We start from the raw sequence: 56,449 nt of genomic DNA, 5'->3' as shown, positions 1-56,449 counted from the left end.
GCCCTGGTGCGGTTTCGCGACCCGACCGGGCCGGGCCGGGTGTACGCCTCGGTGCTGCACGCGTGGCTCCTCGCCGGCCGCGCGGTGGACGCGCTGCCGCCGCGCGTGGTCGTCCGGCTCGGGCAGCGGGAGTTCACCTCGGGTGTCGAGGTGCTCTGACGGTCAGCCTCTGTTCGGCGAGCCCAGTTCGGCGAGCCGCCGCCGGACGCTCTCGGCCTGCCTGGTGAACTGGCGCCCCTCGTAGATGGACAGCGCCGCGGCGTAGCGTTCGCGGGCGTCGGCCAGCTCGTCCCTGGCGACGGCGAGTTCCGCGAACCCCTCCAGCACCTGCGCCTGGTCGAAGGGCGTGTGATCATCGATCATCGTCCGCATCGCGTCCGCGAGCACCCGCTCCGCGTCGTCGGGCTCGGCGATCTCGATCAGCTTCCTGCCCAACCAGGTGCGGGCCTTGGCGAGGTTGTAGACCTCGCCAAGTTCCTCGAAGGTCCTGGCCGTCTGGGTCAACAGCCGCACGGCTTCCTCGGCGTCCACCGCCTTGGCGAGATGGAACCGGGCGAGCGCGATGCGTCGCGCCTTGCCGATCTCCTCGGCAAGGCGCAGGTTCTCGCGCAGCAGCCGCACCGCTTCTTCAGTCCTGCCCTGTCCCAGCCGGGCCAGCCCCAGGCCCTCGATCGCGGTGGCTTCGAGTTCCAGGTGCCCGGCTCGCCGCGCGGCCTCCCTGGCGCGCTCGAACGCCTCGACGGCCTCGGTCTCCTCGCCCTGGTGATGGGGTGGGAAGCCCAGTTGGCTCCACAACAGACTTTCGACGGCCACATCGGACTTCCGCCGTGCGGCGGCGACACCCAGGCTGTTGGTCGCGACCAGGTCGTCGAAGTACTTGCCTCGCTCGTGCAGCGACCACAGCACCACGCAGAACTGGTAGGTGACCTCGTCCTCCTGCCGCTCGGCGGCGCACACCACCGCCGCGCGAAGGTTGGCGCGCTCCTGCTCCAACCACCCGAACGCCTCCCCGCCGGTGGCGAAGGCGTCGCGGACCTCCAGCGCCGGAAGCAGTTGCTCCCGCCAGCCACGCAGCGGCATGACCGCGTCGTCCGCCGCCACGGCGCGAGCCAGGTACCACGCGAGCGTTCGACGGATCAGGGTGTCGGACTCGGCCCGCGCATCCGGCTGCCACGCGACCTCGTGCGCGTGCGCGCGCACCAGGTTGTGCATCACGTACCTGTGCGGCCGCGCCTCGTCGATGATGTGCAGCGCACGCAGCTGGTTGATCGCCGCGCCCGCCTCGCGGTCAGACACATCCAACGCCGCCGCAAGGACTTCCCGGCCGAACTCGCCACGGCCGGGATGCAGGCCGATCGCGTGGTAGCACCGCTTGGCGACAGCTCCGAGCCTGCGGTACACGGCGTCGAACACCGCCGACAGTTCCGCCGACAACGCCGAGCCGTCGGCGAGTTCCTCGGCCAGTTCGGCGATGGACTGCCACGGCCTGTCCGCGAGAATCGCCCCGACGACCTCGATCGCCTTCGGCCGGTGATCGCACATGTCGAGGATCGAGTTCACGGCGGCCACATCGGCCAGCACCTCGTCCCCGGCGAACCGGCCGAGCAGTTCCCTCGCCGCATCGGGCTCGAACGGATCGAGTTCGACGAACGCCGCGCTCTCCCACTTCAGGCCGCCGAGCAGGCCGTGCCCGGTAACGACCAGGACCGACCGGCCTCGGCCGGGACGTAGGGCTCGGGCCTGTGCCGGTGAGAACGCGTTGCGCACCAACACCTGGAGCGCCTTGCCGTCCGTCACCGAGCGGTACAGCTTCTGCCGTCCGGCGAGGTCGGTCGGGATCAGGGCCGGGTTGGTCCCGAGCGCCATGAGGAATTCCCGCAGCGCCTCGCTGGTGGCGGTCAGCTCGTCGACCGCCGTGCTCAGGTCGACGTAGAGCTGCCCGTCCGGGTAGTCGTCGCGACACGCGTGCAGGCAGTGCTGCGCGATCCAGCACTTGCCGGTGCCGGAGGAGCCATGCAGGACGATGATCCGTGCTTCCGCGTCCTCGACCGGTGCTGTCAGAGCGGCACGGACGCGGCGGGACGGAACGATCTGGTTGACCACCATCGCCGGATCGTCCGGGAACTGGTGTGGCACGGGCGTCTCTGGCGCCGAGACGTTCAGCTGCAACCCGCCGTGCACCGAACCGACCTGCACGGCGACGCCCACCGAGCCACTGAGCTCGTTGTGCGAGTTCGGTGTTTGCTCGCCCATCAGCCCTCCCCACAGCCCACAAGATCGCGCCGCCAGCGTACCCAGGTTGTCACGCGCGGGACATCCGTCGTCACCGACCGTGGCAGCGGCGCGTCGGCCGAAACAAAAAGTTGGGCGCGGGGAACCCGGAAAGGCACACTGCCGTCCGAAACTCGGCGCCGGCAGGGCGCCGCGAGGAAAGGACTCGGCCTTGTTGTTGATCTGGGGATGGCGCACCTACATGGCCCAGCTGGCCATGCTCAACCTGGTGTGCAGCGGGTGTCACAACCCGTCCGCGCACTCGCTGCGGCGCAGGACCACGAAGTTCACGCTGTTCTTCATCCCGCTGTTCCCGATCAGCAGGAAGCACTCCCTCCAGTGCACCTTCTGCGGGCTGTCCTACGAGATCTCGCGCGAGCAGGCCGACCAGCTCGTCGCCCAGGCTCAGTCGCCCGCCATGCAGGAGCCGCAGCCCCAGCAGCCGTGGGCCGGCCAGCAGCAGCCTCAGCAGCAGTGGGGCCAGCAGCAACCCCAGCAGCCGTGGGCGGGCCAGCAGCAACAGCAGCAGCAGCCGTGGGGCCAGCAGCAGCGCTGACACCAACGACGACGATGGCCTCCCCGCGCGCGGGGAGGCCATCGTCGTGATCGGGGTTCGGTCAGCCGAGCTTCACGCCGTCGTACAGCGTGTAGGTCGGGTCGCCTGCGTAGTTGTCATCGTGGTTGGCCAGCGTCAGCGTGTAGCTGTGGCCGGCCACGACGGACGCGCTGGCGGTCTTCCAGCCCGCACCGAGCGTGCAGGTCTTGGCGAGCACGGTCTTGGTGGTGCCGGCCGTGTTGTCCTTCAGCGTCGCGGTCGCCCAGTCGTAGGTGACCGAGTCGTTGCAGACGACGTTGTAGGCGAAGGACAGCGAGCTGGTGCCGGTCGGCGCGGTGAAGGTCTGCGCGATCGACGAGTCACCGGCGGGGTCGACCGAGCCGACCTGGGCCGAGTAGGACCCGGCGTAGGTGCCGGAGTTCACGACCGAGGTCGGGCCAGCGGCGGTCCAGCCGGTCAGGCTGCCCGTCTCGAAGTCACCGTTGGCGATCCCGCCGGACGGCGGCGGCGTGGTGCTGCCGCCACCGAGCAGCGCGGTGCTCAGCGCGTCGGCGACGGGAGTGCCCCAACCCGAGGCGAGGTCGAAGTTCGCCCCGGCCGAGTAGTAGCGGTTGGTGCCGCTGGTGACGTCGTGGAAGGTGCTGCCGTAGCTGCTGGAGTTGGCGACGCTGTAGATCGCCGCGTTCGCCGCGCCGATCTTGGCCTTGCCGGCCGCGACGGCCTTCTGGTTGTGCAGCGTCAGGTATCCGGCCCACAGCGGGGTCGCGGCGCTGGTGCCGCCGACGGTGGTCCAGGAACCCTGGGTGTAGATCGAGTACTCGCCGCCTGCCGCCGCGGCGGAGACGTCGGGCACCTGGCGCTTGTTGCTGCTCGTCACGCCGGAACCGGTCTGCCAGCTGGGCTTGGCGAAGACGCTGGACACGCCGCCACCGCCGGACCAGCCGCCCGACTCGTTCCAGGTGGTCTCCGAGCCGTAGCTGGTGCCGTTCATGCTCAGCGTGGTGCCGCCGACGCTGGTCACGTACGGGTCGGAGCCGGGGAAGTCCACGGCGAGCTTGGTGGAGTTGGCGTCCTGGTTGCGCTCGCAGTCGTACGCGCCGGAGTCACCGGCGGCGGACAGGAAGGTCTGTCCCTGCGCGGCGGCCTGCTTGGCCACGTTGTCGACGGCGGTCATGCTCGACGAGCTCTTGTCGAGCTCGCACTGGCCCCAGCTGGAGGAGATCACCGGGACGTTGTCGGACACGAGGGCGTTCCACATGTCGACCTCGCCGGCGTCGGTGTTCGGCGCCTCGTAGACCGCGACGTTCGCCTTGGGGGCGATGGCGTGCGCGACCTCGATGTCCAGCTCGACCTCGACCTGCGCGTTGCCGAGCGTGGTGTTGCCGCCGTCGACGTTGCGCCGGGTCGGGGTCGGCGAGCCGGTGCCGTACTGCTGGTCGTAGGCGGTGATGTTGGCCTGCTGGTAGTCGGCGAACTCGAACATCGCGACCTGCTGGCCGGAGCCGTCGGTGCCGGCGTTGACGAACTTGTCGATGTTGTAGGCGCCGCGCAGCTCGTCCGGGGTGTAGCCGCCGGACGGCCCGCTGCCCACGTGCGGCGCGCTGGTCTGCGCGTGCGCGTGGTGGCGGGTGTAGTGGTCGTTGAGACCGGCCACGTCGGACACGAGCGAGGCCACGGCCTTCGGCAGCCTCGGCGCGCTGTCGTTGGCGGTGAAGTCCCGGTTCTGGGTGGCGTCGTGCCAGCGGGACAGGGAGGTGCCGAACGCCGACTGGATCTGCGTCGCGGTGCCGGTGGCGTCGACGGCGAGCCGGTTGGCGGTCGAGCCGGTCACCTTGAGGCCGGCGGCACGCAGGTGGTTGGCCACCGCGTCGACCTGTGCCTGGGTGGGCGCGAAGCGGTCCCTGAACTGGTCCGGCGTCAGGTAGTGCCCGTACTCGGCGGAGTGCGGGTTGGTGACCTTGGCCAGCAGCGAGTCGAGCTCGGCCTGGTTGCGCAGGTTGAGGCTGACCGCGACGGGGAGCTGCTTGTTGGCGTCCTCAGGGCCGGTCTTGGTGGCGTGCTCAAGGCCGGGGGCCGCATTGGCCGTGAGCGGCACCAGGTTCGCCTGTGGATCGGCCTGGGCGGTCAGCCCGGTGGCCAGTACCAACAGCGGCACCGACGTGATCAGGGCCGCGACGGCACGTTTCGACAACTTCACGGTTCTCTCCCTCAGGGAAAACGTGAACTACAGGGGAATTCGCGCGACAGGGGTTGAACGCGCGAGGCCGCCGCCAACTGGGCAGGGGGTGAACAGCTGGCGGCGTCTCTTTCTCGATCGCGCCGAACGCAGGCTCTTCGCACCGCATTCGGTGGAGCTGACCGTAGCAAGCGGAGCAGCACTTCGGAACAACGAGTTTTTCAGGACAGAACGCGTCGATCCGAGGTTTTAGACAACGCAGGCGGAAGTTCAAGCCGGAAGGGCCTCCGGGCGTTGATGCATCACAGTTTTAATGAAGGCAACCCATGTTTTCACAGCTCAGGACGCTGGAGTCATCACAGACGACACTGGCCGCTCCACCTTTACCAGAACGTGCGATATTTACCCTTGTCCAGCCGAGAGGGCCGTCAGAGACTGGAGGGTTAACCAGTGATAATTCTTCGTGGTGAGCCTGCCGGGCCCGGCGAATGACCACGGTGCCGGCAAGCGGATAACGCTCCGTGGTGATTTTCGCTTTCCATCATCACCATCGGCGAACTACACGCGTACGTGACAAAAAGTGTTGCAGATCACACCAACACGAATGGTCCAACCAATCGCGCCGAGCCTTCTTGTCGACCAGGAAATCGCAAGACCCTACTTTCGTATGGAAAGGGACTCACGAGTCCATATCGGACAGTCGACCCGACGGCGGCCGGCACCGGCGGGGCGATCACCAAACTCTGGGAACTCCCAGGTCAGGATCGGACTTCCGACGCCCTTTCGAGCCGTCGACGCGCGGCCCACCCGCCGGAGCACCAAGTCAACACGGTCTCGCCGCCAGGAAGACGATCATTCGCTGACCATTGCCCAGGGGTTTACCTCGACTTATTCTCTGCGCTTATTACCTGCGAAAACCCCCGCGTTGTCGCCGGAGGCACACCGGAGCAGCGTGCCCGGCCGCACCTGGTGCGACCGGGGGCACGGGTGGTCGCGAGAAGGAGGGCAGCAACGTGACGAGCACGTACCCCGCCACCGCGATGTTGCAGGTGCTGCCTGCGCCGGGCCCACGGCCGGTGCCAGCGGGCAACCGCGAGCTGGTCGAGGCGTTGCGGCGCGGCCCCTTCCACACAGCGCTGCACGCGGCGATCAGGGCGAGCGGGCTGAGCCTCGAGGCAATCCAGCGCCGCCTGCGCAACGACGGTCACCAGATCAGCCTCGCCAGCCTGAGCTACTGGCAGCGCGGCCGCAGCCGGCCGGAGCGCCCGAGCTCGCTCGCCGCGGTCGGCTCCCTCGAACGCATCCTCCGGCTGCCGGCCGGCACGCTGATCACCCTGCTCGGCCCGGTGCGCCCGAGGGGGCGGTGGGCCAACCACGTTCCCGGCTCGGTGTCGCTGGAAGCGTTGGGGCACAGCGACCGGTCGCTGCGCGTGGTCTCCACCAAGATCGACCCCGACGCCAACCAGCGGCTGGAATCCCTGAGCCACCACCAGGACCTGCGGCTGGACGCGACCGGCACCGGCTACCGCCTGACCACGCGGCGAGTGGTCCGCGCCAGGGCGGACGGGGCCGACCGGATGACCGTGATGATGGTGGCCGACTGCGCGGACGCGCCGCCGTTCACCATCACCGCCGGCCTGAACTGCCGACTCGGCCGCGTGGTGCACGACGAGGAGGAGGACGTGACCGCGGCGGAGCTGATCTTCCACCGCCCGCTGCGCGCCGGGGAGAGTTTCCTCGCCGAGTACGAGGTCGAGGTGTCCGACCTGCCCGAGCAGGTCACCAGGTTCGACGTCGGCTTCCGCCAGCCAACCAAGGACTGCGTGCTCCAGACGGTGTTCCACGCCAGCGCGATCCCGATCCGCTGCTATCCCCTGTGGCAGCCGCAGAACAGCCAGCCGAACCCGCTGGACCACGAGCTGCGCATCGAGACCAGCGGCAGCGCGCACGTCGCGTTCGTCGACCTGCCGGCCGGGCGCTACGGCCTGTGCTGGGAGTGGAACTGACCGCGTCTCAGGCGATGCCGGCCTGCGCGCAGAACGGCGCCACGTCGCCGGCGCACAGGTCGGCGGCCTTGACCACGTTGTCCGAGACCAGCTGCTGCACCGAGTCCCTCGCCACCGCCTGCACGCCGAGCAGCACCGACTTCACGTCCCGCTGACCGGTCACGTCCTTGGTGTTGCCGGTGATCAGGTCGTCTGCCCCGCTGCGGTCGCCCTTGGCCAACGCGGCGGCGAGCCGGGCGGCGGCCTCGGCCTCGTCGACGACCGGCTTGTACACCGTCATGCACTGCTCCCCGCGCAGCACGGCCCGCAGCCCGTCGAGGGTGGCGTCCTGCCCGGTCACCGCGACCCTGCCGGCGAGACCGTGCCGGCGCAGCACGTCGATGACCGCGCCGGCGAGGCCGTCGTTGGCCGCGAGGACACCGTCGACGTGCCCGCCGTTGCCAACCAGGTTCTGCTCGAACACCCGCGCGGCCACCTGCGGGTCCCACCGGTCGATCCGCTGGCTCGCCACGAGCCGGTAGCCGCCGCCGTTGTACCTCGGGCCGAGCACCGACTGCTGTCCCTGCGCGAACAGCGTGGCGTTGTTGTCCGTCGGCGCGCCCTCGAGCTCGATGATGTCGGCGGTCGGCCTGCCGGCGAGACAGCGCACCAGCCCGTCACCCTGCATCGTGCCGACGTTCACGGAGTCGAACGAGACGTAGTAGTCCGCCGAACCGCCGAGGCTGAGCCGGTCGTAGTCGATGACCGGAATGCCGGCCAGTTTCGCCTTTCGTTCCACCGCGATACCGCCGTCGCCGGAAAGTGGGGTGATCAACAACGCGCGGACCTTGTTCCTGATCATGTTGTCGGCGATGTCCGCGAAGCTCTGTTCGTCGCCCTGCGCGTTTTCCACGTCGGGTTCGATCCCGGCGAAACGCAGCGACTGGGACAGCTGCGGCAGATCCTGCGTCGTCCATCTCGCGGACGAGGCGGTGTCCGGCAGAATGACGCCGACCTTCGGCTTCGGCACGGGCCCGCCGCCCCCGGCCGGGCCGGTCGCGGGCGAGGCCGCGCACCCGGACAGCGTCAACACCAGGCCGCAGGCCAGCAACGACACCACAGCTCGCATCCGCGTGAACCCCCAGCGTGATCGGGACAGCCAGGCTTTCGGAAAAGGAATACGGAAGTGCGCTATCGCCGACAATGATGGCACTCGTCGGGATGCAGCAGGGCGCGGAGCCTGAACGGATCGCGCCGATCGGATGTTATTTATTTTCCCGACATTGACCCACGTTGTTCACCGGTGCCGGCAGCGCCCGTTTGGTCCCGCGTTGGTACGACTGGACGGGCGGATCCACCGCTTTGTCCGTGCGACGGGTCCGGGACTGTCCGAAAGCGCAGCGCAAACGGTTCTGCCGCAGGCGCTCGCTTTCTGTCAGGGTGTCGGCCCCGGGTGGCGAATGGGGGCCGCCCCTACTCGTGGAGACATCCGTGAACAGACGCAGAGCCATGTCCCTTGCGGTGGCAGCGGCGACCGCCGTGTCGCTGCTGACGCTGGGGACCCAGGGGGCGGGCGCGGCCCCGTCCGGCGAGAGCACCGAGTACACCGTCGTCCTCCAGGACGGCGCGAACCACGACGCGGCGGGCGCGGCGATCCGCGCAGCGGGCGGCCGGATCACCAAGGAGAACACCGCCGTCGGCGTGCTGACCGTGACGGCACCCGCCACCGGCTTCATCGAGGCGGTGTCCGCGTCGCCGGCCGTGGTCGGCGCGGCACACCTCCGGCCGATCGGGCACACCCCGGCCGACGCGGCGGGCCGGCCGGCCAAGGACGCGGTCGAGCGGGAGAACACCACCGCGCCGAACCCCGCACCGGCCCGCGCCGCCGAGGCGAGCAAGGCCGGGGCCGATCCGCTGGACGGCCAGCTGTGGGGCCAGAAGATGATCAGGGCTGACCTCGCGCACACCAAGCAGGCCGGCGACAAGCGGGTCCTGGTCGGCATCCTGGACACCGGCGTGGACGGCACGCACCCGGACATCGCGCCGAACTTCAGCAACGAGCTGTCCCGCAACTTCACCATCGACATCCCCAACGACCCGACCGGTGCGGTGTTCGACGGGCCCTGCCCGTTCCGCGGCTGCGTCGACCCGCCCAACTACGACGGCAACGGGCACGGCACGCACGTGGCCGGCACGATCGGCGCGGCCGCCAACGGCCACGGCGTCACGGGTGTCGCGCCCAACGTGACGCTGGTGAACATCCGGGGCGGCCAGACCAGCGGCACGTTCTTCCTCCAGCCGGTGATCGACGCGCTGACCTACGGCGCGGACATCGGCCTCAACGTCATCAACATGTCGTTCTTCGCCGACCCGTACTACATGAACTGCACCAACAACCCGGCCGACACCCCGGAGCAGCGCATCGAGCAGCGCACGATCATCGCCGGCATCGAGCGGGCGCTGACCTACGCGCACAACAAGGGCGTCACGTTGATCGGCGCCCTCGGCAACAACCACGAGGACCTCAACAACCCGCGCGTCGACATCCAGAGCCCGGACTACCCGGCGGGCGCGGCGCACCCGCGCCCTGTCGACAAGGCGACCTGCATCGACCTGCCCAACGAGGACCCGCTGGTGATCGCGGTGTCGGCGCTCGGCCCGAGCGCCACCAAGTCGGACTACTCCAGCTACGGCACCGACCACATCGCGGTGTCCGCGCCGGGCGGCTGGTTCCGGGACGGCTTCGGCACGCCCTGGTACCGCACCAACGAGAACCTGATCCTGTCCTCGTACCCGGCCAACGTCGCGCTGAAGAACGGCGACATCGACGCGACGGGCGCGATCACGCCGGCCGGCTCGGCGAACGGCGTGCAGAAGGACTGCGTCGGCGCGGTCTGCGGCTACTACCAGTTCCTCCAGGGCACCTCGATGGCGTCCCCGCACGCCGTCGGCGTCGCCGCGCTGATCGTCAGCCAGTACGGCAGGCCGAGCCGGGTGCACTCGCACCAGCTCGCGTTGGCGCCGGACGCAGTGCGCAGGGTGCTCCAGGGCACGGCGTTCACCAGGGCCTGCCCGGTGCCGCCGACGGTGTCCTACGTGAACGTCGGCCGGCCGGCGGAGTTCGACGCGACCTGCACCGGAACGCAGAGCTTCAACGGCTTCTACGGGCACGGCGTGGTGGACGCGTGGGCCGCCGTCACCCGAGGCCGCGAGTTCCTGCGCGACTAGGCCGTGTCGCCCCGGAGTCCACTGTGGACTCCGGGGCGACGCGTCGTGAGCGCGTCGTGCAGGGTCGCGGCAAACGCGGCCGGATGGTCAAGATAGGCGTTGTGGTGGCCGGGAAACTCGACGTAGGGCGCGCCGAGCCGCTCGGCGAGCGCGACGCCAGCGCGGCAGTAGTAGTACTCGCGGCTGGACCGGCCGCCGGCGAGCACCACGGGCACCGGGCTCGCGGACAGGGCGGCGAGGTCGGGCAGGTACCGGATGAACGGGCCGATCTCGTGTCGCAGCAGGAACTTCAGGTTGCCGCCGACGCGCGCGATCAACGACAGGTCCCAGTCCCTCGCCGCCTTGGGCTCCTGGCCGATGCTGCCGAAGAAGATCCTGGCCGCCTCGGCGAGGCCCTCGCTCCGGTAGGCGTCCTGGAGCCGGTCGAAGAACACGCGGTGCTCGGCCGCCTCCGGCAGCAGCGCCAGGATCGGCGGCTCGTGCGCGACGAGCGTCCGCACCCGAAGCGGGTGCCGCGCAACGAGGTCAAGGCCGATGATCGCGCCGCCGCTGCTGCCGAACACCTCGGCCTGCTCGACGCCGAGCGCGTCGAACAGCCGGCTCGCGTCGTCGGCCTGCTCGGCGACGGACAGATCCCCTGCCGGCCCGGTGAGCCTGCTGCGGGAGTTGCCGCGCCGGTCGTAGGTGAGCACCGTGTGCCGGTCGGCGAGCAGCCCGGCGATCGAGGCGAAGTAGCCGGCGTCGCCGCCAGCCCCGGCGATCATCAGCAGCACGGGCCCCGCGCCGCGCAGCTCGTAGTACAGCCGCGCGCCGGGCACCGGCACGGTGCCCGTGGTCAGCTCCCCCACCGCCGCTCCCCCCGCTTCCGACCACCGTGCCGCCGGGGTCTCGTCCCGGCGGCACGGCGGCGCAACACGATCACGCCAGCGCGGTGCCCAGCGCCTGCCAGTCCAGCACGTCGGCGGCCAGGTCGCGGACGGTGGCCAGCAGGCCGAGCCTGGCCCGGCGCAGCTTCTCGTCCTCGGCCATCACCAGCACGCCGTCGAAGAACGCGTTCACCGGCCCGGTCAGCGCGCTCGCCTGCGCGACGAACTCGGCCAGGCCGAGGCGCCGGCCGCCAAGGCCGTCGCGCACCGACCGGACGGCCTCGTGCAGCGCCAGTTCGGCGGGCTCGACCAGCGCGGCCGGGTCGTAGCCCGGCAGCGTGCCGGCCGGCACGATGCGGCGGACCCGTTGCAGCGCGGCAACCAGCGCGCCGAAGCCCGCGTCCCCGGCCAGCCCGGTGAGCTGCGCCAGTGCCGCGTCGGCCTCGGCGGGCGCGTCGGCCAGCGGCAGCACGGCGTTGACGAAGCGGTGGTCGTGGCCCGCGTCGAGCAGCTGCTGCTCGTACCGCCGCACGGCGAACTCGCGGACGGCCTCGACCGTCCCGTCGGCCAGCTCGAAACCCTTGTCCGCCAACAGGTTCGCGGCGGCGGTCAGCCCGGAGGCCAGGGTGATGCCGCGCAGGTCGGCGGCGGAGCGCAGGATGCTGACCGCGCCGAGCGCGGCCCTGCGCAGCCCGAACGGGTCCGAGCTGCCGGTCGGGTTCGCGCCGATGCCGAACAGCCCGACCAGCAGGTCGAACCGGTCGGCCAGCGCGAGCAACGCACCGGGCGCGGACTTCGGCAGCGCGTCGCCTGCCTGGCGGGGCAACTCCATCTCGAACAGCGCGTCGGCGACGGCCTGCGGCTCGCCCGCCCGCGCCGCGTACTCGCGGGCCATCACGCCGGCCAGGCTGGACAGCTCGATCACCATCTGCGAGCCGAGGTCGAACTTGGCCAGCTCGCCGGCCCGCGCGAGGGTCGCGCGGTCGGTGTCGGCCAGCTCGACCTGGTCGGCGAGCCGCCCGGCGAGCCCGGCGATGCGGTCGGCGCGGTCGGCCATCGAGCCGAGCTTGTCGGCGAAGGTCAGCTTCTCCAGGCCCGTCTTCAGCTGCGCGAGCGGGGTCTCCAGGTCGGCGCGCCAGAAGAACGCGGCGTCCTCGTAGCGGGCCCGCAGCACGGCCTCGTAGCCCGCGCGCACCAGGTCGGGGTCGCAGGACCCGTTGGCGACGGCCACGAAGTGCGGCAGCAGCGCGCCGGAGTCGTCGCGCACCGGCAGGTACCGCTGGTGCTTGCGCATCACGGTGGTGAGGATCTCGGCCGGCAGGTCGAGGTAGCGCTGCGCGAAGCCGCCGAGGATCGGGGTCGGCCGCTCGACGAGGTTGGTCACCTCGTCGACGAGCGCGGCCTCGGCGAGCGCGTCGACCGAGCCGCCGACGGATGCGGCCAGGCCGGTCGCGCCCGCGACGATGCGCTCGCGCCGGACGGTCCCGTCGACGTCGATGCCGTGCCGCGCGAGGAACTCGACGTAGCCGTCGGCGCCGGGCACGTCGACGACCGGGGTCGCGTCGGTGCGGTGCACGCGGGTCGTCCCGCCGCTGTTCAGCGAGGACACCGCGACGGGCACGACGGTGTCGCCGAGCAGCGCGAGCAGCCAGCGGATCGGCCGCGAGAACGACAGCCCAGCGTCCTTCCAGCGGATGTTGCGCTCGGCGCGCAGCTCGCCGACCACCTGGGCGAGCAGGCCGCTGAGCACCTCGACCGCGCCGCGGCCCGCCTCGGTGCGTGCCAGGCCGACGTACTCGACGCCGTCCGCCTCGACCCGGCCGAGCTCGGCCACGTCGACGCCCTGGCCGCGCGCGAAGCCGAGCGCCGCCCTGGTCGGCTGCCCGTCCGCGTCGAACGCGGCGGACACGCGCGGCCCGCGCGCGGTGCGCTCGGCGTCGGGTTCCCTCGGCTGCACCTGGTCGACGAGCACGACGATCCGGCGGGGCGTGCCGTGCACGGACACCTCGCCGTGGCCGAGCCTGGTGCCGGCGAGCTTGTCGGCGACGGCGGCGCGCACGGCCTCGACGGTGCGGGTGACCTCGGCGGCGGGCAGTTCCTCTGTGCCGATCTCGAACAGCAGCGTGGCGGGCGCGGTCACCTCGGGGAGCGTGGCCGGCAGCGTGGCGGCGGGCGGCGGCGTGACGACGCCGAGCGGGTGGCCGAGTTCCTCGCGGCGCTGCGTCCACAGCTTGGCCACGTCGCGGGCCAGCGCCCGCATCCGGCCGAACGCGCGGGCCCGCTCGGTGGTGCTGATCGCGCCGCGCGAGTCGAGCACGTTGAAGGCGTGCGAGCACTTGAGCACGTAGCTGTGCGCCGGCACCGGCAGGCCGGCGTCCACCATGCGCCGCGCCTCGGTCGCGTACTCCTCGAACAGCCGCTGGTTGGTGGCCACGTCGGCGTCGTCGAGGTAGTAGCGGCTCATCTCGTACTCGGCCTGGCCGAACGCCTCGCCGTAGGAGATGCCTGGGGCGTAGGCGATCTCCTTGAAGTGGTCGACGCCCTGCAACGCCATCACGATGCGCTCGATGCCGTAGGTGATCTCCACCGACACCGGGTCGAGGCTCTGGCCGCCCGCCTGCTGGAAGTAGGTGAACTGGGTGATCTCCAGGCCGTCGAGCCAGACCTCCCAGCCAAGCCCCCACGCGCCGAGCGCTGGCGAGGCCCAGTTGTCCTCGACGAAGCGGATGTCGTGCGCCCGCACGTCGATGCCGAGCGCCTCAAGGCTGCCGAGGTAGAGCTCCTGCGGGTTGCCGGGGTCGGGCTTGAGGATGACCTGGAACTGGGTGTGCGTCTGGAGCCGGTTGGGGTTCTCGCCGTAGCGGGAGTCGTCCGGCCGGACGCTGGGCTCCACGTAGGCCACGCGCCACGGCTCGGGACCGAGCACCCTGAGCACGGTCGCCGGGTTGTAGGTGCCCGCGCCGACCTCGGTGTTGACGGGCTGCACGATGAGGCAGCCCCGGTCGGTCCAGTAGTTGGTCAGCGCGAGCAGCGCGTCCTGCATGGTCAGCACAGTGATTAACCCCAGTCGGGTGAGTCCGGACAGCCCCGCCGAGTCTACGGGCGCGACCGAAACGCGCCGAAGCTGTGACCCTCCGTACTGACGTGAGACAAGTTCACCTGTCTGCGCTGGTCAGCGGCCTCGCCTGGCGGTACGGCCCAGACCACGGGGCGAGTTGTGTCACGCTACGAGCAACCCGAGGGGCTCTCGCCACGTCCAACCTAGCGGCGAACCGGCCAACGGGCCGATCGAAATCGGACAGGGAAGGAGTGTGGCGTGGATAACCGGCCTCCCAGGCCAGGCGGACCCTCCGGGTTCCCCGGTCGACCGGTCCCGCCGCGCGGCTCCGCCGGACGTCCCGGTCCGGACCAGCCGCGGCGCCCGCTGTCCCAGGGGGACGGCATGCAGGGACGCGCGGACCGCCAAGGCGCCGAGGACTGGGGCAGGCGGCAGCCGCCCCCGGCGCGCGGCGACCGTCAGCCCGTCGACCCGCCCCGCCGCCCGACCCCGCCCCGCCAGGACCCGCCCCGCCAGGACCCGCCGAACCGCAGGCCGGCCGACCGCGCCGAGCCACGCCCGGCCCAGCGGCCCCGCACTCCCGAGGCGACCGCGCTGAGCCGGGGTGCGTCCGGCGGCCGAGGCCCGTCGAGCAGCCGCGCCGAGGGCGTCGACGCGCCGGCCGCGCGGCGCAGGACGCCACCGCCGAGGCGGTCGACCGGCACCAGGAGCGCGCTGAACGGCGCCAAGGTGCTGCTGGTCGTGGTCTCGCTGCTGGTGCTCGGCGTGACCGGGTACGCGTGGGCGAACTTCCAGAACCTCTCCAAGGGCATGCAGACCACGGACGTCATCAGCAAGGACGCGGGCGGCGACAAGCCGGCCGACGGCGCGATGGACATCCTGTTGGTCGGCATGGACAGCCGCAAGGACGCCCAGGGGCATCCACTGTCGCAGGATGTCCTCGACGAGTTGCAGGCCGGCGGCAGCGACGACGGCGGACTGAACACCGACACGCTGATCCTGTTGCACATCCCCAACAACAACGCCAAGGCCATGGCGATCTCGTTCCCCCGCGACTCCTTTGTGGACATCGCGGGCGGCTACGGCAAACACAAGATCAACTCGGCGTACTCCTACGGCAAGAACGCGGCGATCAAGCAGTTGCAGGCCCAGGGCGTGAAGGACTCCGCCCAGCTCGAGGTGCAGTCCAACCAGGCGGGCGCCAAGAACCTCATCGCCACGATCCAGAACCTGACCGGCGCGACCATCGACCACTACAGCGAGGTCAACCTGGTCGGGTTCTACGACATCACCAAGGCGATCGGCGGAGTCGACGTCTGCCTCAAGGCCGCGACCAAGGACTCGAAGTCCGGCGCGAACTTCGCCAAAGGCCCGCAGACGGTCCAAGGCAAGGAGGCCCTGTCCTTCGTGCGGCAGCGTTACGGCCTGCCGCGCAGCGACCTCGACCGCATCGTCCGCCAGCAGGTCTTCATGGCCGGCATGGCCAAGAAGATGCTGTCGGCCGGCGTGCTGACCAACCCGAGCAAGCTCGGCGACCTGATCACCGCGCTCAAGAAGTCGATCGTGATCGACCAGGGCTGGGACATCCTGAGCTTCGCGCAGCGCATGCAGGGCCTCACCGGCGGCGCCATCCAGTTCCAGACGATCCCGACCGGACGCCCCGACCTGAAGACCGCAGAGGACGGCGAGGCCGTCGAGGTCGACCCGGCGCAGGTGCGCAACTTCGTGCAGGGGCTGACCGACAGCGCCGACCCGAGCAAGCCGGCGACCCCGTCCGGCAGTGCCACGCAGGACTCCGGCACGGACAACGCCTCGGTCACCGCCGAGGTGCGCAACGCCTCCGGCGTGCCCGGCCTCGCCGCACAGGTGCTGAACGCGTTGGTGGCCAAGGGTTTCGGCAAGGGCAACACGGACAACGCGAACCCGCTCAAGTCCTCGGTCGTGCTGTACGGCAAGGGCGGCGACGCCGGCGCGAAGAGCGCCGCGCAGGCCCTCGGCGGCCTCGCGGTGCAGCAGGACAACAACATCCCGACCGGCCACGTGCGGGTGTTCCTCGGCTCGGACTACAAGGGCCCCGGCTCCTCGCAGGGCGTCACCGCCCCCGGCGGCCTCGCGCTGGACGGCAACACCGGCGTCGCGCGCCAGCAGGCGGGCACCGACGACGCGCCCATCACGGCCAACGGCGTCACCTGCGTCAACTGACCACCGCGAGAAGTACTGGCGCGCAAAGGAAAGGGTCGAACGTGCGCAAGTCACTGCGGGTGGCGGTGCTGGCCGTCGGCGCGCTGACCGCGTTGTCGCTCGGGTCGGTCACCTGGGCCTACGCGTCGACGTCGGACTACCGGTTCGACGCGGCGTCGGTGCCGCAGGCGCCGGTCGCCCTGGTGTTCGGGGCCGGGCTGACCCGCGACAACCGGCCGACGGGGCTGCTGGCCGGGCGGCTGGACATCGCCGAGGAGCTGTACCGGACGGGCCGGGTGCGAGTGCTGCTGCTCAGCGGCGAGGGCGCCGGGGACTACGACGAGCCCGCCGCGATGCGCCGGTACCTGCTGGACCATGGCGTGCCGGCGCGCGCGATCGTCGAGGACCGCGCCGGCCTGGACACCTGGGACTCCTGCACGCGGGCGCACCGGGTCTACGGCGTGGACCGCGCGGTGGTGGTGACCCAGAGCTTCCACCTGCCAAGGGCCGTCGCCCTGTGCCGCGCGGCGGGGATCGAGGCGTTCGGCGTCGGCCACGACTCGTGGTCGACCTCGGCGGGGGTCACCGCCTACGGCTACGTCAGGGAGGCGTTCGCGGACGGCAAGGCCATCTGGGAGGGCCTGGTGACCAAGCGCGATCCGAGGGTGCTCGGGCAGGCCGAGTCGGGCGTGACCGACGCGTTGCGTGGCTGACCGCGCCGGCCGGGGCAGTGGCTGACCGCGCCGGCCGGGGGCAGCGGCTGACCGCGCCGGCCTGAGGCAACTGCTGACCGGGGCACACTGCTACCCGGAGTGCGTCCCGCTCTACTCGGAGTGGGCCCACGCGGCCGGCTGCCGCGCTGCAATACGGCAGGCAGAAGCCCCAGCGCTAGCCCATTAGAGTGAAAGACCGGGCAGACTACGTAAGCGTCCCGCACCCCGTCGCTCCCCTCCACGTGACCGCCGAACGCCGGCGGACCCGAGGTCACCGGGGTGGTGAACGCGACGTGGAGATCGACACAGCTGCGTACCAGCGCGTGCTGGGAGACGAGCTCCGCACGCTGCGCAAGCAGCGCGGCTGGACCCGCAAGGAGCTCAACCGCAGACTCCAGAGCGGCATCTCGCTCCAGACGCTGGCCACCTACGAACTCGGCACCAGACAGTGCTCGGTGATCCGCCTCGTGGAGATCTGCCACGCCCTGGACGTGCCCGCCTACGAGGTCCTGCAACGCGTGCACGAGAAGGTCTTCACCGACCCGCCGCCCGGACACATCCGGCTCGACCTGACCGCGATCGCCGCCGACGACCACGGCGAACTGCTGCCGCTGCGCCGCTGGGCCCGCGACCGACTCGACCAACTACCCCTCGGCGCCGCCCCCGAGGTGCACCTCGACCTGTCCGCGCTGGAGTACATGGCGCAGCTGTGCCAGCTCACCCCTGTCGAGCTGATCCGCAGGCTGCGCGAACTCGACCGGACCGCGCGGACCACCTGACGCCCTCGGCCTCGGCCAGCCCCACCCCTGTCGGGCTGGTCCTCGGCCGCGCGGGCCCGACCGGCCACGGGGCCAACCGCCGCACGTTGACGGGTCCGAAACCTGCCCTTGCTAGCATCGCGAAGTGACCACGCCAGGCCGACTTCCGCTGCGAACGGCTGCCGCCGTGCGGCTCGGAAACATGAGTTCCAAGCTGTCCCAGGCAATGGGACTCGGCGCGGGCGGGATGATCGGCGGCCGAGTCGCCCTCAAGCTCGACCCGCAGGCGCTGCGCCGGTTGTGCGCCGGACGCCGGGTGGCGCTCGTCACCGGCACCAACGGCAAGACCACCACGACGCTGATGCTCGCCAGGGCGGTCGACGAGCTCGGGCTGGTCGCCTCCAACCACGGCGGCGCGAACATGCCGGACGGGCTGGTGACGGCGCTGAGCCAGGACCCCGACGCGGACTTCGCCGTGCTGGAGGTCGACGAGGGCTACTTCCCCGCCGTGGCACAGGTTGTCGAGCCCGAGGTGGTGCTGCTGCTCAACCTCAGCCGCGACCAGCTCGACCGCGTCGGCGAGGTGCACACCATCGAGCGCTCGCTGCGCAAGGTGCTCACCGACCTGCCCAACTGCACCGTCGTGGCCAACTGCGACGACGTCCTGGTCACCTCGGCGGCCTGGGACGCCAAGCGGGTCGCCTGGGTGGCCACCGGCACCGGCTGGCACCACGACTCCGCGTCCTGCCCGCGCTGCGGCAGCCCGATCCGGCACGACCAGGGCAGCTGGCACTGCACCAGCTGCGACCTCGGCAGGCCGAAGCCGCACTGGGGCGTCGACCGGGGCGACCTGGTGTCCTCGCAGGGCGAGCGGATCGAGCTCGGGCTGCGCCTGCCTGGCAAGTTCAACCAGGCCAACGCGGTGATGGCCACGGCAGGCGCTGCGGCGTTCGGCGCGCCGGTCGCCGAGTCGGTGCGCAGGGTCAGGTCGGTGACCGACGTCGCTGGCCGGTACCGGACCGTCAGCCGCACCGGGCACACCGCGCGGCTGCTGCTGTCCAAGAACCCCGCCGGCTGGACCGAGACGCTGACGATGCTCCAGGGCGGCGACCACGCGGTGGTCGTCGCGGTCAACGCCAAGGAGGCCGACGGCAGGGATCTGTCCTGGCTGTGGGACGTGCCGTTCGAGCAGCTGCGCGGCCGGACCGTCATCGCGGCGGGCGAGCGCGCGACCGACCTGTCGGTGCGGCTCACCTACGCCGAGGTCAGGCACACCGTCGTGCCGGACACGCTCAAGGCGATCGACGCGGCCCCGCAGGGGGCCGTCGAGGTGATCGCCAACTACACCGCCTTCCGAGACCTGAACGCTAAGGCAGCCAATGCGCAGTGACTCGACCGTCCAGATCGCGCTCGTCCTGCCCGACCTGCTGGGCACCTACGGCGACTTCGGCAACGCCGTCGTGCTCCAGAAGAGGTTGGCCTGGCGCGGGATCCCGGCGGAGATCGTGCCGATCAACTTCGGCCAGGCCGTGCCGGAGAGCTGCGACATCTACGTGGTCGGCGGCGGCGAGGACACCGCGCAGACCCTGGCCGTCAAGCACCTCCAGGACAACCCCGGGTTGCAGCACGCGGTGCGGCGCGGCGCGACCGTGCTCGGGGTGTGCGCCGGCATCCAGCTGTTCGGCGACCACTTCACCCGCGCCGACGGCGTCACCAGGCCCGGTCTCGGCCTGATCGACTCCACCAGCCACGCCGGCCCGAACCGGGCCATCGGCGAGGTGCTGGCCAAGCCGCTCGGCGGGCTGTTCGACGGCGTGCTCACGGGCTTCGAGAACCACCAGGGTCGCACCACGCTCGGCCCGGCCGCGCGGCCGCTGGCGCAGGTCACCGTGGGCACCGGCAACGACGGCAAGGTCGAGGGCGCGGTGCAGGGCAAGATCGTCTGCACCTACCTGCACGGCCCGGTGCTGCCGCGCAACCCGCAGCTCGCGGACCTGCTGATCGAGTGGGCCACCGGCACCAAGCCAGCCCCCCTAGACCTGCCCATCCTCGACCAGCTCCGCGCCGAGCGCGTCAAGGCCGCCCAACGCACTACCGACGCGTCATCTCGGGGTTAGCTGGGGTGCGCGGCTGGGCGCCACGAGTTCGTAGTCGGCGGCGCGCAGCTTCCTGGTGCGCATCCAGTAGCGCCAAGTGAAGCCGGGCCAGACCGTGCGGTTGACGCCGGCCGCGTCGAGGTACCAGCTGGTGCAGCCGCCCTGCGACCACACGCCCTTGCGGAGCTGGTGCTGGATCTCGCGGTTGAACCGCCGCTGCACGTCGGGCCGCACGTCCAGCGCGGCCGCGCCGTCGCGGTCGAGCAGGCGCAGACACTGGTCCACGTAACGGATCTGCGACTCGATCATGAACACCACCGAGTTGTGGCCGAGTCCGGTGTTCGGGCCGAGCAGGAAGTACAGGTTCGGGAAGCCGGAGACGGTGATCCCGTAGTAGGTGGAGATGCCCTGCTCGCGCCATTCCTTCGCCAGGTTGCGGCCGTCCCTGCCGACGATGTCGAGGTAGTCGAACGAGTCCGTGACGTGGAAGCCGGTGCCGTAGATGATCGCGTCGACCTCGTGCTCGACGCCTGCCGTGTCCACGATGCTGTGCTCGCGCACCTCGGCGACCCCGTCGGTCACCACCGAGACGTTGGGCCGGGTCAGCGCGGGGAAGTAGTTGTTGGAGATGATCACCCGCTTGCAGCCCATGGTGTAGTCGGGCGTGAGCTTGGCGCGGAGTTCGGGGTCGGCCACCTGCTTTGCCATGTGCCGCTTGGCAATCCCCTGCGCCGCGGTCATCAGCTTCGGGTTGGCGAAGCCGACGGCCCTGGACTCCAGCATCCAGTAGAGCGCGTTGCGGAACAGCCGCTGGGTCGCCGGCAGCAGGTCGAACATCCGCCGCTCCCACTCGGGCACCGGGCGGTCCGGCTTGGGCATGATCCACGGCGGGGTGCGCTGGAACAGGTGCAGCGAGGCGACCTGCTTGGCGATCTCGGGGACGAACTGGATGGCGCTCGCGCCGGTGCCGATCACCGCGACCCGCTTGCCGGTGAGGTCGTAGTCGTTGTCCCAGTTCGAGGAGTGAAAAGCCTTGCCCTGGAAGCGTTCCGCGCCGGGCAGCGCCGGGACGTTGGGGATGTGTAGCGCGCCGACACCAGCCACGACGGACTGCGCGGTGTAGGTGTCGCCCTGCTCGGTGGTGACGTGCCAGACGCGCGCGGCCTCGTCCCAACGCGCGCCGCTGACCTTGGCGCCGAACTCGATGTGCCGCCGCAGCCCGTACTTCTCGGTCAGCGAGCGCAGGTACGCCCAGATCTCCGGCTGGGTGGCGAACATCCTGGTCCACCGTGGGTTGAGCTCGAAGGAGAAGGAGTACATGTGCGACTGGATGTCGCAGGCGCAGCCGGGGTACTGGTTGTCCCGCCAGGTGCCGCCGACGTCCTCGGCCTTCTCCAGCAGCACGAAGTCGTCCACGCCGGACTTCTTCAGCTGGATCGCCATGCCCAGCCCGGAGAACCCGGTGCCGATGATGAGGACCTTGGTCGCCCGGTTCCTACGCATCTCCACACGCCCTCCGCCGCTGTGTAGTGGCTCACACGCTACTCAGCAGTAGGTTACTCCAAGTAGATTACCTGCGGTAGGGTGAATTTCGTGACCAGCGCACCCGCGACCCAGCCACCCCGCAGGCGCCGGATGCCGCGCGCCGAGCGGGAGAGCCAGATGCTGCGGGTCGCCGAGGAGGTCTTCGCCGAACGCGGCTACCTGGCCGCCTCCATGGACGAGATCGCCGAGCGGGTCGGCGTGTCCAAGCCGATGCTCTACGAGTACTTCGGTTCCAAGGAGGGCCTGCTGATCGGCTGCATCAACCGGGCGAGGACCGAGCTGCGGACGGCGACGGAGCTGGCCATCCAGGGCGCGGTCGACCCCGAGGACCTGCTGCGCCGAGGGCTCGTCGCGTTCTTCCTGTTCATCTCCGAGCACCGGCGCTCGTGGGCGCTGCTGCGGCAGGAGGCCGCCGTGACGGTGCCCTCCGCCGTCGAGGAGATCGAGGCGATCCGGCGGCAGCAGACCGACCTGATCGGCGCGGTGATGGCCGCCTACCTGCCCGAGCCGTCGCCGCCGGCCGTCGAGGCCGCCTCGGAGATCATCGTCGGCGCGTGCGAGCGGCTGGCGCTGTGGTGCGAGCGGCGCGGCGACATCACCCCGGAGCAGGCCACCGACCACGTCATGACCATCGTGTGGTCCGGCCTGGGCAGCCAGCTCACGGCCGTCCACGGGGACCGCGTCTAGGGGCGCACGATCACCTTGAGCGCGGTGCGCTCGTCCATCGCGACATACCCGTCCGCGACCTGGTCGAGGCCGACCGTCCGGTCGAACACCGGCGACGGGTCGATGGTCCCGGCCAGCACGTCCGCCAACAGCTCTGGCAGGTACGCGCGGACCGGCGCGACCCCGCCGGCCACGCTGATGTTGCGGCCGAACAGGTCCCCGAGCGGCAGGCCGGGCATCTCGTGCGGCACGCCGACATAGCCGATCCGGCCGCCGTCCCGCGCGATGCCCATGGCGGTCTGCCAGGACTGCTCGGTGCCAACGCACTCCAGCACCGCGGGCGCGCCGAGCCCGCCGGTCAGCTCGCGCACCCGCGCAACGGCGGCCTCGCCGCGCTCCGCCACCTGGTCGGTCGCGCCGAACTTCTTCGCGATGGCGGCGCGGTCCTCGTGCCGCCCCAACGAGATGATCCGCTCGGCGCCGAGCCGCTTCGCCGCGAGCACCCCGCACAGGCCAACCGCGCCGTCGCCGACGACGGCCACCACCGAGCCGGGGCCGACGCCGGCCGCCCTGGCGGCGTGGTGGCCGGTGCCGAGGACGTCGGAGAGGGTCAGCAGGCCGGGCAGCGCCGCCTCGTCGACATCGGCGGCGAAGGGCACGAGCGTGCCGTCCGCGTGCGGCACCCGCACGGCCTCGCCCTGGCCGCCGTCGGAGCCGTTGCTGCCCCAGAAACCGCCATCGACACAGGAGGTCTGGAGGCCGGCAGCGCAGTAGGCGCAGGTGCCGTCGCTCCAGACGAACGGCGCGATCACCCGGTCGCCGACGCGGACCGAGGTCACCTCGGCGCCGATCTCCACGACCTCGCCGAGGAACTCGTGCCCGATGCGCTGCCCGACCGCGCGCTTCGCGACACCCCGATACGCCCACAGGTCGCTGCCGCAGATGCAGGCCAGCTCGACCCGCACCACGGCGTCGGTCGGCAGCCGCACCGCGGCGTCCGGGACCTGCTCGACCCGGATGTCCCCCGGCCCGTGGATCGTGGTCGCGCGCACAAGGTTCTCCTCGCTGAGGGTGAACGTTCTCCGCCATCCTCCCCGCCCACCCACGCGCCGTCCACCGGGCCGGGAGATGTCACAAAGGACGCCTTCCTGACAATCCGGTACTGGAAGGCGTCCTTCGTGACAGACCGCGCTCAGCCCTCGGTGACCGCCGAGGGCGCCGGGACGGCGTGCACGCGGTAGATCACGGTGCCGTGCGCAGGCACCTTCGCGCTGATCGTGCCCGTGGTGCTGCGCGTCGCCTTGCTCCACAGGTCCGTGAGCTGCCACGAGGACGCCGACCGCGCGCCGACCGCGCTCGCGCTGGTGCTGATCGTGGCGCTCGACCCCGTCTCGTTGAACAGCGCGACGGCGCGGTCACCGCCGGCCAACGGCTTGGTGATCACGTGCAGCCCGTTGGCGGAGGAGATCTCCTTGCCCTGCACGCCAAGGGTGTCCTGGTCGACCGCGATGACGTCGGTGTTCTCCAGGATGGTCATGGTCGCCGAGGACGCCTTGCGGATGTCGGAGCCGATCAGCAGCGGCGCGGACATGATCGACCAGAGGCTGAAGTGGCTGCGGTACTCGGTGTCGGACATCTTGCCGTTGCCGACCTCCAGCATGTCCGGGTCGTTCCAGTGGCCGGGCCCGGCGAAGGCGTCCAGCTTCACGTTCGCCTTGAAGATGGACAGCATCTTCGCGTAGCTGTCGTTGATGTCCCCGGTGGTGCGCCACAGGTTGCCGACGTTGCTGGCCCACGTCCACGGCTTGTTCTGCCCCCACTCGCACAGCGAGTAGGTGATCGGCCGGCCGGTGGCCGCGAGCGCGTCCCGCATGGCGGTGTAGCGCTGCTTCGCGTCGACCCCCTGGTTGTTGCAGTTGTCGTACTTGAGGTAGTCCACGCCCCAGGACGCCCAGAGCGCGGCGTCCTGCCGCTCGTGGCCGAGGCCGCCGGGGAAGCCGCCGGTCCCGTTGCAGGTCTTGATGCCGGCACTGCTGTACAGGCCGAACTTCAGCCCCTTGCCGTGCACGTAGTCCGCGACGGCCTTGATGCCGTTGGGAAAGCGCGTCCTGTTCGGCACGAGGTTGCCGCTGGAGTCCCTGGTCGGCTCGGCCCAGCAGTCGTCGATGTTGACGTACTGGTACCCGGCCGCCTTGAGCCCGGACGAGACGAACAGGTCGGCGATGCCCTTGACCATGCCCTCGTTGAACGTGCCGCTGCAATGCGTCGAGTTCCAGTTGTTGAACCCCATGGGCGGGGTCTTGGCCAGGCCGTTGTCCAGCGCCAGCGCCGGCGGTGCCGCCGACACCGTGACGCCGAGGGCGACAACCGCCGCACCGACCACTGTGGACAGTGCGGTGCACACCGCGAGAATTCTTCTGCGCATGGACACAGGTCCTTTCCTCACCACGCACGCCAGGACGGCGGGTCGGAGCGCGGCGGGGCACAGACCCAGTCAACTCCTGCAAGGTAGGAGCTTCGCCGCGCGAATTCAAGAGCCAATGCGACCAAATCCGCCGTGAATCCACGCAGATCGAACATCACCACTCAGACGGCAACATCGCCGTGTCGGACAAAACCAGCCGAAGGTGTAGCTGCCATCGCGCGCGCTGATCAATACGGTGACCCTGGGGCGGCCGAAAACACCTGATCAGCGGGGAGACAGCGATGACGGAGACCGCGGCGGCCGACCAGCGGGAGGCCCCGGCCGGGGTCAGCAAGGCGCGCGCGAACGCGGTGTTCGTCGCGGTCATGCTCGGCATGCTGCTGGCCGCCCTCGACCAGACGATCGTGTCCACCGCGCTGCCGACCATCGTCGGCGACCTCGGCGGCGCGGGGCACCTGTCCTGGGTCGTCACCGCCTACCTGCTCGCGGAGACCATCTCCACCGCCCTGGTCGGCAAGTTCGGCGACCTGTTCGGCCGCAAGCAGATGTTCCTGACCAGCGTGCTGATCTTCACGATCGGCTCGTTCTTCTGCGGGTTCGCCAACAGCATGACCTGGCTGATCCTGTGGCGGGGCGTGCAGGGCCTCGGCGGCGGCGGTCTGATGGTGACCGCGAGCGCGCTGATCGCCGACGTGATCCCGCTGCGCGACCGGGGCAAGTACCAGGGCGCGCTCGGCTCGGTGTTCGGCGTGGTCACCGTCATCGGCCCGCTGCTCGGCGGCCTGTTCGTGGACCACCTGTCCTGGCGCTGGGCGTTCTACGTCAACATCCCTGTCGCGGTCATCGTCCTGGCCGTCGCCGTGCCGGCCATCCCCGCCGTGCGCAGCGCGGTCAGGCCGGTCATCGACTACCTGGGCATCCTGCTGATCGCGCTCGGCGCCAGCGGCCTCACCCTCGTCACGAGCTGGGGCGGCACCACCTACCCGTGGGGCTCGCCGACGATCATCTGGCTCGCGGTCGGCTCGGTCGTCGCGCTGACGCTGTTCGTGTTCGTCGAGCTGCGCGCGGTCGAACCTGTGCTGCCCATGCTGTTGTTCCGCAACCCCGTGTTCACGGTCGCCGGCCTGATGAGCTTCATCGTCGGCTTCGCGATGCTCGGCGGCATCACCTACCTGCCCACCTACATGCAGTACGTGCAGGGCACCTCCGCGACCGTCTCGGGGCTGCGGATGCTGCCGATGGTCTTCGGCATCCTGCTGGCGTCGATCTTCAGCGGCACCGCGGTGAGCAGGACCGGCCGCTACCGGATCTACCCGATGCTCGGCGCCGCCGCCATGACCGTCGGCTTCTACCTGCTGTCCATGCTGGACGAGACCACCGGCCTGCTGCTGTCCTCGCTGTACATGTTTGTGCTCGGCGTCGGCGTCGGGCTCGGCATGCAGGTGCTGGTCATCGCCGTGCAGAACACCTGCGACTACGCCGATCTCGGCGTCGCCACCTCCGGCGTGACGTTCCTGCGGACGCTGGGCAGCTCGTTCGGCGTCGCCGTGTTCGGCACGGTCTACGCCAACAAGCTGACCACCAACCTCGCCGAGGCGCTCGCCGCGAACCCGCTGCCGCCGGGTGTCGATCCCCGGGTCGCGCAGAGCCCGCAGGCGCTGCACACACTGCCCGGCGCGCTGTCCGCTCCCCTGGTGCACGCCTACGCGGAGACGCTGCACGTGGTGTTCCTCGCGGTCATCCCCGTCGCGTTGATCGCCCTGGTGCTGTCGTTCTTCCTCAAGGAGGTGCCGCTGCGGGACACCGCGCGCGCGGCGGCGAGCGACATGGGCGACGGGTTCGCCATGCCGGCGTCCCCCGACTCGGACCAGGAGCTCGAACAGGCCATCGGGGCGCTGATGCGACGCGAGCGCGCCACCGTGACGACCGAGGTGCTGACCAGGTCGAGCTCCGAACTCGACGAGGCCGCCGCCTGGTGCGTGGTGCGGGTGCACCTGAGCCGGGACCGGCGCGGCGGGGCCGAGCTGACCGACATCGCCGAGCAGGTGCAGGTGCCGGCCGCGGTGCTGGCCCCGGCGTTCACCCAGGCCGTCGACGCCGGCTACCTGACCGGCGGCGACGGCAGGGTCGAACTCACCCCGACGGGGGAACGGGAGTTCCACAAGCTCGCCGAGGCGTGGCAGGGGTGGCTGACCGAGAAGCTGTCCGACTGGCGCCCCGGCGAACAGGCCGAGCTGACCGAGGCGCTGCGGCGGGTCGCCGGCCGGCTCGTCGGCGACCAGGCCGGCGACCGGGTGCCCGCGCACAGCCGGTAGGCGCAGGCGGCAGCCGCCCGCAGAAAATCGGGTCGAATTTCACCCATCTGGGTAAAGCGCGTCATGCGACCGACGGAACCTGGTCCGACCATATGGAGTGCCCAGCACAGGGAGGTCGGATCAATGGCGGCGGAACCCATCACGGTCAACTACGTCCCGGAAGGCGATGACTGGGCCGTCAGGGCCAGCACCGGCGGCCGGAGCCTCGACGCGCACGCGCCGGGGCTGATCGCCGCGCGGGACCGCGCGGACCAGCTCGTGGAGCAGCTGACCAAGGACACCAAGCAGGACGTCACCGTCGTGCACCTGCTCGAGGGCGACGCGCTCGCGTTCACCACGGCGTACCTGCACGCCAGGCACGGCCTCAGCGCCACAGGCCCAGGCCAGCCACCGGTCGAACCGGCGGCCCAGCCACCGGCCGAGACCCGCGACGCGCCAACAGCCGCCCCGCCCGAGGCCGCCACCGAGCCAACCAACCCTCCGCCGGCGGCCGAGCCCGTCACGGTGACCAAGACCGTCAGCCCTACCCAGATCGCCGATCCCACCGGGACCGCCGATCCCACCGGACCCGAAGGCGAGGACGCGACCGCCGACAAACCCGACGGATGACCGAGCGGGTAACAACCAGACGCGACCGGTCAATGGTCCGACCTAATCGAACAAGAAGCCGGCCGCAACACCTAGGATGACCCGTCAGGGGTGGGCAAGGACAGGCCAACAGGACCGAACGCGTGCGCCCTCCCCGATCGAGGAGGTGGCAGGGCCTTGGCGGCAGCGCCGTACGACGCCGGGTCTCGGACCGTGCAACGTGGTCGGCCCAGGGATGCCAGCAGGGATGACGCCCTCCGCAAGGCCGCGCTCGAGGTGATGGCCGAGGTGGGGTACCGGGCACTGACCATGGACGCGGTCGCGGCGAAGGCGCGGGCGGGCAAGGCGACGATCTACCGCAGGTGGGAGTCGAAGCTCGACCTGGTGATCGACACGTGCGCGCAGCTGGCCAACCAGAACCTGCCGTCGCCGGACACCGGTTCGCTGGCCGGTGATCTGCGGGAGTTCCTGCGCACGTTCGCGGCGTTCCTGTCCGGGCCGATCGGCAAGGCGGCGCAGGCGCTGGTCGGGGAGCTGCCGCACGAGCCGGAGCTGGCGGCCGCGTTCCGCGAGACGTTCCTGATCTCCCAGCGCGATGTGCTGCGGGGCATCCTGGACCGGGCCACCACGCGCGGCGAGGTGCGGGCGGACGCGCCGAGGGGCATGGTCGTCGAGCTTGCCGGCGCCGCGCTCACCTATCGGTTGATGCTGACCGGCGACCCGCTGGACGTGCCGTTCGTGGACCGCGTCGTCGACCAGGTGCTGCTGCCGCTGGTCGGTCAGCCGAGCTGACCCCGCCCGCGCCGGAGGCCCGGCGGGGACGGGGACGCGTCGGCTACCGGAACAGCTTGCGCAGCAGCGCGAACGCGAGCAGGGCGGCGACCGCGATCAGCGGGTAGCGGACCTTGGGCTCGTCCAGCTTCGCGCGCACGCTCGCCTTGCCGGACTCCACGAAGCGCTTCGGGTTCGCCCTGGTGCCCAGCTCGTCCAGGGTTGTCGCCAGCGCGTCGCGGGCCTGTTCGATCTCGCGCTGAATGGTGTCGGGGTCGCGGGCCACATGTCCTCCTAGCAGCGGTGCCTTCCGGCTGGGACCACGGTAGTTGACCGCCCCGAGCCCCGTGCCGTGACCCGCACGCCCCGCGCCGCTCGGATCGTCCCCCGGCACGACCCGCTCGTCGGCCGAGATAGGCTTCGTCCGCTCGGCCGCGCGCGGCCGGGCCTGGGGCCATAGCCCAATTGGCAGAGGCACACGGTTTAGGTCCGTGCCAGTGAGGGTTCGAGTCCCTCTGGCCCCACTCAAAGCCCCAGGTCAGCGCCTTGTCGGCCGGCGCGGCTCACAATCAGGTCGCCGGGTCTCCTCTGGATGTCGAGATCGGCGTGGCTGCTCCGTCCCAGAGGCAGATGCGGCCGGCGTGGCCGCAGCAGCGCACAGGGGAAGGGACAGTCATGCGAAAGCTCATCGTCCAGCAGTGGGTCACCGTCGATAACATCGCCGCGGAGGAGGACGGCGGCCTCAGCTTCGTGTCCGGGGAACCGTTCGACGACGAGGTCACCGACAACCCCTTCCAGAACAGCATGATGGCCTTCATCGACTCGGTCGACACGATGATCCTCGGCGCGAATACCTACAACGAATCCAAGGGCTACTGGCCCTTCGCCGAAGACCAGGGCGAGTGGGGCAGGAAGCTCAACAACCTCACCAAGTTCGTCGCCTCATCCACACTGGAGGACGCCCCCTGGGGCGACTTCCCCGCCGCGACCGTGACGCGCGACCCGGCCGCCACCGTCTTGGAGCTCAAGGAGCAGAGCGGCAATGACCTCTGGCTGTGGGGAAGCTTGACACTCATGCGCTCCCTGCTGGACGCCGGCGTCGTCGACGAGGTCCGGCTGCTGGTCTGCCCGGCGGCACGCGGCAAGGGAACCCGCGTCTTCGAGGATCGCCAGGACCTGAAGCTGGTCGAGGCGACCGGGTCCGACAACGGTGTGGTCCTCCTGCGGTATGAGATCAAGAAATGACGGTGTCACTCTCCGGGAAATCTCGGGCCACCAGCGCCCGCATCACCGCGCGGGAGTCAAGTTCGGTCAGCGGTGGAGATAGGCGAGCACGGCCAGGACGCGGCGGTTGTCGTCCTCGGACTCCGGCAGATGAAGCTTGCCGAAGATGCCCGCGATGTGTTTGGTGACCGCGCTGGCGGAGATCGTCAGCTGATGGGCTATGGCCGCGTTGGAGCGCCCCGCAGCGATCAGGCTCAGCACCTCGCGTTCGCGGGGGCTCAGTTCGGCCGTGCGGCCGCGCGCGTCCCCTCGGGTCAGCAGTTTGGCGACGACCTGCGGGTCCATCGCGATGCCGCCGCCTGCCACCGATTCGACCGCGTCGATGAACTGTCCGGTGTTGGACACTCTGTCCTTCAGCAGGTAACCGACCGCCCCTGCGCCGTCGGCGAGCAGTTCACGGGCGTAGAGCTGCTCCACGTACTGGGACAGCACCAACACCGGGAATCCTGGCCGCTGACGGCGCGCGTGGATCGCGGCCTGGAGGCCCTCGTCGGTGAACGTCGGCGGCAGCCGCACGTCGACGACCGCCACGTCGGGCCGGTCCTCGGCCAGCGCCCTGCGCAGCGCCGGGCCGTTGTCGACCGCGGCCACGACCGTGAAGCCGTGCTCGGTGAGCATGCGGACCAGCCCGTCCCTGATGAGGAACAGATCCTCGGCGACGACTACGCGGACCTGATCGCGCACGGCACCTCCAGCCGGATGCGGGTGGGGCCGCCGAGCGGGCTGTGGATGGCGATCGTCCCGTCAAAGACGGCCAGCCTGCTGTGGATGCCACGCAACCCGGTGCCACGGGCCGGATCGGCACCGCCGCCGCCGTCATCGACGACATCGCAGGTCAACACGCCGTTGCGGTAGTCAAGCGCGACGCGGACGGCCACCGCGCCGGCGTGTTTGCTCGTGTTGGCGAGCAGTTCGTTGACGGCGAAGTAGACGGCGGACTCGACCGGTGGTGTGGGCCGTCCCGGCAGCTCGGCGGACACGTCGACATCGAGCAGGGAATCCAGTGCCAGTGCGCGGATCGCGTCGGCGAGGCCCCGGTCGGCCAGTACCGGTGGGTGCACACCCCGCACCAGATCCCGCAACTCGTCCAACGCCTTGGCGGACGCCTCCCTCGCCACGGCCAGCAGCTCGCGGGCCGCCGCCGGATCTTCGTCGAACAGCCGCTCGGCATTGCCAAGCCCCATGCCCACCGCGACCAGCCGTGCCTGCGCGCCGTCGTGCAGATCGCGCTCGATCCTGCGCAGTTCCGCGGCCTGCGCGTCGACGCTGTCCGAGCGCGTCTCCACCAGCGTCTCGACCCGGTGTTCCAGCGCGGTCGTCCGCGACGGCCCGAGCAGCGCACCCGTCCAGCGGGCGCGCAGCCGCAGCAGTTTCGGACCGATGTAGAGGCCGAGCGCGATCAACGCGAGCCCGACCGGGATGGCCGCCAGCGCAGTGGCCGTCGAGGTCACGTGGATGACGCCGTAGGCGTTGGCACCGCCAGCCCGCGCATTGGCCTGCCACACGAACGGCTGCACCGCCACGCCGTACACCCCGTACAGCGGCATACCCAGCGCCAACGCCGCCGCCCAGGTGCCGATGATCGGTTCGAGGACCGCCCAGAGCACGTCTCGCCACGTCGTCCGCGCCTTCAGCAACGCGACCGCGCCCGTCTCGGGACCGTAGGGGCGCTCGATCTCCACGCCGACCCGCCCCGCCAGCCACCTGGCCGCGTCCGTGACCCGCCGCAGCAGCGACACTGCCGACGGGAACACGTACCTGCCGACGCCGACCAACATCAGCGCTGCGCTGGCGACGACCAGAACGGCGACGCCGATACCGACGACAGACAGGCAGAGCATGGCCAGCGCGCGAACCGGTGCCGCAAATCTCGTCCTCATCGCTGTCCCCCGTCCCGCTCCTGGCGGCATCTTCGCACTCTCATCCGGGGATCTCATGATCAGTCCCGGTGTCCCTTCCGCCGGGCAGCAGCCGGCCGGACAGCGGCCGACGTCACCAGGCCGATGACGCTCGCGACGCAGAGCCACGCGAACAGATCGCCGACCACGCCATAGACCGTCCACGTGCCTCTGGTCGGCACGGACACGATCATGCTCTGGTGCGTGGTGCTGAAGTAGTTCGTCCTGGCCAGGTTCGCGCCGTACGCGTCGACGGTGACCGCGATGCCGTTGCTGGTCTGCCGGACGAGGGTGTATCCGTTCTCCACGGCGCGAAACACCGCGTTCGCCGAGTGCGTGCGCTCGATGCCCTTCCAGTCGTTGGCCGGGACGAACATGATGTCGGCGCGGGCGCGCAGCGTCCCGGGAAAGTCGGCGTCGAAGCAGATCGCGTCGGCAAGCCTCCCGTACGGCGTCTCGGACACCGGCACGATTCCGTTTCCCGGCCGGAGATCTTCCATACCTGGCACCGGATGCGCCTTGTCAAAGGTCGACAGCACCTGGCCGTCGGGCGCCACGAGCACGGCGATGTCGCGTGAGCGCGGTTGCCCGTCGAGGACGACGACTATCCCCATGTCGAGATAGATCTGCTTCTCTCTGGCGAGATCCTGGGCTCGCCGCAGAAATCCCGCGAGGTCCTCGTCGAGCACGACCGCGGCGCCCTCCGGCCACGCCACGATCTTCGCGCCACCGTCGGCCTCGATCCGGCTGGTGGCGAACAGGTCGTCACTGAGCGCCGCAAAAGCGTTACGCAGCACCGGCTTCTGCTCGGGTAGCACCTGCGGAGTGTGGAAGTTGTCGATCGCCCGCATCCGGTTCTCGGCCTCGATCGACGGGCTGATCCCGGCGACACGGACCAGACTCGGCGCTGTCGGCGCCAAGGCGAGACGCAGACCACCGCCGAGTAGGACGAGCCCGAGCACCGAGACGAACGACAGCGTGACCGCCCGGATCGACGGCCAGCTCAGCCGGCGTTCCAGCATGACGTTGACGACCGGCGCGGCCCAGGCCATCAGAAAGCTGATCCCGTAGATGCCGGTGACGGACGCGAGTTGCAACAACGGCAGGTTCGCCGACTGTGTCCCGGCCAGGGGCCCGAAAATCGTCCCAAGCGGGCTCACCTCCGCGACCAGGAACTCCACGGATGCCCGCGCCGCGGGGAAGACCAAGGTGGCGAGGAACGGATTCAACCGCAGAAAAAGCAGCCGGTCGGCCAGCAGCGGAACACTCAGGACCAGGTTCAGGATCAGGCAACCGAGCAGGATCGACAGCACATCGAGCTGGCCGGCGGCCGCGACCTGGACGACCGTCACCGCCGATGAGGACAGCACGACACACCCGACTCCGGCGAGCACACCGGAGCTTCGGGTGAACCGCATCAGGCCGATGGAGAACAGCCAGCCGGCGAGCGGAATCGACCATTCGCTGTTCGTGCCGACCAGCCCGAGTGCGATACCCGCCGCCAGCCAGAGGTATTTCCACCAACCGGCGGCGAAGGAGATGTTTGCCATGCACCAGAGCCTCGCCGAGCACGCGGCCGCTGCCAGTGCGGCTGACTCTCCACTTGCCCTGTAGTTATCTCCACCCCAGCCTCGCGGAGGGCCGGTTACACGTCGAGCATCCTGGCGAGCACTGAGCGGACGGCCGCGAGCTGGTCGTCGTCGAGCTTTCCGACTGGTTCGGTGCCGACCAGTCGGGCGGCCGAGAGGGTGCGGACCTGTTCGGTGATAGCCCAGCCGGTTTTGTGGCCAGGCAAGGAGATCTCGACGCGGTGCAGCCAGCCGCGGCGCTCGACAGAGGTCAGTGGCAGCACGCTCAGCAGTTCGCCGCGGACCAGCCTGAGGTGGAACGCCGAGGACACGACGACCGCCGGGCGGGCCTTGCCCTGCTCGCGGCCCGCGACGGGTTCGAGATCGACCCGCCACACCTGCCACGGCTCGATCCGGACGGTCACCCGGAGACCCGCTCGTCCCACGTGTCGGCAACGGGCACCGCGGCCCTGTCCCACCCGTCGGCCTCGGCGAGGTACGCCGACCAGCCTGCCGGGTCGGTTGACCGGAAGAGGTCCATCGCCGCGATGGCCTTGGCTTCCCAATGCTCGTCGAGGAGCCGGTTCAGGGTCTCCTCCGCGGTGGCGCCGCTGAAATCCTCGGCTGCCACCTCAAGCACCCGATCCCGGGTCCGTTCGCTCACCCGCAACATCGCCGCCATACCGCCGAGTATACAGAACTGTAAACAGCCGGCGGCGCACGGCACGTCACCGCCGGCTCGCCTCCAGGTGTCTTGGCAGGCGGCCCGTTTTCTTGCAGGCTTATTGCAGTAGACGAGCTGGGGGCGAGATGACCGACGTGCACGACGGGACGCGGAGCGACGCGACTGACCAGGACCCCGGCCAGGGGGCCGACCGGGACGTGCTGCGCGCCTGGGTCGATGGATGGGTCCTGTCGCGCGGCGCGTCCGCGCCCGTCGAGGAGCCGTGGGGGTTCCGGATCGAGGTCGGCAGGCCGAACCACGTGCGCCGGTACGTGCTGCCGACGGCAGATCCGGCCGTGCTGCGGGAGCTTGCCTCAACGATCGACACGCCGGGGGCCTGGCTGAAGGTGTGCGCGCCGGCCGACGCCGTCGCGCCGCTGCTGACCGACGGCTGGTCGATTCCCACCGACGAGTACCTGATGGCGACGGCGCTGCGGCCGACCGAGGCGGCACCGCCCGCCGGGTACTCGGTGCGCAGCACGACGACGGGTGGCATCACCGAGGTCCAGGTGCTGGCGGCCGACGGTGAGACCGCGGCCACCGGCCGGATCGCCAGCACGGGGTCGACCGCGGTCTTCGACCAGATCTCCACCGACCCGGCCCATCAGCGTCGCGGCCTCGGCCGCCTGATGATGGCCAGCCTCGGCAACAGCGCTGCCGCGAGGGGCGCGACCATGGCCGTGCTCGGGGCCTCGCGCGAAGGGCGCGAGCTGTATCTCGCGCTGGGTTGGACGCTGCACTCGCCGCTCACCCCGGCGGTGTTCCGGCCGCCGTCGGCGGCGTGACCACCGCGCGGCACGGAAACGGGCCCGCGGCGGGCCTGACCTGCATGGCCGATTCACGCCAGCATCAGATGGTTTAACGGACAACTATTGAGTCGTGGCCGGAACGAACCGGAACACCACGCCGAAGCAGTTGACCGTAAGGATTGGCATGTCGTCTCGTTTTCAGTCCAAGGTTGTCGTGATCACCGGTGGCACCTCCGGCATCGGCAGGGCCGTCGCGGAGCGGGTGGCCGCCGAGGGCGGCGCGGTCGTGCTCGGCGCCCGCCGCAAGGACGTCGGCGACGAGGTCGTGGCCGGCATCCGCGCGGCGGGCGGCGAGGCGCTGTTCGTGCCGACCGACATGACCGTGGAGGCCGACGTCGCCGCGCTTGTCGGCGCGGCCGTCGCGGAGTTCGGTCGGCTCGACGGCGCGGTCAACAACTCGGGCAGCATCAACGCGTTCGGGCCGGTGCAGGACATCGACGAGGCCGGCTGGCGCGCGGACCTCGACCACAACCTGAGCAGCGTCTTCTACGGCCTCAAGCACCAGATTCCAGCCATGATCGCCTCCGGCGGCGGCTCGATCATCAACAACGCCTCCAACCTCGGCGTGGTGGGCATGGGCTCGGTCTCGCCCTACGTGGCCGCCAAGCACGGCGTGGTCGGCCTGACCCGCGCCACCGCGCTGGAGACCGCGACGCAGGGAGTGCGCGTCAACGCCATCATCCCCGGCGCGACGGACACCCCGGCGTTCCGGTCCTCGATGGGCGCCACCCCGGAGGGCGAGGCGCAGGTCGCCGGGCTGCACCCGATGGGCAGGATCTCCCAGCCGGAGGAGATCGCCGCCCTCGTCGCATTCCTGCTCAGCGACGAGGCGTCCTTCGTCACCGGCGCCGCGCTCGCCGTCGACGGCGGCTTCACCGCGCAGTAGGACGGTGACGTGGGGTCTGGCACGAGGGCGCGCGCCTGGTGCCCGCCCCAAACCCCTCTGCCGACGGGGAAATGCGATGCCCGGACCCGGGTCCGGGCATTACCGTCCTGCCATGTTCCAGCCCGAGTACCCGATCACCACCACCCGCCTGCTGCTCCGCCCGTTCACGGCGGACGACCTGCCCGGCCTGCACGACATCTACTCCCGCCCCGACGTCGTGCGGTACCTCTACACCGAACCGCACACCATCGACCAGACGCGGGAGCTGCTCGCTGCGTGGTACGACTCGACGCGGCTGGCCGCCCAGGGCGACACGCTTCGGTGCGCGGTGCTGCGGCGCGACACCGGCAGGCTCATCGGCGAGGTGATGCTGCGTTGGGTGAGCGCCGAGCACCAGCAGGGCGAGATCGGGTTCGTCTTCCACCCCGACCACCACGGCATGGGGTTCGCCGCGGAGGCGTCGCGGGAGCTGCTGCGGATCGCGTTCGCCGAGCTGGGACTGCACCGCGTCGTCGGCCGCTGCGACGCTCGCAACACCGCGTCCTCCGGGCTGCTGGAACGGCTCGGCATGCGCAGGGAGGCGTTGTTGGTGGAGAACGAGTTCGTGAAGGGCGAGTGGTGCGACGAGCTCAACCTCGCCATCCTGGCGCGGGAGTGGGGCTCCGCACGGGAGGCCTGATTCGCTGGCCAGGCGACACCACGACGGACCGGGGGCAGACGTCAGGCGGGCTGTTCCAGTGGCAGGCCGGCGTAGGTCGCGGCCCGCGCGAGAGTCCTGTCGTAAGTGATGAACGAGGACAACTCCGGCCCGATCTCCAACGCGCACACCAGGTGGATGGCATCGAGCGAGCCGAGGTGGGGATCGTCCGCGTGTATCCCCGCGCGCAGGAACGTGGTGGTGTCGACGATGATGCGATCGACCCGGTCAAGGAGCTCGCCAGCGGCCGCCAGCCGATCGTCGAGCACAGCAGGGTCGACGGTCAGTTGACGCTGCGCGTCATAGCAGGACCGGCGTGCGACCCGGACCACTTCGGTGAGCGCGAGTTCGCAGGTGACGATCGCCTGCTCTCGTCCGCTCAGGCAGCGCACAAGGGCTTGAGTCTCCTTCTCGGTCACGATCAGCTTGACCATCGCGCAGGAGTCCAGGTAGATCACGCGCGCTCCTGCGCACGCATCTCCACCAGCAGTTCCGACAGTGTCGGTCCGTCCTCGACCGGAGGCAACGGCGTCCACCCGCTCAGTCCCTGTGTGTGGGAGGGGCGCAGCCTCCCCGTGGCGATGAGTTCGGCCCGGCGACGCTCGCCCGGTGTCAGTGGCAGGAGCCAGGCAACCGGAAGACCGTTGTTCGTGATGGGAACGGCACGGTCGAGTCGACCGACCTGGTCAGCGGTGAGTTTGCCCAGTTCGCGCATGGTCACTGAGCGGACCTCGTCGACACGGTGGTCCGCACCATGGTGCCCCGTGCCACTGCGGTCCGGGTCGGGCCGGCCTGAATTCGATGCCGCCATGCCCTACATATTACCAAGATGCCCGACACTCGACGTGAGCGTCGGACACCCAGGAGGACACGGGCCGTGGTCCAGGTACTCGTCCATCACGGTCGGTGATGGCCAGGTGCTATGCGCGGGCTCGTTGTCGCCGGCGTGCCCTCGGGCCTAGCGTGGCGACGCTCGGCGGGACGCCATCGCGCGCCGTAGCCGAGCGAGGCTCCCCCGGGAAACCTCGCCACCCGCCCGGTCGTTGTTTCCCGGGGGAGCGCCCCGGCGCGGGGCGTCCTCGGCGTGCGAGCATCTGTCCATGCCGGACGACGAGGACGAGGACTTCGAGGACTTCACGGGCGAGGACGTCGAGTTCGAGGTGTCCGAGGACCTGCACACCGTCTGCCACCTGTGTGGCGGCGCGGGATTCATCGCCAATCCGGTCCTCGCCGTCATCGGCGGCGCGCCGCGCACGATCGACAACGGCCGTCCCTGCCCCGCCTGCGACCAGGTCGGCCACCTGCCCGGCCTGGTGCCGCCCGCCTGAGCGCCCCGTCACAGGACGCGGCGGAAGCTGGGGGCGCGCGACGGCGTTGACCCGTTCATGAGCCGACTTCGCGACGTGCCGGTATCCGTCCTCGACCTCGCGCCGATCACCAGCGGATCGACCGCGCGACAGGCCCTGCTCAACACGCTTGACCTGGCCAAACACGTCGAGGCGCTGGGCTACACGCGCTACTGGCTCGCCGAGCACCACAACATGCCCGGCATCGCCAGCTCGTCGCCCGCAGTGCTGATCGGCCACGTCGCGGCGGCCACCTCGACGCTCCGGGTCGGCTCCGGCGGGGTGATGCTGCCCAACCACCCGCCGCTGGTGGTAGCCGAGCAGTTCGGCATGTTGGAGGCGCTGCACCCCGGCCGCATCGACCTCGGCATCGGGCGCGCGCCCGGCACCGACCAGGTGACCGCGCGGGCGCTGCGCCGGTCCACCGACGCGCTGTCCGCCGAGGACTTCCCCCAGCAGCTCACCGAGCTGGTGCGGCACTTCGACGAGCCGGCCCCCGGCGAGCCCGCGCCGAAGATCGTCGCGGTGCCCGCCGCCGGCAACCGGCCGCCGCTGTGGCTGCTCGGGTCGAGCGGCTACAGCGCGCAGGTCGCCGGGATCCTCGGGCTGCCCTTCGCCTTCGCGCACCACTTCAGCGCCGAGAACACGCTGCCGGCGCTGGCGCTGTACCGGTCCTCGTTCCGGCCGTCGGCGGAGCTGGACAAGCCCTACGCGATGGTGGCGGCCTCGGTGATCGTCGCGGACACCGACGAGCGGGCGCGGTTGCTGGCCGCACCGGGCGGTCTCGCGTTCCTGCGGCTGCGGCAGGGCAGGCCCGGCCTGTTCCCAAGCCCGGAGGAGGCCGCCGAGTACCCGTACACCGCGCTGGACGAGCTGGCGATCGAGGACCGGATGTCCAGCCAGATCATCGGCGGCCAGGACACGGTGGACCGGGAACTGGCCGAACTGCTGGCGGCGACCGAGGCCGACGAGCTCATGGTCACCACGATGGTGCACGACCACGGTGACCGGCTGCGGTCGTACGCGTTGCTGGCCGAACTGGCCGGTCGGTCCGTCGCGGCCAACGCCTGAGGGGCTTTCGTCCCGGCAGGCCGATCCGCCAGCACCTCCCCCGCAATCGGGCGTTCCGCCCTGGTGGCGGGGGTGCGCGGGGTGCTGGCGGATCTCGGTGAGCCGAGGCTCAGCGACCGGGTCGTGCGGCGACCGCCCAGGGATAGCGGCGACTCGACCCACCACCAAGCTAGGCGGCACGACGGCGAATCGCACGGATTGCCCCCATTCGGGCTCACCCACCCCGGTGAGATATCCAGCCACCCGGCGGAGTGACACGGGCGCGTGGATGCTGACGGACCGCGACCATCGGCCGAAGAATCCCCCGGACGCCGAAAACACTCGCCGAACCGGCCGCAAACATAGTCCGAACGGGTGAACCCGGTGATTGGGTGTAGCAACCCATGCACCGAACGCGATTCCACAATCGAGCGCGCACGCCCCCCGACGCGCTCGTCAACTCCCGCCGGTTGGCGGTCGACCGGGCACACGCCCGGCGGGTCGTCGAACCGGCCAACGTGGGCGGCATCCGTTGTGGTGTCGCCCACGTTGCGAGTGGCCACTCATCACGGCTTGGCCACAGGCTGGCACCAGGTGCAAATCGGACCCTCATCCGAGTCCACTCTTTCCCCGACAGACCGCCAAGGTGGGGGCAAGTCCCGTCGACCACCTCGGGACGGGAAAGGGGACGTTCGTGAGGATCGTCAGGCTGGCCGTCGCCGTGTGCCTGACTGTCGTCGTCGCCGGGTGCGCTGGCCAGCAGGAGCCAACCGCGTCATCGGCCCCGAACAGCTCGACGTCCAGGACGGCATCCGGCCAGCGCGGGGAGTCCCCGGCGACGAGCGGGCCGACGGCCTTCGGCGTGCAGCGGCTGTGGACCAACGGCATGTCCATCACCATCTCGCCGCCCAAGTCGCTCAAGCCGAGCGACACCGCGTTTCCGCAGGCCCCGCGCGCCGCGCTGTTCGAGGTGACCATCACCAACGGGACCACGCTGCCGTACAAGCCGTCGCAGCTGTCGCTGCGGGCCACCGTCGCCGGCAAGCCGGCCCAGGAGATGGTGGACTCCGCGCAGGGACTCAACGGCGTCGCGGCGGCCGGGCAGGAGGTGCCGCCGGGCAAGGCGAGCACCATCACCCTCGCGTTCGCCATGCCGGACAAGCAGGTGGACGTGCAGGTCACCGTCCAGCCCAACGCGGCGGCCCAGGAGCCGAGCGCCGTGTACGAGGGCCAGGCCTGACGAGTCGGCGGGGCAGAAAGCGACGGCCGCACAAGGCGCACCGCGGGCCTGATCGCCCGGCCGTCGGCGTGGCGCAGTAGCGTCGAGGCCATGACCGAACAGAAGCGCCTTTCCGCCGGCGACCAGGCGCCGGCGTTCACCCTGAAGGACAGTGAGGGCAAGCAGGTCTCACTGTCGGACTTCCAGGGCCGTTCCGTGGTCGTCTACTTCTATCCGGCGGCCGGCACCCCGGGATGCACCACGCAGGCGTGCGACTTCCGGGACAACCTCGGCGAGCTGTCCGAGTCCGGCTTCGACGTGCTGGGCATCTCCCCGGACAAGCCGGAGAAGCTGGCCAAGTTCCGCGACGAGGAGGGCCTGAACTTCCCGTTGCTGTCCGACCCCGACCGGTCGGTGCTGGCCGGGTGGGGCGCGTTCGGCGAGAAGCAGAACTACGGCAAGACCGTGGTCGGCGTCATCCGCTCCACGTTCCTCGTCGGCCCGGACGGAAAGATCGTCAAGGCCATGTACAACGTGCGCGCGACCGGCCACGTCGCCAAGCTGCTGCGCGAACTGCCCGCCTGACCCAACCGGTTCACTCGTTCGCAGGCTTGCCAGCGAACGAGCCGCCATCCAGGCTCCCCCGAGTCCGACCGGTTTCCCCGGTCGAACCCGGGGGAGTTCTGTTTCGGTTGAGGGGGCACGACATCAGCATCGAGACGTCGCTGGTCAAGGTGGGACAGGCCGTGACCAAGCAGCTCGCGCTGACCTGGTTCGCCGGCCGCAAGGCCGACAGTCGCCGGGGCAAGGACCTGCACCGGCTGGTCCGGGCGAGGTTTCCCTTGCCGGACAACCAACGCAAGGTCTTCTCCTCGCTGTGGAAGACCGACGATGACATCGCGGCGAGACTCGCCCCGGCCTGCGCGCGGGCGGCGCACGGACTGCCCGACAACGAACGCGACGCGGCGCTGGACGCGGTGGCCGACGCGTTGGAGGACGCCGAACTGAGCGACGCGGCCCTGTTCGCCGTGGATCTCTCGCCCGAGGCGTTGGCCGACGAGGTGCGGCGACAGGCGCCGATCGGGCGGGCCGGACTGTCCGACGGCGCGACCCGGCTGTACGAGACGGCGCTGGACCGGGCCTGCATCGTGCTCGTGCACCTGGTCAGGGAGTTGCCGGAGTTCAACGCGGCGACGGCCGTGGAGACGTTGGGGCGACTGGGTTCCCTGCTGTCCACAGTGGACGAGATGTTGGCGCGACTGCCCGAGCGGAGCCTGGACGCGCCGAGCGGGACGGACGAGGACGAGCTGTTCCGGCGACGGTATTTCCAGGCGATGGTCCGGGCCCACGACCGGCTGGAGGTCATCGGCCTCACCACCCACAGCTACGAGCCCCGGACGACGCTCAGCGTGGCGTACCTGAGCCTCACGGTGAGCGAGGAGAACGACCGGGACGGTCCGCAGCGGCCGTCCCGGCCACGCGAGGACTGGCGCGGGGAGAACCTTCGCGTGGAGGCAGCGCTCGGTGAACACCAGCGCGTCGTGCTTCGCGGCGAGGCCGGCGCCGGCAAGTCCACGCTGCTCCGCTGGCTCGCCATCAACGCGGCGAAGGGCTCCTTCGCGGGCGCGCTCGGGCACTGGAACGAGCACGTGCCGTTCCTGGTGAAGCTGCGCGAGTTCGCGGACAAGCCGCTGCCGAGGGTCAACGAGCTGCTGAGCCTGCCGAGCACGCCCGAGTGCGGACCGGCGCCGGACGAGTGGGCGCACCGCCAGCTCGACTCGGGTCAGGCACTGCTGTTGGTGGACGGCGTTGACGAACTCCAGCGCGAGCAACGCGACGCGGTGCGGCACTGGCTGCGCGGCCTGCTGAGCAGCTACCCGCACATCCTGGTGGTGGTCACCTCCCGGCCGACGGCCGTGACACCGAAATGGCTGGCGCACGAGGGTTTCCACTCGGTTGAGCTGGAATCGATGAGTCTCGCCGACGCGCGGGAATTGCTGCGCCGCTGGCACAAGGCGCTGCTCGATTCGGCTCCCAGCGTTGACCTGCTGCCCTGTCCGCCGGACGAGATCGCCGAGCACGAACGAACGCTGCACGGTCAGCTCCGGTCGCGTTCGCATCTGCGGGCGCTCGCACGGAGTCCGCTGCTGTGCGCGATGCTCTGCGCGCTGAACCTCGACCGGAAGGGCCAGTTGCCGAGAGAGCGGCAGGCGCTCTACGCGGCAGCGCTGGACATGCTGCTGGAGCGGCGGGACGCCGATCGCAACGTGGCCAGCGCCGGAGGTGTGCGGCTCACAAGGACGGAGAAGCAGGCGCTGCTGCGGGAGTTGGCCTGGTGGCTCAACGAGAACGGCCGCAGCCAGATGTCCTGGGACCAGGCGGTCGGCCGGCTGCGCGCGCGCCTCCAGAGCATGCCCAACGTGCACGAGGAGCCGGAAGTCCTGCTGCGGCACCTGGTCGAGCGCAGCGGGATCGTGCGCGAGCCGGCGGTCGGTCGCGTCGACTTCGTGCACCGGACGTTCCAGGAGTACCTGGCCGCCGAGGAGGCCGTGCAGCGCGACAGCATCGACCTGTTGGTGGGGCACGCGCGATCGGACCTGTGGCGCGAGACGGTGTTGATGGCCTGCGCGCACGCCAACCCCGAGCAGCGCGGGCTGTTGTTGGTCGGCCTGCTGGACGAAGCCGACCAGGCGACCCCGAAGACGGCGCGACAGTTGCGACTGCTGGCCGCCGCCTGTCTGGAGACCGTGGTGGAGGTGGAGCCCGCCGAGGTCATCACTCGGATCATCGAGTGCGTGCGCGGCCTGGTGCCGCCCAGAAGCATCAGGGAGAGCCGGTCGCTGGCCACGGTCGGGATACGGCTGCTCGACTTCCTGCCGGACAGCCTGGATGGGCTGAGCAATGCGCAGGCTGCGGCGACCGTGCGCGCCGCCGTGCTGGTCAACGGGCCGGAGGTGTTGCCGGTGCTGGCCCACTTCGCGCGCGATCCGCGCGACGGGGTCCAGTCTGAGCTGATCAAGGGCTGGGACTACTTCGATACCGGCCGCTATGCCGAACTGGTTCTGGCCGACGCTCCGCTCGAACGCAACGAGCAGGACGAAGACGGAGCCGTGTTCCTCACCTCAACGGATCCGGTGTCGCATCTGCACAGGTTGCGACACCTTCGAACTCTTTATCTAACCGCGCCGAGCGACGTTCAAATCGATCAGGAAGTGCACCTCATCAGCACGATGGAGCGACTGCGTGGACTACATCTGACCGCATTTCGCGCACCGGCCACGCTCTACGAACTGGCGCGGCTGAGCAGACTACGTCAACTGACCTTCAACTTCAGCGGCGGGCTCGCTGACATCGACTTTCTGACCGAATTGCCCCAGCTCAGTGACATAGAAATCGTCGCAGGCGATCTCGGTGATCTCGGTTCGCTGCGAACAATGAAGCAGTTGGAACAGCTTTCCATCCTCGATGGCGTGAAACTTTCCTCAATCGCCGCCTTGGGTGACCTTCCACGGCTGCGCCACCTGACTCTCTGGCATTGCCTCATCAGGGATCTCTCGCCGTTGGCGGACATCCCTACCCTCACCAGCTTGCTACTCGGCAACTGCCCGCAGCCGGTCGACCTGCGGCCACTCGCCGATTGCCAAATGAGGATCGTGCTCGATTCCGGTACCGCAGTCACAGGTGTCAGCGAACTCGGCGACGGTGTGCACGTGTTCGGTCGTACTGGGGAACGGATCTATGCAGACTGGCCGTAGCCGGAGGTCGGGGCCGGCAGCGCGCCGGCCCCGACCAACCGTGGTGCCTAGTCCTCCGTCAGCCGCCGCAACTGCGGCAACAACAACCGCAGCGCCCGTCCCCGGTGCGACATGGCGTCCTTCTCCGCAGGCTCCAGCTCCGCCGAGGTGACCTCGAAACCCTCCGGCAGGAAGATCGGGTCGTAACCGAAACCGTTGGCGCCGCGCGGTTCCCGGGTCAGCGAGCCCCGCCACTCGCCGCGCACCACGACCTCGACACCTGAGGGCAGCACCAGAGCCGCCGCGCAGACGAAGGCCGCGCCCCTGCGGTCGTCGGGAACATCGCCGAGCTGGGCCAGCACCAGGTCCAGGTTGGCCGGGTCGTCGCCGTGCTTGCCGGACCATCGCGCTGACAGCACGCCTGGCATGCCGTTCAACGCGTCCACGGACAGGCCGGAGTCGTCCGCCACGGACGGCAGGCCCGTCGCCTCCGCCGCGTCCCGCGCCTTGGCCAGCGCGTTGCCCTCGAAGGTCGGCTCGGTCTCGGGGGCCTCGGGGAACTCGACCACCGCGTCGAGCCCGATGATCTCGATGCCGCGCACGTTCTCCGTGTCGAGGATGCGGCGCAGTTCACCCAGCTTCTTCGCGTTGCGGGTGGCCAGCAGCAGCTCGGTCACGACGCCCTGCCCTTCCCCGGCTTTGGCGTCGGCAGCTCGCCCGGGTAGGGCAGGGCCAGCGCCTCGGCCTGCTTGCGGCTCAGCTCCGCGCACCCGGCCAACGCCAGGTCCAGCATCCGGTCCAGGGTCGACCTGGCGAACGTCGCGCCCTCGCCGGTGCCCTGCACCTCGACGAACGTGCCGGCGTCGGTGGCCACCACGTTCATGTCCACCTCGGCCCGCGAGTCCTCCTCGTAGGGCAGGTCGAGCCGCACCCTGCCGTCCACCACGCCGACGCTGACGGCCGACACGGCGCAGGACAGCGGCTGCGGGTCGGCGAGCCGGCCTGCGGCCCCCAACCAGGTGATGGCGTCGGCGAGCGCCACATAACCGCCGGTGATCGCGGCCGTGCGAGTGCCGCCGTCCGCCTGGATCACGTCGCAGTCGATGACGATCGTGTTCTCGCCGAGGGCGGCGAGGTCGATGCAGGCACGCAGCGAGCGGCCGATCAGTCGGCTGATCTCGTGCGTGCGCCCCCCGATCTTGCCCTTGACCGCCTCGCGGTCACTGCGCGTGTGCGTGGCCGACGGCAGCATCGAGTACTCGGCGGTCACCCAGCCGAGCCCGGATCCCGCCCGCCACCTCGGCACACCTTCGGTGACGCTGGCCGCGCACAGCACCCGCGTGTTGCCGAACTCCACCATGACCGAGCCGGCCGGCCACTGTTGGAAGCCGCGCGTGATCCGAATGTCGCGCAGCGCGTCGTCGTTCCTGCCATCGGTTCTCACCACGTCGTTAGCCTAGGGTGCCCTTTCAGTGAACCACCGATGGCCCACCGGCGTAGGGACTGGCATGGCACAAGCGGAACAACTCGTGACCGTCTTCGGCCTACCCGCGCACCCGCTGCTGGTGCACGCCGTGGTGGTGCTGCTGCCGCTGGCCTCGGTCTGCGCGATCGGCCTTGCCGTGCGCGCCACCTGGCGGCGCAAGTACGGCTGGCCCGCCCTGATCCTCACGGCGCTCGCGGTCGGGGCGGTGCCGCTGGCGCAGCAGGCAGGCGAGCAGCTGCGGGACAGGCTCGCCTCGGTGCCCAACCCGCTGATCAAGCAGCACGCCGACATCGGCACCGAGCTGCTGCCCTACGCGATCGGTTTCCTGGTCGCCGTGGTCGTGCTGCTGGTCGCCGGCCGCCTTGCGGACCGGGAGCGGGCGGCCGACGCCGAGCCGGCCGGGGACGGCGGCCAGACCACCACGACCATCCCGAGGACGTGGCGGCGGATCGCGCTGCTGGTCTCGGTCCTGGTGGTGGCCGCCGCGGTGGCGACCACCGTGCAGGTGGTGCGGATCGGGGACAGCGGCTCGCGCGCGGTGTGGACGGGCGTCGGCGGCTAGGCAGCGCGGTTGTCCGGGCAACCGGACTAGGACGTGATGGCCAGGGGCGCCGGGGTCGACTTCTTCAGCGTCCTGGTGACGGTGCACAGCTGCTCGACGGCCCGGCGCACGGCCTTGACCAGGTGCTCGCGCTGCTCGGGGTCGAGCGCGGACAGGTCGACGTCGAGGCCGACCAGCACCTCGTCCAGCTCGTGCGCACCGTGCTGGCGGACGCCCTCCGCGGTGGCCTCGAACCGCGCGTCCTCGCCGACCCGCCGGACGACCAGTTCCTCCGCGGTGACGGCCGCGCAGCCCGCCGCGGCGGCGAGCAGCAGCTCCACCGGCGTGAACGAGCCCTCCTGGCCAACCCGGCCGATGCGCACCGACGCGCCCCGGTCGTTCGCGGCGACGAAGCTGTGCTGTCCGGTGCGCTCCACCTGGACGGAAGCGTTTGCCATCGGGCTCTCCCCCACCTCGCGCGGCGATCGTGTCCAGTCAGAAAACCGCCGGGCCGGGGACCGTTGTTCCCCGGCCGGATCGGGAGTACCGGACATCACTCAGGCCGCGGTGACCGCGCCGAGCCTCGGGCCGAGGAACCGGGTGGCGAGCTTGGCGAAGGGGGCCGCGGGGCCGGTGGCCAGGAACTCGTGCTCCGCAGGTCCGTCCTCGGGGTCGCGCCCGCTGAACAGGTCCAGCTCGGTGAGCACCCGCACCACGTCCTTGACGGTCTCCTCCGCGCTGGACACCAGGGTCACCCCGTCGCCCATGACGATCTGGAGCACGCCGGTCAGCAGCGGGTAGTGCGTGCAGCCGAGCACGAGCGTGTCCACCTCGGCCTGCTGCAACGGCTCGAGGTAGCCCTGGGCCAGCCCGAGGACCTGCCGGCCGGAGGTGATGCCACGCTCGACGAAGTCAACGAACCTCGGGCAGGCGACGCTGGTGACCCTGATGTCGCGGGCGGCGGCGAAGGCGTCCTCGTAGGCCCGCGAGCTGATCGTCCCCTTGGTGCCGATCACGCCGACCCGGCCGGAGCGGGTGGTGGCCACCGCGCGGCGCACGGCCGGCAGGATCACCTCGACGACCGGCACGTCGTAGCGTTCGCGGGCGTCGCGCAGGCAGGCCGCCGACGCCGTGTTGCAGGCGATCACGAGCAGCTTGACGCCGTCGTCGACCAGGCGGTCGAACACCGCGAGGGCGTTGCTGCGGGCCTGCGCGATGGGCAGCGGGCCGTACGGGCTGTTCGCCGTGTCGCCGATGTAGCGGACGCGCTCCCCCGGCAGCTGGTCCATGATCGCCCTGGCCACCGTGAGTCCGCCGACTCCCGAGTCGAAGATTCCGATCGGCGCGTCGGCAGAGATGGTCACGCCGCGAGATTACCCGGAGCCGGTCCCGTCGCGACCGTCCTGGCCGCGCGCACCCGGCTCGCCCTCGCCGCGAGGAACGCCATGAGCAGCCCGGCCAGCGCGCCGAACAGGTGCGCCTGCCAGGAGATCTGCTGGTCGCCCGGCAGCAGCCCCCACAGCACGCCGCCCCAGTAGAAGAACAGCACCGCGGCCACCAGGATCTGCTTGAAGCTGCGGTTGAAGATGCCCCTGACCAGCAGGAACGCCAGCCAGCCGAAGGCGAGACCGGACGCGCCGATGGTGACCGTGCCGGCGTCGCCGGTCAGCCAGACGCCGATGCCGCTGACCAGCCAGATCACCGTGGTGACCACGATCCACTGGGCGAGCCCGCCCGCCATCGCGAGGAACCCGAACACCAGCACCGGGATGGTGTTGCCGGCGAGATGCGCCCAGCCGTCGTGCAGCAGCGGCGCGAACAGCACGCCGTCGAGGCCGGACAGCTGGCGCGGCTTGACGCCGAACGACCGGTCGAGCGAGCCGTGGAAGCCGGCCACATCGACGAACTCGATCAGATACAGCAGCGCGGTGAACGACACCAGCACGACCGCCGCCTGCATCGGTCGGGGCGGCAGCACCCGGTTCGCCGGCCGGTTCGGCGTCTGCTTGGCGGGTAGTTGGTCCACGACATCGAGGTTACGTGCGGTTATCCGCTCCCGGGTCCGGGAAACACCCGGATTTCACCCTGATGCCGAGTGGTGGCCGGACCGAGATCCCGAGTGGGACCCCGGTCAGACGACGATGGCGGGCGGCGGGTTCTTGGCGGCTTCCTTGCGCAGGTCCCGCGCCACGCCCCAGGCGGCCAGCACGCCGCCGAGAGCGCCGAACAGGTGGCCCTCCCAGGAGATGCCCGGTTGGCCCGGCAGCATCCCGAGCAGGACCCAGCCGTAGAGGGCGAACACCGCGACGGCGATGCCGATCTGCGTGACGCTGCGCGCGAACAGGCCCCTGACCAACAGGTAGGTGAGGTAGCCGAAGATCAGCCCGGACGCGCCGATGTGCACGCCGTCGTGGCCGAACACCCAGACGCCGAGACCGCCGGTGAGCCAGATGATCGTGGTGACACCGAAGAACTTGCCGAGCCCGAGCGAGGTGGTGAGGTAGCCGAGCACCAGCAGCGGCAGCGAGTTGCCGAACAGGTGCTGCCAGCTGCCGTGCAGCAGCGGCGCGAACAGCACGCCGTCCCAGTGCGAGAAGTCGCGCGGGATGTCACCGAAGCCGAGCAGCCCGTAGTTCGTGATCACGTTGAGCACCTGGATCACGTACAGCAGCGCGAGGAAGCCGAGGATCACAACGGCCGCCTGCACCGGGTTCGGCGGGACGACCCGCTTCGCGAGCGGCGTCGGCTGCTTCGGCGGCCTGGCCGGCTTGGCCGGCCGCGCGACGGCTGGCTGCGCGGCGGACGGCTGCTCCGATGGCGGCACGGCGGGGACTGGCTCCACGACAGCCAGCCTACGGGCCGAGGGTCACGGTTCGGTCCGATTCGCCCAGATCGTGCCTGCTGCACCAGGGGAAGCGCCCGTCCGGCCTATCCGTTGAGCGGGCGCCTTCCCCTTGTCCTCGGGCTCAGCAGCGGTCAGCGGTCGCCGGGGGTGCGGCGGACGGTGAAGCGGCGGTCGTCGACCTCCTGCCAGCGGTCGCCGTAGACGCCGTTCGTCACCCGCTCCCCCGCCAGGAAGTCGTGCGGGAAGCCGAGCGGCACCCGGCTCGCGGTATCCAGCCTGGCCAGCTGGTCGTCGGTGAGCCGCACGTCGACCGCGCCGAGGTTGTCCTTGAGCTGCGTCAGCGTGGTCGCGCCGAGGATCGGCACGACGTTGGCCGGCTGCCGCAGCAGCCAGGCGATCGCGACCTGGGCTGGCGACCAGCCGCCCTCCTCTGCCACGGCGAGGACGGTGTCGATGGTCTCGTCCTCGTTGTGGTCCGTCGGGCCGTCGTCCCGACCGGTCAGCCTGCCGGACTCGCCCGCGCGGTACTTGCCGGTGAGCTTCCCGGCCGCCAGCGGCGCCCACGCGAACACGGGCAGGTCGAACGCCTTGGCCATCGGCAGGAGCTCCCGCTCGACCGTGCGCTCCAGCAGGTTGTAGCGGATCTGGAGGCCAACGAACGGCGACCAGTCGCGCAGCTCGGCCAGCGTGTTGGCCTGGGCGACCTCCCACGCCGGCCAGTCCGAGACGGCGACGTGCAGGATCTTGCCGGCGCGCACCTGGTCGTCCAGGGCCCGCATCACCTCGGCGACCGGCGTCCATGTGTCCCGCGCGTGCACCCACAACACGTCGACGTGGTCGGTGCGCAGCCGCCGCAGACTGTCCTCGAGGGAGTTCACCAGGTTCTTGCGGGTGTTGCCGACCGAGTTCACGTCGCCGGACCGCGTCTGGAGCGTGTACTTGGTGGCCAGCACGAACTGGTCCCGCCGGCCTTCGAGCAGTTCACCGAGGTACTCCTCGGACTGGCCGCCCGTGTAGAAGTTGGCTGTGTCGACGAAGTTGCCACCGGCATCGGCGTAGGCGTCCAGAAGCTGACCGCTGGTCGCCTTGTCGGCACCCCAGCTGTCTCCGAAGGTCATCGTGCCGAGGCTGAGCTCCGACACCCGTAGTCCGGTCTTGCCGAGCAGCGTGTAGCGCACTGGTGGATCCCCTGTTTGCGTTTGGTGACACGAACCCGATCAACGCTATGACCTGGAGCGCACTACAGGTCAAGCGCTCACTAGGATTCGGGCGCAACGGGGAGGGTGATCGGGTGAGCGGCTCGTCTGTCGAGGTCGCGGTGCGGTGCGAGGCCATCATCGGCGAGGGGCCGACCTGGGACGCGGCCACCTCGACGCTGCTGTGGGTGGACATCCTCGGCAGCGAGGTGCACCGTTTCGCCCCTGGCCGAGGTTCGGACGCGGTGCTCGCCACCCCGCAGCACGTCGGCGCGGTCAAGCCGAGGACGCGCGGCGGGTTGGTGCTCAACCTGCGGGACGGCGTCGCGCTGGTGGACCGGGACGGCAGCCGCACCTGGCTCGTCTACTGGGCGCGGGACGGGCTGCGCGGCAACGACGCGGCCGTCGACCCCGCCGGCCGGCTGTGGGCCGGCACGATGCGCTACGACGAGAAGCCGGGCGGCTGGCTGGCCGTGGTCGAGGGCGACGGCGCGGCCAGGGTCGTGCTGGACGAGGTGAGCGTCAGCAACGGCATCGCCTGGAGCCCCGACGAGACGCTGATGTACTACGTGGACTCGCCGACCCGGCGGATCGACGTCCTCGACTACGAGCGGGTCGGCGGCGCGGCCACCGGGCGCAGGCCGCTGGTCGAGGTGACCGACACGGCCGGCGTGCCGGACGGGATCTGCGTGGACGCCGACGGCTGCGTGTGGGTGGCCCTGCACGGCGGCGGCGCGGTGCGCAGGTACACCCCGGACGGCAGGCTGGACCGGGAGATCGCGGTGCCGGTGCCGCAGCCGACGGCGTGCTGCTTCGGCGGCCCCGACCTGGCCGACCTGTACGTGACCTCGGCGCGGGACGGCCTGTCCGAGGACGGCCTGGCCGGCGCGCCGCTGTCCGGCTCGCTGCTGGTGCTGCCGGGAGCTGGTGCCGGGCTGCCGTCGACGGTGTTCGCCGGCTAGACCGGGCCCGGCGTCAGACCCGCCCCGGCGTCAGGCCAGGAGACGGCGTCCGGCCAGGACACCGTCTCAGGCCCAGAGGTGGCCGTCGATTCGTTCGGCGGCCTCGTCCAGGGTGCCGGCGTAGGCGCCGGTGGACAGGTACTTCCAGCCGCCGTCGGCCACCACGAACACGACGTCGGCCGGGACGTCCGCGCCTGCCGCCTTCTCCGCGACGGCGAGCGCGGCGTGCAGGATCGCGCCGGTGGAGATGCCGGCGAAGATCCCCTCGGTCTCCAGCAGCTGGCGGGTGCGGCGCAGCGCGTCGTAGGAGCCGACGGAGTACCGCCCGGTCAGCACGTCCGGGTCGTACAGCTCGGGCACGAAGCCCTCGTCCAGGTTCCGCAGCCCGTAGACCACCTCGCCGTAGCGCGGCTCGGCCGCGATGACCTGCACGTCGGGCTTGTGCTCACGCAGGTACCTGCCAGCCCCGACGAGGGTCCCGGTGGTGCCGAGGCCGGCCACGAAGTGCGTCACCTCTGGCAGGTCGCGCAGGATCTCCGGGCCGGTGCCCTCGTAGTGCGCCGCGACGTTGGCCGGGTTGCCGTACTGGTAGAGCATCACCCAGTCCGGGTTCTTCTTGGCCAGTTCCTTCGCGGTCGCCACGGCCTGGTTGGAGCCGCCGGCGGCCGGCGAGAAGATGATCCGCGCGCCGTACGCCTGGAGCAGCTGCCGGCGCTCGGTCGAGGTGTTCTCGGGCATCACGCAGACCAGCCCGTACCCCCTGAGCTTGGCCGCCATCGCCAGGGCGATGCCGGTGTTGCCCGAGGTGGGTTCGAGGATCGTGCAGCCCGGCGTCAACCGGCCGTCCCGCTCGGCCGCCTCGATCATGGCCAGCGCTGGCCGGTCCTTGATCGAGCCGGTCGGGTTGCGGTCCTCCAGCTTCGCCCACAGTCGGACGTGCTCGGACGGGGACAGGTTCGGCAGCCCGACCAGCGGGGTGTTGCCGAGCAGGTCCAGCAGCGAGTCGAACCGGGCCACGGCGATCTCCCTTGTGCCCCTTGGGTTACGCGCCGCCGGCGACGGCGGGCAGGATGGTGACGGTGTCGCCGTCCTTGACGGCCGCCTCGAGGCCGCCGGCGAAACGCACGTCCTCGTCGTTGACGTAGACGTTCACGAAGCGGTGCAGCGCGCCCTCCTTGACCAGGCGGGACTTCAGGCCGCCGTGGTTGGCCTCGAGGTTCTCGATGACCTCGGCGACCGTCGAGCCGCTGGCCTCGACGGACTTCTCGCCTGCGGTGTGGGTCCGCAGAATGGTGGGGATGGAGACGGTGACGGCCATGCTGAACCTCCGAGAATGCGGGACTTGGTTGGAATGGCAACCGCTGGCACAGCGTGACCGCGCCTGCGGTCAGACGGTGTCCGGGACGTCGTCGGCGCCGGTGTGGGCGAACATGTAGGACTCGACGACCTCGATCGGTTCCTCGGTGACCTCGCCGTCGACGATCCGGTACGAGCGGAACTCGTGCTCGTCGGGTTCGCGGGTGGACACCAACACGTAGTGGGCGTCCGGCTCGGAGGCGTAGGACACGTCGGTGCGCGACGGGTAGGCCTCGGTCGCGGTGTGCGAGTGGTAGACCACCACGGGCACCTCGTCGCGGGCGGCCATGTCCCGGTACAGCCGCAGGAGGTCGCCAGACTCGAACTCGTAGAACGTCGGCGAGCGCGCCGCGTTGACCATGGGGATGAACCGCTCCGGCTGGTCCGATCCCTCCGGCCCGGCGATCACGCCACACGCCTCGTCCGGGTGGTCGCGACGGGCATGCGCCACCATCGCGTCCACTAAGTCACGGCGGATCACCAGCACACTCCCATCCTACGGGGTGGGGGAAGCGCTCCCGACGGCTGAGAAACCGCACGTAGGAGCCCCGACACGAGCGCGGAAACGGAGCCGATGCCTCGGTGGGCAGACACTCCCCGGGCCAGACGGATCCCGGGAAGAGGCTCGGTGTCCGAGGCAAGCGCACGGCTCAGAGCTGGCCCCACACGTCCCGATACGCGCGGACCTCGCCGACCGTCGTCGCGGCGAGCAGGCCGTGCACCATCGCCCTGGCGAACGCGTCGGCGGCCGCCGCGCACAGCCGGTCCAGCGCGGCGGCGCGGGTCGGGTCGCCGATGACGCCCGCCGCCTCGGTCAGCGGCCGCGCGCCGGTGGCGAGCGCGAACACGGTGTCGCCGTCGAACATCGAGTGCGCGGGCCGCACCGCGCGGGCCAACCCGTCCTGGGCGGCCATGGCCAGCCGCCGGCACTCGGCCTTGGTCAGCTCGGCATCGACGGCCACCACGCCGATCGTGGTGTTCAGCCGGGACTCCTTCGCCTGCGGCAGGTCAGCGGGCCGCGCTGACGGCAACGCGAACTCGCCGTCGAAGCCAAGGTCGGCGGCCCACGGCCGGCCGGTCGCCGGGTCGGCCGCCTCGCCGACGGCGTTGACCGCGGCCAGCGCGCCGACGGTGTGCTCGCCGACCAGGACGCTCGCCGTGCCGACGCCGCCCTTGAGCGAGCCGGTGCGCGCCCCCGTGCCGGCCCCGACGCAGCCCTGCTCGACCTGGGCGCCGGGCCCGGCGTCGAAGGCCGCCTGGCAGGCCGCGCGGCCGAACTCCGCGTCCGGCCGGTTGCCCCACTCGCTCATCGGCAGGTCGAACAGCACGGCGGCCGGCACGATCGGCACCACCTCGTGCGGCCGCGCGCCGACCCGGAAGCCGAGGTTGTGCTCGCCGAGCCAGCGCATCACGCCGTCGGCGGCGGCCAGCCCGTACGCGCTGCCGCCGGACAGGCACACCGCCTGGACCTGCTGCACCAGGTTCGCCGGGTCGAGCAGGTCGGTCTCCCTGGTGCCCGGCGCGCCGCCCCGGCCGTCCACCGCGCCGACCGCACCGTCGGGCACCAGCACGACGGTCGTGCCGGTGGCCCAGCCGTCGCCGAGCCGGTGGTGCTGCCCGACCAGCACCCCGGCGACGTCCGTGATCGCGTTGCGCGGACCCGGCCCGCTCACTCGGTGATCGCCTCGATCAGCGTCTCCTGCACCCAGGTCAGCCAGTGGTACACGCCAAGGTGCGCCGACCGGGGGTCCTCCTCGGGCAGCTCGTCCGGCATGTCCTCGCTGATGTCCAGGGCCGTGCCGAGCGCGAGCCGGACGTCGTTGATGGCGGACAGCCACGCCTCGGCCTGCTCGTCCGCGAGGACGACCGCGCCGCCCTGCGGCGGGCAGGTGTCCAGCACGACGGCGGCCACCCCGTTCTTGAGGTCGAGCAGCTCGGGCTCGTGCAGCGACCGCAGGGCGCTGGCGGAGTCGGCCTCGCCGGGATCGGGCGCGTCGGGATCGAGCCGGTGGAAGTCGGGCAGCAGGCGGGACAGGATCGGGTCGTCCGGCGAGGTCGACGCGCCGGTGCGGATGCCGGTCAGCTCGGCGAGCTCGTCCTGCGGCGCCTCCTCGGCCCTGGCCTGGAGCATGTCCTGCACCTGGCTGACCAGGCCGCGGATCACGGCGGCCTCCTGCCGGTCCAGCTCGGCGACGATCTTGTCGCCCTCCCGGTGCCAGTTCCTCATGAGGTCTGCTGCATGGTCGCCCAGAGGCCCGCCGCGTGCAGCTTCGCGACGTCACGTTCCACTTTGTCCTTTGAGCCGGAGGACACGATCGCCTTTCCCTTGTGGTGCACGTCCAGCATCAGCTTCGTCGCCTTGTCGCGGCTGTAGCCGAACAGCTTCTGGAGCACGTACGTCACATACGACATCAGGTTCACCGGGTCGTTCCAGACCACCGTCTGCCACGGCTGGTCCTGCGCGGCAAGCTCCGCGCCGGCCGGGTCCACCTGCGTCCGTTCCTCTTCGACGGGCGTGGTCATACCGCCAATGGTGTCACGTTCGGGCGGGGTGTCGGACGACATAGCGGGAACCTCGTGCCCTCTCCGGTTGGCCAACTTTAGGCTTCCTTCTCATGACGTCAACGGAAGCCGGCCCGAGCACCGCGCTGCTCACGGACCACTACGAGCTGACCATGCTGGCCGGTGCGCTGCGAGACGGCACGGCGAACCGCCCGTGCGTGTTCGAGGTGTTCGCCCGCAGGCTTCCCGACGGCCGCAGGTACGGCGTCGTCGCGGGGACGGAACGGCTGCTCGACGCCATCCGCGACTTCCGGTTCGGCCCAGCCGAGATCGACCAGCTGGCCAGGGCCTCGGTGGTGGACGAGGCGACGCTGTCCTGGCTCGCCGACTACCGGTTCACCGGCGACGTCGACGGCTACCCCGAGGGCGAGCTGTACTTCCCCGGCTCCCCGATCCTCACGGTGCGGGCCAGTTTCGCCGAGGGCGTGGTGCTGGAGACGCTGGCCCTGTCGATCCTCAACCACGACAGCGCGATCGCGTCGGCCGCGGCCAGGATGGTCGGCGCGGCCAACGGCCGCAGGATGATCGAGATGGGCTCGCGGCGCACGCACGAGGAGGCGGCCGTCGCGTCCGCGCGGGCCGCCTACCTGGCCGGATTCACCGCGACCTCGAACCTGGAGGCCGCCCGCCGGCACGGCATCCCCACGACGGGCACCTGCGCGCACGCCTACACGCTGCTGCACGACAGCGAGGCCGAGGCGTTCCGGTCGCAGATCGAGGCGCTCGGTGTCGGCACGACGCTGCTGGTGGACACCTACGACATCACCGAGGGCATCAGGACGGCCGTCGAGGTGGCCGGGCCGGAGCTCGGCGCGGTGCGGATCGACTCGGGCGACGTCGGCCCGCTGGCTCGCCAGGCCCGCGAACAGCTCGACTCGCTCGGCGCGCGCAACACCCGCATCGTGGTGTCCGGCGACCTGGACGAGTACTCGATCGCCGCGCTGCGGGCCGAGCCGGTGGACGCCTACGGCGTCGGCACGTCCCTGGTCACCGGCTCCGGCGCGCCGACCGCCGGCATGGTCTACAAACTGGTCGAGGTGGCCGGCAGGCCGGTGGCCAAGCGCAGCTCGCACAAGGAGTCGCGCGGCGGCTGGAAGAGCGCGGTGCGCCGGCACAAGGACACCGGCACCGCGCTGGAGGAGGTCGTGTTCCAGGTCGGCGACGGGCGCCAGCAGCCCGAACTCGGCGAGCACGACCGGGTGCTGCCGATCCCCCTGTTGCGCGCTGGACAGCGGGCGGACGGGGTGCCCACCCTTGAGCAGAGCAGGGACCGGCTGCGGTCGGCCCTGGTGAGCGTGCCGTGGGAGGGCCTGAAGCTCTCGCACGGCGAACCAGCCATCCCGACGACCTTCCGGTGATCGGGCCTTGCGGGTAGGGAGAGGAACGGCACCGTGGCCAACGCGCTGATCGTGGTTGACGTGCAGAACGACTTCTGCGAGGGCGGTTCGCTGCCGGTGGCCGGCGGGGCCGCCGTCGCCGCGGCCGTGACCAGGCACATCGCGGAACGCGGCTACGACAACGTGGTCGCGACGCGCGACTACCACGTGTCCCCCGGCGCGCACTTCAGCGCGACGCCGGACTTCGTGGCCACCTGGCCGGTGCACTGCGTGGCCGGCACGCCGGGCGCGTCGTTCCATCCCGAGCTGGAGGTGGCCGCGGTGGACGCGGTGTTCTCCAAGGGCGCGTACGCGGCGGCGTACTCCGGGTTCGAGGGGGCGGACCGCGCGGAGCGGACGCTGGCGGACTGGCTCCGCGAGCGCGACGTGACCTCGGTGGACGTCGTCGGCATCGCGACGGACCACTGCGTGCGGGCGACCGCGCTGGACGCGGTCAGGGCAGGCTTCGCCACCACGGTGCTGCTCGACCTGACGGCGGGCGTCGCCCAGTCCACTGTGGACACCGCAGTCGCTGACCTGCGCACGGCCGGTGTCGTGTTGACCGGCGAACCACGCGTCGGCTAGCCCCAAGGCCGTGAAGTTAAGGGTTGGGTGCGCCTGTCCAGCCGGTTGAAACAGGCAACGGAGTCCCTGCTACAACAGCGTCGACCAAGATCACCGCTGCACAGGAACTCCGTTGGACACCCAGTCT

At 70.7% G+C, this 56,449-nt stretch carries 55 protein-coding genes and 1 tRNA gene (1 of these 56 cut by a window edge); 27 read left to right on the top strand and 29 right to left on the bottom strand.

Annotated features, from left to right (window positions below; genetic code table 11):
- Window positions 1-159, top strand: partial view of a CDP-glycerol glycerophosphotransferase family protein gene (locus tag F0L68_RS17580; protein ID WP_149850670.1) — the end only. 1,059 nt of this gene lie to the left of the window's left edge; only the last 159 of its 1,218 coding nucleotides appear in the window; the start codon falls outside the window, past its left edge; it ends in the stop codon at window positions 157-159.
- Window positions 160-162: 3 nt separating this feature from the next.
- Here the strand turns inward: F0L68_RS17580 and F0L68_RS17575 are convergent, their stop codons facing one another.
- Window positions 163-2,253 (bottom strand): tetratricopeptide repeat protein, encoded by a 2,091-nt coding sequence (locus F0L68_RS17575; RefSeq protein WP_149850669.1) that lies wholly within the window; start codon window positions 2,251-2,253, stop codon window positions 163-165.
- A gap of 190 nt (window positions 2,254-2,443) precedes the next feature.
- Here F0L68_RS17575 and F0L68_RS17570 point away from each other — a divergent pair, with 190 nt between their 5' ends.
- Window positions 2,444-2,827 carry a zinc ribbon domain-containing protein gene (locus F0L68_RS17570; RefSeq protein WP_223198881.1) on the top strand — a complete coding sequence of 128 codons (384 nt, stop codon included), beginning with the start codon at window positions 2,444-2,446 and terminating at the stop codon, window positions 2,825-2,827.
- Window positions 2,828-2,888: 61 nt separating this feature from the next.
- Here the strand turns inward: F0L68_RS17570 and F0L68_RS17565 are convergent, their stop codons facing one another.
- Window positions 2,889-5,024 carry a protease pro-enzyme activation domain-containing protein gene (locus F0L68_RS17565; RefSeq protein WP_223198880.1) on the bottom strand — a complete coding sequence of 712 codons (2,136 nt, stop codon included), beginning with the start codon at window positions 5,022-5,024 and terminating at the stop codon, window positions 2,889-2,891.
- Window positions 5,025-6,016: 992 nt separating this feature from the next.
- On the opposite strand from F0L68_RS17565, the gene F0L68_RS17560 reads away from it, so the two are divergent.
- The gene (locus tag F0L68_RS17560; RefSeq protein WP_149850668.1) at window positions 6,017-7,009 is read left to right on the top strand and encodes a hypothetical protein; all 993 of its coding nucleotides are present in this window, start codon (window positions 6,017-6,019) and stop codon (window positions 7,007-7,009) included.
- 7 nt (window positions 7,010-7,016) lie between these two features.
- Here the strand turns inward: F0L68_RS17560 and F0L68_RS17555 are convergent, their stop codons facing one another.
- Window positions 7,017-8,117: a sugar ABC transporter substrate-binding protein gene (locus F0L68_RS17555; protein ID WP_149850667.1), complete on the bottom strand. Its 1,101-nt coding sequence runs from the start codon at window positions 8,115-8,117 to the stop codon at window positions 7,017-7,019.
- Between the two features lie 380 nt (window positions 8,118-8,497).
- Between F0L68_RS17555 and F0L68_RS17550 the strand changes: the two genes are divergently transcribed.
- Complete coding sequence (locus F0L68_RS17550) at window positions 8,498-10,216, top strand: S8 family serine peptidase (protein ID WP_149850754.1); 1,719 nt, start codon at window positions 8,498-8,500, stop codon at window positions 10,214-10,216.
- Here the strand turns inward: F0L68_RS17550 and F0L68_RS17545 are convergent.
- Window positions 10,213-11,064 carry an alpha/beta fold hydrolase gene (locus F0L68_RS17545; RefSeq protein ID WP_149850666.1) on the bottom strand — a complete coding sequence of 284 codons (852 nt, stop codon included), beginning with the start codon at window positions 11,062-11,064 and terminating at the stop codon, window positions 10,213-10,215. The two genes, F0L68_RS17550 and F0L68_RS17545, sit on opposite strands and share 4 nt — an antisense overlap.
- A gap of 70 nt (window positions 11,065-11,134) precedes the next feature.
- Window positions 11,135-14,125 carry a glycine--tRNA ligase gene (locus F0L68_RS17540; protein WP_149850753.1) on the bottom strand — a complete coding sequence of 997 codons (2,991 nt, stop codon included), beginning with the start codon at window positions 14,123-14,125 and terminating at the stop codon, window positions 11,135-11,137.
- A gap of 399 nt (window positions 14,126-14,524) precedes the next feature.
- On the opposite strand from F0L68_RS17540, the gene F0L68_RS17535 reads away from it, so the two are divergent.
- The 5 genes from F0L68_RS17535 to F0L68_RS17515 all read left to right on the top strand — a co-directional run bounded on the left by F0L68_RS17535 (window position 14,525) and on the right by F0L68_RS17515 (window position 19,909).
- Complete coding sequence (locus F0L68_RS17535; protein WP_149850665.1) at window positions 14,525-16,342, top strand: LCP family protein; 1,818 nt, start codon at window positions 14,525-14,527, stop codon at window positions 16,340-16,342.
- 41 nt (window positions 16,343-16,383) lie between these two features.
- Window positions 16,384-17,034 (top strand): SanA/YdcF family protein, encoded by a 651-nt coding sequence (locus F0L68_RS17530; RefSeq protein WP_223198878.1) that lies wholly within the window; start codon window positions 16,384-16,386, stop codon window positions 17,032-17,034.
- Between the two features lie 293 nt (window positions 17,035-17,327).
- Window positions 17,328-17,813: a helix-turn-helix domain-containing protein gene (locus F0L68_RS17525; protein WP_149850664.1), complete on the top strand. Its 486-nt coding sequence runs from the start codon at window positions 17,328-17,330 to the stop codon at window positions 17,811-17,813.
- 181 nt (window positions 17,814-17,994) lie between these two features.
- Entirely contained in the window at window positions 17,995-19,182 is a 1,188-nt protein-coding gene (locus F0L68_RS17520; RefSeq protein ID WP_149850751.1) for a Mur ligase family protein, read from the top strand.
- Window positions 19,172-19,909, top strand: a complete 738-nt coding sequence (locus F0L68_RS17515; RefSeq protein WP_149850663.1) for a type 1 glutamine amidotransferase — start codon at window positions 19,172-19,174, stop codon at window positions 19,907-19,909. Before F0L68_RS17520 ends, F0L68_RS17515 begins: the two co-directional genes overlap by 11 nt.
- Here the strand turns inward: F0L68_RS17515 and F0L68_RS17510 are convergent.
- On the bottom strand, window positions 19,895-21,391 hold the full coding sequence (locus F0L68_RS17510) for a flavin-containing monooxygenase (RefSeq protein ID WP_149850750.1): 1,497 nt from the start codon (window positions 21,389-21,391) through the stop codon (window positions 19,895-19,897). The two genes, F0L68_RS17515 and F0L68_RS17510, sit on opposite strands and share 15 nt — an antisense overlap.
- 132 nt (window positions 21,392-21,523) lie before the next feature.
- On the opposite strand from F0L68_RS17510, the gene F0L68_RS17505 reads away from it, so the two are divergent.
- On the top strand, window positions 21,524-22,120 hold the full coding sequence (locus tag F0L68_RS17505) for a TetR/AcrR family transcriptional regulator (RefSeq protein WP_149850749.1): 597 nt from the start codon (window positions 21,524-21,526) through the stop codon (window positions 22,118-22,120).
- On the opposite strand, the gene F0L68_RS17500 is transcribed toward F0L68_RS17505, so the two are convergent.
- Together F0L68_RS17500 and F0L68_RS17495 are read right to left on the bottom strand one after the other, a co-directional pair.
- Window positions 22,117-23,151: a zinc-dependent alcohol dehydrogenase family protein gene (locus F0L68_RS17500; protein ID WP_149850662.1), complete on the bottom strand. Its 1,035-nt coding sequence runs from the start codon at window positions 23,149-23,151 to the stop codon at window positions 22,117-22,119. The genes F0L68_RS17505 and F0L68_RS17500 overlap by 4 nt on opposite strands.
- A 140-nt stretch (window positions 23,152-23,291) precedes the next feature.
- Window positions 23,292-24,524 carry a glycoside hydrolase family 27 protein gene (locus F0L68_RS17495; RefSeq protein ID WP_149850661.1) on the bottom strand — a complete coding sequence of 411 codons (1,233 nt, stop codon included), beginning with the start codon at window positions 24,522-24,524 and terminating at the stop codon, window positions 23,292-23,294.
- 281 nt (window positions 24,525-24,805) lie between these two features.
- Here F0L68_RS17495 and F0L68_RS17490 point away from each other — a divergent pair, with 281 nt between their 5' ends.
- From F0L68_RS17490 to F0L68_RS17480, 3 genes are all read left to right on the top strand, one after another.
- The gene (locus F0L68_RS17490) at window positions 24,806-26,839 is read left to right on the top strand and encodes an MFS transporter (protein ID WP_149850660.1); all 2,034 of its coding nucleotides are present in this window, start codon (window positions 24,806-24,808) and stop codon (window positions 26,837-26,839) included.
- 123 nt (window positions 26,840-26,962) lie between these two features.
- Window positions 26,963-27,448: a hypothetical protein gene (locus tag F0L68_RS42415; RefSeq protein ID WP_188316633.1), complete on the top strand. Its 486-nt coding sequence runs from the start codon at window positions 26,963-26,965 to the stop codon at window positions 27,446-27,448.
- Window positions 27,449-27,604: 156 nt separating this feature from the next.
- Entirely contained in the window at window positions 27,605-28,219 is a 615-nt protein-coding gene (locus F0L68_RS17480) for a TetR/AcrR family transcriptional regulator (protein WP_149850659.1), read from the top strand.
- 43 nt (window positions 28,220-28,262) lie between these two features.
- Here the strand turns inward: F0L68_RS17480 and F0L68_RS17475 are convergent, their stop codons facing one another.
- A complete protein-coding gene (locus F0L68_RS17475; protein ID WP_149850658.1) occupies window positions 28,263-28,484 on the bottom strand; it encodes a DUF3618 domain-containing protein in 222 nt (73 codons plus the stop codon).
- A gap of 164 nt (window positions 28,485-28,648) precedes the next feature.
- On the opposite strand from F0L68_RS17475, the gene F0L68_RS17470 reads away from it, so the two are divergent.
- Together F0L68_RS17470 and F0L68_RS17465 are read left to right on the top strand one after the other, a co-directional pair.
- Window positions 28,649-28,722: transfer RNA gene (locus F0L68_RS17470), tRNA-Leu, on the top strand.
- A 151-nt stretch (window positions 28,723-28,873) separates the two neighbouring features.
- On the top strand, window positions 28,874-29,443 hold the full coding sequence (locus F0L68_RS17465; RefSeq protein WP_149850657.1) for a dihydrofolate reductase family protein: 570 nt from the start codon (window positions 28,874-28,876) through the stop codon (window positions 29,441-29,443).
- A 66-nt stretch (window positions 29,444-29,509) separates the two neighbouring features.
- Here the strand turns inward: F0L68_RS17465 and F0L68_RS17460 are convergent, their stop codons facing one another.
- From F0L68_RS17460 to F0L68_RS42410, 5 genes are all read right to left on the bottom strand, one after another.
- Window positions 29,510-30,100 (bottom strand): LuxR C-terminal-related transcriptional regulator, encoded by a 591-nt coding sequence (locus F0L68_RS17460; RefSeq protein ID WP_438672292.1) that lies wholly within the window; start codon window positions 30,098-30,100, stop codon window positions 29,510-29,512.
- 44 nt (window positions 30,101-30,144) lie between these two features.
- Window positions 30,145-31,362, bottom strand: a complete 1,218-nt coding sequence (locus tag F0L68_RS17455; protein WP_188316632.1) for a sensor histidine kinase — start codon at window positions 31,360-31,362, stop codon at window positions 30,145-30,147.
- A 59-nt stretch (window positions 31,363-31,421) separates the two neighbouring features.
- Window positions 31,422-32,930, bottom strand: coding sequence for a nitrilase-related carbon-nitrogen hydrolase (locus F0L68_RS17450; protein WP_149850655.1), 1,509 nt, complete (start codon window positions 32,928-32,930; stop codon window positions 31,422-31,424).
- A 95-nt stretch (window positions 32,931-33,025) separates the two neighbouring features.
- On the bottom strand, window positions 33,026-33,373 hold the full coding sequence (locus F0L68_RS17445; protein ID WP_188316631.1) for a type II toxin-antitoxin system PemK/MazF family toxin: 348 nt from the start codon (window positions 33,371-33,373) through the stop codon (window positions 33,026-33,028).
- A complete protein-coding gene (locus F0L68_RS42410; protein WP_188316630.1) occupies window positions 33,370-33,630 on the bottom strand; it encodes a hypothetical protein in 261 nt (86 codons plus the stop codon). Before F0L68_RS42410 ends, F0L68_RS17445 begins: the two co-directional genes overlap by 4 nt.
- 128 nt (window positions 33,631-33,758) lie before the next feature.
- Here F0L68_RS42410 and F0L68_RS17440 point away from each other — a divergent pair, with 128 nt between their 5' ends.
- From F0L68_RS17440 to F0L68_RS17430, 3 genes are all read left to right on the top strand, one after another.
- Window positions 33,759-34,457, top strand: coding sequence for a GNAT family N-acetyltransferase (locus F0L68_RS17440; RefSeq protein ID WP_149850653.1), 699 nt, complete (start codon window positions 33,759-33,761; stop codon window positions 34,455-34,457).
- A gap of 148 nt (window positions 34,458-34,605) precedes the next feature.
- On the top strand, window positions 34,606-35,367 hold the full coding sequence (locus F0L68_RS17435; RefSeq protein WP_149850652.1) for an SDR family NAD(P)-dependent oxidoreductase: 762 nt from the start codon (window positions 34,606-34,608) through the stop codon (window positions 35,365-35,367).
- Between the two features lie 112 nt (window positions 35,368-35,479).
- On the top strand, window positions 35,480-36,046 hold the full coding sequence (locus F0L68_RS17430; protein ID WP_149850651.1) for a GNAT family N-acetyltransferase: 567 nt from the start codon (window positions 35,480-35,482) through the stop codon (window positions 36,044-36,046).
- A 41-nt stretch (window positions 36,047-36,087) separates the two neighbouring features.
- Here the strand turns inward: F0L68_RS17430 and F0L68_RS17425 are convergent, their stop codons facing one another.
- On the bottom strand, window positions 36,088-36,522 hold the full coding sequence (locus F0L68_RS17425; protein WP_149850650.1) for a type II toxin-antitoxin system VapC family toxin: 435 nt from the start codon (window positions 36,520-36,522) through the stop codon (window positions 36,088-36,090).
- On the bottom strand, window positions 36,519-36,785 hold the full coding sequence (locus tag F0L68_RS17420; RefSeq protein ID WP_149850649.1) for a hypothetical protein: 267 nt from the start codon (window positions 36,783-36,785) through the stop codon (window positions 36,519-36,521). Before F0L68_RS17420 ends, F0L68_RS17425 begins: the two co-directional genes overlap by 4 nt.
- A gap of 379 nt (window positions 36,786-37,164) precedes the next feature.
- Here F0L68_RS17420 and F0L68_RS17415 point away from each other — a divergent pair, with 379 nt between their 5' ends.
- From F0L68_RS17415 to F0L68_RS17395, 5 genes are all read left to right on the top strand, one after another.
- On the top strand, window positions 37,165-37,392 hold the full coding sequence (locus F0L68_RS17415) for a hypothetical protein (RefSeq protein ID WP_149850648.1): 228 nt from the start codon (window positions 37,165-37,167) through the stop codon (window positions 37,390-37,392).
- A gap of 57 nt (window positions 37,393-37,449) precedes the next feature.
- Window positions 37,450-38,481: an LLM class flavin-dependent oxidoreductase gene (locus tag F0L68_RS17410; protein ID WP_149850647.1), complete on the top strand. Its 1,032-nt coding sequence runs from the start codon at window positions 37,450-37,452 to the stop codon at window positions 38,479-38,481.
- Between the two features lie 673 nt (window positions 38,482-39,154).
- The gene (locus F0L68_RS17405) at window positions 39,155-39,700 is read left to right on the top strand and encodes a hypothetical protein (protein WP_149850646.1); all 546 of its coding nucleotides are present in this window, start codon (window positions 39,155-39,157) and stop codon (window positions 39,698-39,700) included.
- A 90-nt stretch (window positions 39,701-39,790) separates the two neighbouring features.
- Entirely contained in the window at window positions 39,791-40,264 is a 474-nt protein-coding gene (gene bcp, locus F0L68_RS17400) for a thioredoxin-dependent thiol peroxidase (protein ID WP_149850645.1), read from the top strand.
- Window positions 40,265-40,371: 107 nt separating this feature from the next.
- A complete protein-coding gene (locus F0L68_RS17395; protein WP_149850644.1) occupies window positions 40,372-43,434 on the top strand; it encodes an NACHT domain-containing protein in 3,063 nt (1,020 codons plus the stop codon).
- 47 nt (window positions 43,435-43,481) lie between these two features.
- Here the strand turns inward: F0L68_RS17395 and rdgB are convergent, their stop codons facing one another.
- Together rdgB and rph are read right to left on the bottom strand one after the other, a co-directional pair.
- Window positions 43,482-44,090, bottom strand: coding sequence for an RdgB/HAM1 family non-canonical purine NTP pyrophosphatase (rdgB, locus tag F0L68_RS17390; RefSeq protein WP_149850643.1), 609 nt, complete (start codon window positions 44,088-44,090; stop codon window positions 43,482-43,484).
- A complete protein-coding gene (gene rph / locus F0L68_RS17385; protein ID WP_149850642.1) occupies window positions 44,087-44,860 on the bottom strand; it encodes a ribonuclease PH in 774 nt (257 codons plus the stop codon). Before rph ends, rdgB begins: the two co-directional genes overlap by 4 nt.
- A 61-nt stretch (window positions 44,861-44,921) precedes the next feature.
- On the opposite strand from rph, the gene F0L68_RS17380 reads away from it, so the two are divergent.
- On the top strand, window positions 44,922-45,461 hold the full coding sequence (locus F0L68_RS17380; RefSeq protein WP_149850641.1) for a DUF2231 domain-containing protein: 540 nt from the start codon (window positions 44,922-44,924) through the stop codon (window positions 45,459-45,461).
- Between the two features lie 26 nt (window positions 45,462-45,487).
- On the opposite strand, the gene F0L68_RS17375 is transcribed toward F0L68_RS17380, so the two are convergent.
- The 5 genes from F0L68_RS17375 to F0L68_RS17355 form a co-directional block, all read right to left on the bottom strand.
- Complete coding sequence (locus F0L68_RS17375; protein WP_149850640.1) at window positions 45,488-45,898, bottom strand: OsmC family protein; 411 nt, start codon at window positions 45,896-45,898, stop codon at window positions 45,488-45,490.
- Window positions 45,899-45,997: 99 nt separating this feature from the next.
- Complete coding sequence (gene murI, locus F0L68_RS17370) at window positions 45,998-46,798, bottom strand: glutamate racemase (RefSeq protein ID WP_149850747.1); 801 nt, start codon at window positions 46,796-46,798, stop codon at window positions 45,998-46,000.
- Window positions 46,799-46,800: 2 nt separating this feature from the next.
- The gene (locus F0L68_RS17365) at window positions 46,801-47,466 is read right to left on the bottom strand and encodes a rhomboid family intramembrane serine protease (protein ID WP_438672291.1); all 666 of its coding nucleotides are present in this window, start codon (window positions 47,464-47,466) and stop codon (window positions 46,801-46,803) included.
- Between the two features lie 105 nt (window positions 47,467-47,571).
- Window positions 47,572-48,282 (bottom strand): rhomboid family protein, encoded by a 711-nt coding sequence (locus F0L68_RS17360; protein WP_223198876.1) that lies wholly within the window; start codon window positions 48,280-48,282, stop codon window positions 47,572-47,574.
- 134 nt (window positions 48,283-48,416) lie between these two features.
- Window positions 48,417-49,463 carry an aldo/keto reductase gene (locus tag F0L68_RS17355; protein ID WP_149850639.1) on the bottom strand — a complete coding sequence of 349 codons (1,047 nt, stop codon included), beginning with the start codon at window positions 49,461-49,463 and terminating at the stop codon, window positions 48,417-48,419.
- A gap of 113 nt (window positions 49,464-49,576) precedes the next feature.
- Between F0L68_RS17355 and F0L68_RS17350 the strand changes: the two genes are divergently transcribed.
- Window positions 49,577-50,443, top strand: coding sequence for an SMP-30/gluconolactonase/LRE family protein (locus F0L68_RS17350; protein ID WP_223198875.1), 867 nt, complete (start codon window positions 49,577-49,579; stop codon window positions 50,441-50,443).
- A 66-nt stretch (window positions 50,444-50,509) separates the two neighbouring features.
- Here F0L68_RS17350 and F0L68_RS17345 read toward each other — a convergent pair whose 3' ends face one another.
- The 6 genes from F0L68_RS17345 to clpS form a co-directional block, all read right to left on the bottom strand.
- Entirely contained in the window at window positions 50,510-51,460 is a 951-nt protein-coding gene (locus tag F0L68_RS17345; protein WP_149850637.1) for a PLP-dependent cysteine synthase family protein, read from the bottom strand.
- Between the two features lie 25 nt (window positions 51,461-51,485).
- Window positions 51,486-51,761 carry a MoaD/ThiS family protein gene (locus tag F0L68_RS17340; RefSeq protein WP_149850636.1) on the bottom strand — a complete coding sequence of 92 codons (276 nt, stop codon included), beginning with the start codon at window positions 51,759-51,761 and terminating at the stop codon, window positions 51,486-51,488.
- Between the two features lie 69 nt (window positions 51,762-51,830).
- A complete protein-coding gene (locus F0L68_RS17335; protein ID WP_149850635.1) occupies window positions 51,831-52,286 on the bottom strand; it encodes a M67 family metallopeptidase in 456 nt (151 codons plus the stop codon).
- Between the two features lie 163 nt (window positions 52,287-52,449).
- On the bottom strand, window positions 52,450-53,472 hold the full coding sequence (locus tag F0L68_RS17330; RefSeq protein ID WP_223198874.1) for a P1 family peptidase: 1,023 nt from the start codon (window positions 53,470-53,472) through the stop codon (window positions 52,450-52,452).
- Window positions 53,469-54,026, bottom strand: coding sequence for a DUF2017 domain-containing protein (locus tag F0L68_RS17325; protein ID WP_149850634.1), 558 nt, complete (start codon window positions 54,024-54,026; stop codon window positions 53,469-53,471). Before F0L68_RS17325 ends, F0L68_RS17330 begins: the two co-directional genes overlap by 4 nt.
- A complete protein-coding gene (clpS, locus tag F0L68_RS17320; RefSeq protein WP_149850633.1) occupies window positions 54,023-54,322 on the bottom strand; it encodes an ATP-dependent Clp protease adapter ClpS in 300 nt (99 codons plus the stop codon). The genes F0L68_RS17325 and clpS overlap by 4 nt, the downstream gene beginning before the upstream one ends.
- A 92-nt stretch (window positions 54,323-54,414) precedes the next feature.
- Between clpS and F0L68_RS17315 the strand changes: the two genes are divergently transcribed.
- Together F0L68_RS17315 and F0L68_RS17310 are read left to right on the top strand one after the other, a co-directional pair.
- A complete protein-coding gene (locus tag F0L68_RS17315) occupies window positions 54,415-55,719 on the top strand; it encodes a nicotinate phosphoribosyltransferase (RefSeq protein ID WP_149850632.1) in 1,305 nt (434 codons plus the stop codon).
- Between the two features lie 33 nt (window positions 55,720-55,752).
- Entirely contained in the window at window positions 55,753-56,322 is a 570-nt protein-coding gene (locus F0L68_RS17310; protein WP_149850631.1) for an isochorismatase family protein, read from the top strand.
- The last annotated feature ends 127 nt before the right edge of the window (window positions 56,323-56,449 follow it).

Origin of the sequence: Solihabitans fulvus (genome assembly GCF_008386585.1) — a bacterium.
Lineage (GTDB): Bacteria > Actinomycetota > Actinomycetes > Mycobacteriales > Pseudonocardiaceae > Solihabitans > Solihabitans fulvus.
The sequence above is the reverse complement of the archived record's forward strand: the minus strand, read 5'-3'. Positions and strand labels throughout refer to the sequence as shown.

Coding starts and splice junctions, on each gene's coding strand:
- F0L68_RS17575 (WP_149850669.1), bottom strand. CDS start 2,253: ATGGGCGAGCAAACACCGAACTCGCACAACGAGCTCAGTGGCTCGGTG.
- F0L68_RS17555 (WP_149850667.1), bottom strand. CDS start 8,117: ATGCGAGCTGTGGTGTCGTTGCTGGCCTGCGGCCTGGTGTTGACGCTG.
- F0L68_RS17550 (WP_149850754.1), top strand. CDS start 8,498: ATGTCCCTTGCGGTGGCAGCGGCGACCGCCGTGTCGCTGCTGACGCTG.
- F0L68_RS17540 (WP_149850753.1), bottom strand. CDS start 14,125: ATGCAGGACGCGCTGCTCGCGCTGACCAACTACTGGACCGACCGGGGC.
- F0L68_RS17535 (WP_149850665.1), top strand. CDS start 14,525: ATGCAGGGACGCGCGGACCGCCAAGGCGCCGAGGACTGGGGCAGGCGG.
- F0L68_RS17520 (WP_149850751.1), top strand. CDS start 17,995: ATGAGTTCCAAGCTGTCCCAGGCAATGGGACTCGGCGCGGGCGGGATG.
- F0L68_RS17515 (WP_149850663.1), top strand. CDS start 19,172: ATGCGCAGTGACTCGACCGTCCAGATCGCGCTCGTCCTGCCCGACCTG.
- F0L68_RS17510 (WP_149850750.1), bottom strand. CDS start 21,391: ATGCGTAGGAACCGGGCGACCAAGGTCCTCATCATCGGCACCGGGTTC.
- F0L68_RS17505 (WP_149850749.1), top strand. CDS start 21,524: ATGCCGCGCGCCGAGCGGGAGAGCCAGATGCTGCGGGTCGCCGAGGAG.
- F0L68_RS17495 (WP_149850661.1), bottom strand. CDS start 24,524: ATGCGCAGAAGAATTCTCGCGGTGTGCACCGCACTGTCCACAGTGGTC.
- F0L68_RS17490 (WP_149850660.1), top strand. CDS start 24,806: ATGACGGAGACCGCGGCGGCCGACCAGCGGGAGGCCCCGGCCGGGGTC.
- F0L68_RS42415 (WP_188316633.1), top strand. CDS start 26,963: ATGGCGGCGGAACCCATCACGGTCAACTACGTCCCGGAAGGCGATGAC.
- F0L68_RS17465 (WP_149850657.1), top strand. CDS start 28,874: ATGCGAAAGCTCATCGTCCAGCAGTGGGTCACCGTCGATAACATCGCC.
- F0L68_RS17460 (WP_438672292.1), bottom strand. CDS start 30,100: ATGCTCACCGAGCACGGCTTCACGGTCGTGGCCGCGGTCGACAACGGC.
- F0L68_RS17455 (WP_188316632.1), bottom strand. CDS start 31,362: ATGAGGACGAGATTTGCGGCACCGGTTCGCGCGCTGGCCATGCTCTGC.
- F0L68_RS17450 (WP_149850655.1), bottom strand. CDS start 32,930: ATGGCAAACATCTCCTTCGCCGCCGGTTGGTGGAAATACCTCTGGCTG.
- F0L68_RS42410 (WP_188316630.1), bottom strand. CDS start 33,630: ATGGCGGCGATGTTGCGGGTGAGCGAACGGACCCGGGATCGGGTGCTT.
- F0L68_RS17440 (WP_149850653.1), top strand. CDS start 33,759: ATGACCGACGTGCACGACGGGACGCGGAGCGACGCGACTGACCAGGAC.
- F0L68_RS17435 (WP_149850652.1), top strand. CDS start 34,606: ATGTCGTCTCGTTTTCAGTCCAAGGTTGTCGTGATCACCGGTGGCACC.
- F0L68_RS17430 (WP_149850651.1), top strand. CDS start 35,480: ATGTTCCAGCCCGAGTACCCGATCACCACCACCCGCCTGCTGCTCCGC.
- F0L68_RS17415 (WP_149850648.1), top strand. CDS start 37,165: ATGCCGGACGACGAGGACGAGGACTTCGAGGACTTCACGGGCGAGGAC.
- F0L68_RS17410 (WP_149850647.1), top strand. CDS start 37,450: ATGAGCCGACTTCGCGACGTGCCGGTATCCGTCCTCGACCTCGCGCCG.
- bcp (WP_149850645.1), top strand. CDS start 39,791: ATGACCGAACAGAAGCGCCTTTCCGCCGGCGACCAGGCGCCGGCGTTC.
- F0L68_RS17380 (WP_149850641.1), top strand. CDS start 44,922: ATGGCACAAGCGGAACAACTCGTGACCGTCTTCGGCCTACCCGCGCAC.
- F0L68_RS17375 (WP_149850640.1), bottom strand. CDS start 45,898: ATGGCAAACGCTTCCGTCCAGGTGGAGCGCACCGGACAGCACAGCTTC.
- F0L68_RS17340 (WP_149850636.1), bottom strand. CDS start 51,761: ATGGCCGTCACCGTCTCCATCCCCACCATTCTGCGGACCCACACCGCA.
- F0L68_RS17325 (WP_149850634.1), bottom strand. CDS start 54,026: ATGAGGAACTGGCACCGGGAGGGCGACAAGATCGTCGCCGAGCTGGAC.
- clpS (WP_149850633.1), bottom strand. CDS start 54,322: ATGACCACGCCCGTCGAAGAGGAACGGACGCAGGTGGACCCGGCCGGC.
- F0L68_RS17315 (WP_149850632.1), top strand. CDS start 54,415: ATGACGTCAACGGAAGCCGGCCCGAGCACCGCGCTGCTCACGGACCAC.